The sequence below is a fragment of the Pseudomonas farsensis genome (assembly GCF_014268805.2).
In the GTDB taxonomy this organism is placed as follows: Bacteria; Pseudomonadota; Gammaproteobacteria; order Pseudomonadales; family Pseudomonadaceae; genus Aquipseudomonas; species Aquipseudomonas farsensis.
Genome location: NZ_JABWRF020000003.1, coordinates 576,802 through 632,639 on the forward strand (window position 1 = coordinate 576,802; position 55,838 = coordinate 632,639).

The 55,838-nt window shown below is 62.8% G+C and carries 51 protein-coding genes and 2 pseudogenes (1 of these 53 running past the window's edge); 26 read left to right on the forward strand and 27 right to left on the reverse strand.

Annotated features, from left to right (window positions below; genetic code table 11):
- Nucleotides 1-73: 73 nt before the first annotated feature.
- On the forward strand, nucleotides 74-1,006 hold the full coding sequence (locus HU719_RS18860) for a D-2-hydroxyacid dehydrogenase (RefSeq protein WP_186536777.1): 933 nt from the start codon (nucleotides 74-76) through the stop codon (nucleotides 1,004-1,006).
- A 178-nt stretch (nucleotides 1,007-1,184) separates the two neighbouring features.
- Here HU719_RS18860 and HU719_RS18865 read toward each other — a convergent pair whose 3' ends face one another.
- Nucleotides 1,185-1,778 (reverse strand): nitroreductase family protein, encoded by a 594-nt coding sequence (locus tag HU719_RS18865; protein WP_186536776.1) that lies wholly within the window; start codon nucleotides 1,776-1,778, stop codon nucleotides 1,185-1,187.
- 144 nt (nucleotides 1,779-1,922) lie between these two features.
- Between HU719_RS18865 and HU719_RS18870 the strand changes: the two genes are divergently transcribed.
- On the forward strand, nucleotides 1,923-2,372 hold the full coding sequence (locus tag HU719_RS18870; protein WP_186521061.1) for a YcgN family cysteine cluster protein: 450 nt from the start codon (nucleotides 1,923-1,925) through the stop codon (nucleotides 2,370-2,372).
- Between the two features lie 36 nt (nucleotides 2,373-2,408).
- Complete coding sequence (locus HU719_RS18875) at nucleotides 2,409-3,617, forward strand: hypothetical protein (protein ID WP_186536775.1); 1,209 nt, start codon at nucleotides 2,409-2,411, stop codon at nucleotides 3,615-3,617.
- Between the two features lie 162 nt (nucleotides 3,618-3,779).
- Here HU719_RS18875 and HU719_RS18880 read toward each other — a convergent pair whose 3' ends face one another.
- From HU719_RS18880 to HU719_RS18890, 3 genes are all read right to left on the reverse strand, one after another.
- Nucleotides 3,780-4,118 (reverse strand): DUF2892 domain-containing protein, encoded by a 339-nt coding sequence (locus HU719_RS18880; RefSeq protein WP_186521063.1) that lies wholly within the window; start codon nucleotides 4,116-4,118, stop codon nucleotides 3,780-3,782.
- Nucleotides 4,119-4,203: 85 nt separating this feature from the next.
- Complete coding sequence (locus tag HU719_RS18885) at nucleotides 4,204-4,674, reverse strand: TrmH family RNA methyltransferase (protein ID WP_186521064.1); 471 nt, start codon at nucleotides 4,672-4,674, stop codon at nucleotides 4,204-4,206.
- 63 nt (nucleotides 4,675-4,737) lie between these two features.
- Nucleotides 4,738-5,103: a YajD family HNH nuclease gene (locus HU719_RS18890; protein WP_186521065.1), complete on the reverse strand. Its 366-nt coding sequence runs from the start codon at nucleotides 5,101-5,103 to the stop codon at nucleotides 4,738-4,740.
- A 314-nt stretch (nucleotides 5,104-5,417) separates the two neighbouring features.
- Between HU719_RS18890 and HU719_RS18895 the strand changes: the two genes are divergently transcribed.
- Entirely contained in the window at nucleotides 5,418-5,660 is a 243-nt protein-coding gene (locus tag HU719_RS18895; protein WP_186521066.1) for a hypothetical protein, read from the forward strand.
- Here HU719_RS18895 and HU719_RS18900 read toward each other — a convergent pair.
- Both HU719_RS18900 and HU719_RS18905 read right to left on the reverse strand, forming a co-directional pair.
- Entirely contained in the window at nucleotides 5,657-6,121 is a 465-nt protein-coding gene (locus HU719_RS18900; protein ID WP_186521067.1) for a cyclic nucleotide-binding domain-containing protein, read from the reverse strand. The two genes, HU719_RS18895 and HU719_RS18900, sit on opposite strands and share 4 nt — an antisense overlap.
- An 87-nt stretch (nucleotides 6,122-6,208) precedes the next feature.
- Nucleotides 6,209-8,245: a S9 family peptidase gene (locus HU719_RS18905; RefSeq protein WP_186536774.1), complete on the reverse strand. Its 2,037-nt coding sequence runs from the start codon at nucleotides 8,243-8,245 to the stop codon at nucleotides 6,209-6,211.
- Nucleotides 8,246-8,354: 109 nt separating this feature from the next.
- On the opposite strand from HU719_RS18905, the gene HU719_RS18910 reads away from it, so the two are divergent.
- The 7 genes and pseudogenes from HU719_RS18910 (at nucleotide 8,355) to HU719_RS18935 (ending at nucleotide 13,475) form a co-directional block, all read left to right on the forward strand.
- Entirely contained in the window at nucleotides 8,355-8,858 is a 504-nt protein-coding gene (locus tag HU719_RS18910) for an MFS transporter (protein WP_186536773.1), read from the forward strand.
- Between the two features lie 16 nt (nucleotides 8,859-8,874).
- Nucleotides 8,875-9,657: a class II glutamine amidotransferase gene (locus HU719_RS18915; protein WP_186521070.1), complete on the forward strand. Its 783-nt coding sequence runs from the start codon at nucleotides 8,875-8,877 to the stop codon at nucleotides 9,655-9,657.
- A complete protein-coding gene (locus HU719_RS18920; protein WP_186536772.1) occupies nucleotides 9,658-10,179 on the forward strand; it encodes a DUF2937 family protein in 522 nt (173 codons plus the stop codon).
- A gap of 86 nt (nucleotides 10,180-10,265) precedes the next feature.
- Nucleotides 10,266-10,484, forward strand: a pseudogene (locus HU719_RS23645) (RHS repeat-associated core domain-containing protein); the annotation flags it as partial.
- A gap of 231 nt (nucleotides 10,485-10,715) precedes the next feature.
- Nucleotides 10,716-11,030 carry a hypothetical protein gene (locus HU719_RS23650; RefSeq protein WP_225917336.1) on the forward strand — a complete coding sequence of 105 codons (315 nt, stop codon included), beginning with the start codon at nucleotides 10,716-10,718 and terminating at the stop codon, nucleotides 11,028-11,030.
- Between the two features lie 544 nt (nucleotides 11,031-11,574).
- The gene (locus tag HU719_RS18930; protein ID WP_186536770.1) at nucleotides 11,575-12,375 is read left to right on the forward strand and encodes an RHS repeat-associated core domain-containing protein; all 801 of its coding nucleotides are present in this window, start codon (nucleotides 11,575-11,577) and stop codon (nucleotides 12,373-12,375) included.
- A 116-nt stretch (nucleotides 12,376-12,491) separates the two neighbouring features.
- Complete coding sequence (locus HU719_RS18935) at nucleotides 12,492-13,475, forward strand: RHS repeat-associated core domain-containing protein (protein ID WP_186536769.1); 984 nt, start codon at nucleotides 12,492-12,494, stop codon at nucleotides 13,473-13,475.
- Between the two features lie 32 nt (nucleotides 13,476-13,507).
- On the opposite strand, the gene HU719_RS18940 is transcribed toward HU719_RS18935, so the two are convergent.
- The 3 genes from HU719_RS18940 to HU719_RS18950 form a co-directional block, all read right to left on the reverse strand.
- Nucleotides 13,508-14,686: a vWA domain-containing protein gene (locus HU719_RS18940; RefSeq protein ID WP_186536768.1), complete on the reverse strand. Its 1,179-nt coding sequence runs from the start codon at nucleotides 14,684-14,686 to the stop codon at nucleotides 13,508-13,510.
- 12 nt (nucleotides 14,687-14,698) lie between these two features.
- Nucleotides 14,699-15,544 (reverse strand): AAA family ATPase, encoded by an 846-nt coding sequence (locus HU719_RS18945; protein WP_186521076.1) that lies wholly within the window; start codon nucleotides 15,542-15,544, stop codon nucleotides 14,699-14,701.
- 132 nt (nucleotides 15,545-15,676) lie between these two features.
- On the reverse strand, nucleotides 15,677-16,750 hold the full coding sequence (locus tag HU719_RS18950; protein ID WP_186521077.1) for a DUF748 domain-containing protein: 1,074 nt from the start codon (nucleotides 16,748-16,750) through the stop codon (nucleotides 15,677-15,679).
- Between the two features lie 133 nt (nucleotides 16,751-16,883).
- Here HU719_RS18950 and cysK point away from each other — a divergent pair, with 133 nt between their 5' ends.
- Entirely contained in the window at nucleotides 16,884-17,858 is a 975-nt protein-coding gene (gene cysK, locus HU719_RS18955; RefSeq protein WP_186536767.1) for a cysteine synthase A, read from the forward strand.
- Nucleotides 17,859-18,011: 153 nt separating this feature from the next.
- Nucleotides 18,012-18,947, forward strand: a complete 936-nt coding sequence (locus HU719_RS18960; RefSeq protein WP_186521079.1) for an aspartyl/asparaginyl beta-hydroxylase domain-containing protein — start codon at nucleotides 18,012-18,014, stop codon at nucleotides 18,945-18,947.
- Between the two features lie 64 nt (nucleotides 18,948-19,011).
- Here the strand turns inward: HU719_RS18960 and HU719_RS18965 are convergent, their stop codons facing one another.
- The gene (locus HU719_RS18965) at nucleotides 19,012-19,887 is read right to left on the reverse strand and encodes an EamA family transporter (RefSeq protein WP_186521080.1); all 876 of its coding nucleotides are present in this window, start codon (nucleotides 19,885-19,887) and stop codon (nucleotides 19,012-19,014) included.
- 383 nt (nucleotides 19,888-20,270) lie between these two features.
- Here HU719_RS18965 and aceK point away from each other — a divergent pair, with 383 nt between their 5' ends.
- A complete protein-coding gene (aceK, locus tag HU719_RS18970; RefSeq protein WP_186536983.1) occupies nucleotides 20,271-21,986 on the forward strand; it encodes a bifunctional isocitrate dehydrogenase kinase/phosphatase in 1,716 nt (571 codons plus the stop codon).
- Nucleotides 21,987-22,024: 38 nt separating this feature from the next.
- On the opposite strand, the gene HU719_RS18975 is transcribed toward aceK, so the two are convergent.
- Nucleotides 22,025-22,378 carry a hypothetical protein gene (locus HU719_RS18975; protein WP_186536982.1) on the reverse strand — a complete coding sequence of 118 codons (354 nt, stop codon included), beginning with the start codon at nucleotides 22,376-22,378 and terminating at the stop codon, nucleotides 22,025-22,027.
- Between the two features lie 116 nt (nucleotides 22,379-22,494).
- On the reverse strand, nucleotides 22,495-23,361 hold the full coding sequence (locus HU719_RS18980) for a DUF6279 family lipoprotein (RefSeq protein ID WP_186536981.1): 867 nt from the start codon (nucleotides 23,359-23,361) through the stop codon (nucleotides 22,495-22,497).
- A 119-nt stretch (nucleotides 23,362-23,480) separates the two neighbouring features.
- On the opposite strand from HU719_RS18980, the gene HU719_RS18985 reads away from it, so the two are divergent.
- Nucleotides 23,481-24,317, forward strand: coding sequence for a CvfB family protein (locus HU719_RS18985; RefSeq protein ID WP_186536980.1), 837 nt, complete (start codon nucleotides 23,481-23,483; stop codon nucleotides 24,315-24,317).
- On the opposite strand, the gene HU719_RS18990 is transcribed toward HU719_RS18985, so the two are convergent.
- Nucleotides 24,318-24,698 carry a hypothetical protein gene (locus HU719_RS18990; protein WP_186522249.1) on the reverse strand — a complete coding sequence of 127 codons (381 nt, stop codon included), beginning with the start codon at nucleotides 24,696-24,698 and terminating at the stop codon, nucleotides 24,318-24,320. It lies immediately after the preceding gene.
- Nucleotides 24,699-24,941: 243 nt separating this feature from the next.
- On the reverse strand, nucleotides 24,942-26,411 hold the full coding sequence (locus HU719_RS18995; protein ID WP_186536979.1) for a right-handed parallel beta-helix repeat-containing protein: 1,470 nt from the start codon (nucleotides 26,409-26,411) through the stop codon (nucleotides 24,942-24,944).
- Nucleotides 26,412-26,652: 241 nt separating this feature from the next.
- Between HU719_RS18995 and HU719_RS19000 the strand changes: the two genes are divergently transcribed.
- The 3 genes from HU719_RS19000 (at nucleotide 26,653) to def (ending at nucleotide 28,520) form a co-directional block, all read left to right on the forward strand.
- On the forward strand, nucleotides 26,653-26,832 hold the full coding sequence (locus HU719_RS19000; protein ID WP_186522247.1) for a CsbD family protein: 180 nt from the start codon (nucleotides 26,653-26,655) through the stop codon (nucleotides 26,830-26,832).
- Nucleotides 26,833-27,033: 201 nt separating this feature from the next.
- Nucleotides 27,034-27,987, forward strand: a complete 954-nt coding sequence (locus HU719_RS19005) for a YihY/virulence factor BrkB family protein (protein ID WP_186536978.1) — start codon at nucleotides 27,034-27,036, stop codon at nucleotides 27,985-27,987.
- Nucleotides 27,984-28,520, forward strand: coding sequence for a peptide deformylase (gene def / locus HU719_RS19010; RefSeq protein WP_186536977.1), 537 nt, complete (start codon nucleotides 27,984-27,986; stop codon nucleotides 28,518-28,520). The genes HU719_RS19005 and def overlap by 4 nt, the downstream gene beginning before the upstream one ends.
- Here def and HU719_RS19015 read toward each other — a convergent pair.
- Nucleotides 28,475-28,924, reverse strand: coding sequence for a GNAT family N-acetyltransferase (locus tag HU719_RS19015; protein ID WP_186536976.1), 450 nt, complete (start codon nucleotides 28,922-28,924; stop codon nucleotides 28,475-28,477). The two genes, def and HU719_RS19015, sit on opposite strands and share 46 nt — an antisense overlap.
- Before the next feature lie 242 nt (nucleotides 28,925-29,166).
- Here HU719_RS19015 and HU719_RS19020 point away from each other — a divergent pair, with 242 nt between their 5' ends.
- The gene (locus tag HU719_RS19020; protein ID WP_186536975.1) at nucleotides 29,167-29,433 is read left to right on the forward strand and encodes a DUF2790 domain-containing protein; all 267 of its coding nucleotides are present in this window, start codon (nucleotides 29,167-29,169) and stop codon (nucleotides 29,431-29,433) included.
- A 216-nt stretch (nucleotides 29,434-29,649) separates the two neighbouring features.
- Here HU719_RS19020 and HU719_RS19025 read toward each other — a convergent pair whose 3' ends face one another.
- Entirely contained in the window at nucleotides 29,650-31,011 is a 1,362-nt protein-coding gene (locus tag HU719_RS19025) for an aminotransferase-like domain-containing protein (RefSeq protein WP_186536974.1), read from the reverse strand.
- Between the two features lie 76 nt (nucleotides 31,012-31,087).
- Here HU719_RS19025 and HU719_RS19030 point away from each other — a divergent pair, with 76 nt between their 5' ends.
- The gene (locus tag HU719_RS19030) at nucleotides 31,088-32,041 is read left to right on the forward strand and encodes a threonine dehydratase (RefSeq protein WP_186536973.1); all 954 of its coding nucleotides are present in this window, start codon (nucleotides 31,088-31,090) and stop codon (nucleotides 32,039-32,041) included.
- 65 nt (nucleotides 32,042-32,106) lie between these two features.
- Nucleotides 32,107-32,751, forward strand: coding sequence for a LysE family translocator (locus tag HU719_RS19035; RefSeq protein ID WP_186522235.1), 645 nt, complete (start codon nucleotides 32,107-32,109; stop codon nucleotides 32,749-32,751).
- 56 nt (nucleotides 32,752-32,807) lie between these two features.
- On the opposite strand, the gene HU719_RS19040 is transcribed toward HU719_RS19035, so the two are convergent.
- Both HU719_RS19040 and HU719_RS19045 read right to left on the reverse strand, forming a co-directional pair.
- Nucleotides 32,808-33,278 (reverse strand): MaoC family dehydratase, encoded by a 471-nt coding sequence (locus tag HU719_RS19040; RefSeq protein ID WP_186522234.1) that lies wholly within the window; start codon nucleotides 33,276-33,278, stop codon nucleotides 32,808-32,810.
- Nucleotides 33,279-33,312: 34 nt separating this feature from the next.
- Nucleotides 33,313-34,257 (reverse strand): alpha/beta hydrolase, encoded by a 945-nt coding sequence (locus HU719_RS19045; RefSeq protein WP_186536972.1) that lies wholly within the window; start codon nucleotides 34,255-34,257, stop codon nucleotides 33,313-33,315.
- Between the two features lie 203 nt (nucleotides 34,258-34,460).
- Here HU719_RS19045 and fadD2 point away from each other — a divergent pair, with 203 nt between their 5' ends.
- Nucleotides 34,461-36,149 (forward strand): long-chain-fatty-acid--CoA ligase FadD2, encoded by a 1,689-nt coding sequence (fadD2, locus tag HU719_RS19050; RefSeq protein ID WP_186536971.1) that lies wholly within the window; start codon nucleotides 34,461-34,463, stop codon nucleotides 36,147-36,149.
- A 404-nt stretch (nucleotides 36,150-36,553) separates the two neighbouring features.
- Nucleotides 36,554-38,251, forward strand: coding sequence for a long-chain-fatty-acid--CoA ligase FadD1 (fadD1, locus tag HU719_RS19055; RefSeq protein WP_186522231.1), 1,698 nt, complete (start codon nucleotides 36,554-36,556; stop codon nucleotides 38,249-38,251).
- Nucleotides 38,252-38,400: 149 nt separating this feature from the next.
- Here fadD1 and HU719_RS19060 read toward each other — a convergent pair whose 3' ends face one another.
- Nucleotides 38,401-39,708, reverse strand: a complete 1,308-nt coding sequence (locus HU719_RS19060; RefSeq protein WP_186536970.1) for an NAD(P)/FAD-dependent oxidoreductase — start codon at nucleotides 39,706-39,708, stop codon at nucleotides 38,401-38,403.
- Between the two features lie 28 nt (nucleotides 39,709-39,736).
- Nucleotides 39,737-41,101, reverse strand: coding sequence for a glutamine synthetase family protein (locus HU719_RS19065; protein ID WP_186536969.1), 1,365 nt, complete (start codon nucleotides 41,099-41,101; stop codon nucleotides 39,737-39,739).
- 554 nt (nucleotides 41,102-41,655) lie between these two features.
- On the opposite strand from HU719_RS19065, the gene hrpA reads away from it, so the two are divergent.
- Both hrpA and HU719_RS19075 read left to right on the forward strand, forming a co-directional pair.
- Nucleotides 41,656-45,561, forward strand: coding sequence for an ATP-dependent RNA helicase HrpA (hrpA, locus tag HU719_RS19070; protein WP_186536968.1), 3,906 nt, complete (start codon nucleotides 41,656-41,658; stop codon nucleotides 45,559-45,561).
- A gap of 188 nt (nucleotides 45,562-45,749) precedes the next feature.
- The gene (locus HU719_RS19075; RefSeq protein ID WP_186536967.1) at nucleotides 45,750-46,871 is read left to right on the forward strand and encodes a beta-ketoacyl-ACP synthase III; all 1,122 of its coding nucleotides are present in this window, start codon (nucleotides 45,750-45,752) and stop codon (nucleotides 46,869-46,871) included.
- A gap of 359 nt (nucleotides 46,872-47,230) precedes the next feature.
- Here HU719_RS19075 and HU719_RS19080 read toward each other — a convergent pair whose 3' ends face one another.
- A complete protein-coding gene (locus HU719_RS19080) occupies nucleotides 47,231-48,475 on the reverse strand; it encodes a putative porin (protein ID WP_186520118.1) in 1,245 nt (414 codons plus the stop codon).
- 240 nt (nucleotides 48,476-48,715) lie between these two features.
- Here HU719_RS19080 and HU719_RS19085 point away from each other — a divergent pair, with 240 nt between their 5' ends.
- Entirely contained in the window at nucleotides 48,716-49,843 is a 1,128-nt protein-coding gene (locus HU719_RS19085) for a GNAT family N-acetyltransferase (protein ID WP_186535905.1), read from the forward strand.
- 156 nt (nucleotides 49,844-49,999) lie between these two features.
- Here the strand turns inward: HU719_RS19085 and HU719_RS23955 are convergent, their stop codons facing one another.
- The 6 genes and pseudogenes from HU719_RS23955 to HU719_RS19110 form a co-directional block, all read right to left on the reverse strand.
- Nucleotides 50,000-50,863 carry a methyl-accepting chemotaxis protein gene (locus tag HU719_RS23955; protein WP_437179689.1) on the reverse strand — a complete coding sequence of 288 codons (864 nt, stop codon included), beginning with the start codon at nucleotides 50,861-50,863 and terminating at the stop codon, nucleotides 50,000-50,002.
- Nucleotides 50,855-51,625 (reverse strand): annotated as a pseudogene (locus HU719_RS23960) (MCP four helix bundle domain-containing protein); the annotation flags it as partial. The gene HU719_RS23955 and the pseudogene HU719_RS23960, both read right to left, overlap by 9 nt.
- A gap of 90 nt (nucleotides 51,626-51,715) precedes the next feature.
- Nucleotides 51,716-53,548, reverse strand: a complete 1,833-nt coding sequence (locus tag HU719_RS19095) for an ABC transporter ATP-binding protein (RefSeq protein ID WP_186535902.1) — start codon at nucleotides 53,546-53,548, stop codon at nucleotides 51,716-51,718.
- Between the two features lie 63 nt (nucleotides 53,549-53,611).
- A complete protein-coding gene (locus HU719_RS19100) occupies nucleotides 53,612-54,169 on the reverse strand; it encodes a peptidylprolyl isomerase (protein WP_186520114.1) in 558 nt (185 codons plus the stop codon).
- On the reverse strand, nucleotides 54,163-54,975 hold the full coding sequence (locus tag HU719_RS19105; RefSeq protein ID WP_186535900.1) for an alpha/beta fold hydrolase: 813 nt from the start codon (nucleotides 54,973-54,975) through the stop codon (nucleotides 54,163-54,165). The genes HU719_RS19100 and HU719_RS19105 overlap by 7 nt, the downstream gene beginning before the upstream one ends.
- 13 nt (nucleotides 54,976-54,988) lie before the next feature.
- Nucleotides 54,989-55,838 carry the 3' portion of a LysR family transcriptional regulator gene (locus HU719_RS19110; protein WP_186520112.1) on the reverse strand. It continues 74 nt past the right edge of the window, so the window shows 850 of its 924 coding nt (coding positions 75-924); its start codon lies beyond the right edge, outside the window; the stop codon is at nucleotides 54,989-54,991.

The following is a 55,838-nucleotide window of genomic DNA, read 5'->3' on the forward strand; positions in this document are numbered from 1 at the left end:
CTGGCCGCGTTACCGCCCCCTCGGTGGCCCGCCTGGCGGGCCGCTTTCGTTGTCTGCCAAGGTTGTTTTCTACATGCGCGTTCTGATCGCAGAACAGGATCATGCCCTCTACGCTCGCCTGCTCGGCGAGGCGGCACCGGACCTGGAGGTCCTGACCAGCGGCGATTCAGCCGAACTTTCGCGCCTGGCACCTGAGTGCCCGGTATGGCTGGGCCAGCCCGACCTGCTGGCCAGCCTGCTGCGCCAAGGCCACAAACCGCGCTGGGTGCAATCGACCTGGGCGGGCATAAAGCCGCTTTTGGCCGACGGCCTGGCGCGTGATTACCGACTGACCCGCGCGGTGGGTATTTTTGGCCAGGTGATGGCCGAATACATGCTCACCTACATGCTGGCCCACGAGCGCGAAGTGCTGTCGCGGCTGGTCAGCCAGGTGGAGCGGCGCTGGGATGATCGCCCAGGGCGAACCTTGGAGGGGCGGCGGGTGCTGATTGTCGGCACGGGCGATATCGGCCAGCGGGTTGCCGAGTTTCTGTTGCCGTTCGGGGTCACGCTGTATGGCGTTGCCAGCAGCCCGCGCGCGCAGGCGCCATTCGTCGAAGTTGCCGGGCTCGATCAACTGCCGCGCCTGGTCGGGCAGGTCGATTATGTGTTGAACCTGCTGCCCGACACCCCGGCCACCCATGACCTTTACGATGCCGCGCTGTTCAAGCGGTTCCTGCCGGGGGCGTTGTTTATCAATGCCGGGCGCGGCGTGGCGGTGGTCGATGCCGACTTGGTCGAGGCGCTCAAGCAGGGGCATCTGGCAGGCGCGGTGATCGATGTCTGCCGCCAGGAGCCGCTACCGCAGCGCCATCCCTTCTGGACGGCCTGGGGTTTGCTGCTGACCGGGCACAGCTCGGCGCCCACCTCGCCAGCGGCGATGGTGCGGCTGTTTATCGAGAATGCCCGCAGCTATGCGGCGGGGCAGGGGCTGCGCGGCGAAGTGGACTTCGCCCGGGGTTACTGAGCGCACCCATCATCAAGGCGACGCGGTCAATGTGTAGGAGCGGCCTTGTGCCGCGAAAGGGCCGCGCAGCGGCCCCGATATCTCGGCCTCACGCAAAATCGCCAGGGCTGCTTCGCACCCCTTTCGCGGCACAAGGCCGCTCCTACACGACCGCGTGAAGTGCGCAGGCGAGGGCTGCTTACAGGCTGAACTCACCCTCAGCAGCAAGTTCGCTCAGCGGCCGGCGCGGGCTGGGTACTTCGCGGGCTTGCAGGCCTTCGGCCAAGGTCGCTTTATCGCCCAGCTTGCCAATGGCGATCATGGCATGCAGCTCATACCCAGTCGGGATTTTCAGCTCGCTGCGCGCCAGCGCCTGGTCGAAGCCTGCCATGCCGTGGGTGTGCCAGCCGCTGATGCTGGCCTGCAACGCCATGTGCCCCCAGGCAGAGCCGGTATCGAAGGTATGCGACGGCGCCGGTTTTTCTTCGGTCGAGCCAGGTGCGGCAAAGGTGGTCTTGGAAATCACCAGTACCAAGGCCGATGCATGTTGCGCCCAGCTGCGGTTGAATTCATTGAGGATCGCCAGGTAGCGCTCCCAGCTTGGCGTGTCGCGGCGGGCATACAAAAAGCGCCATGGCTGCGAGTTATAGGCTGACGGCGCCCAACGTGCAGCCTCCAGAAAGCTCAGCAGGGTTTCCTGGCTGATCGGCTCGGCACTGAAGGCGCGCGGCGACCAGCGATTGATGAATTGCTCGTTGATGGCGTAATCGGCAATGCGTGGGTTGGCGCTCATGCAGGCTCCTGGCACAGGTCGGGAAACCTTGCACGCTACTGCCTGCGGCCAGCGCTGACAAGCGGTCTGGCTTTGCTGCCTGACTGCCTCTAGACTGGCGCCGCCGCGCGCCGCGGATTCACGTCAAATGCAGGAAACCGTGTGATGATCGCCGATACCGCGCCCTTCTGGCGGCGCAAGACCCTCGATGAACTCGACAGCCGCGAGTGGGAATCACTCTGCGACGGCTGCGGCCTGTGCTGCCTGCAAAAGCTCGAGGACGAAGACGACAACAGCGTCTACTACACCAACATCGCCTGCAAGCTGCTCGACCTGCAGACCTGCCAATGCAGCGACTACCCCAACCGCTTCGAACACGTGCCGGACTGCGTCCAGCTTACCCCCGGCAAGGCCGACCAGTTCAAGTGGTTGCCGCCTACCTGCGGCTATCGCCTGGTCAGCGAGGGCAAAGACCTGCCGGCCTGGCATCACTTGCAAAGCGGTGATCGCGAGCAGGTGCATGAGCAACGTATTTCCCGGTCTGGGCGCATGCTCAGCGAAAACGATGTCGACGAAGACGACTGGGAAGATCACCTGATTTTCCGCGCTGGCTGAACGTCGTAGCCCCCTGCGGTACAAGGAGTGTTTTGTATGCGTCGCCCGCTGTTGTTGGTTGTCGCGCTATTGGCAAGTGGCCAGGCGCTGGCAAAGAAGGTCGACCTCGATTACCAGGTGCGTCTGCTGCCCGATAGCCGCCAGGCCGAAGTGCGCCTGACGCTTGCCGAAGGCAGTGCCGTGCGCAGCCTGGACTTTGACCTGGGCACGGCTGGCGCCTACAGCGATTTTCTCGCCGACGGCCAGTGGCAGGCGCAGAACGGTCGCGGCATCTGGCGCCCGGCAGCGGGCAAGACCAGCCTGAGCTACCGCGTGCTGCTCGACCAGCAGCCCCAGGGCGCGGGCCATGAAACGCGCATTACCGCGCATTGGGCGGTGCTGCGCGGCGAGCAACTGGTCCCGCCGGCGCGCCTGGACCAGCAGGATGGCACCGAGCTTGTGGCCCGCCTCACGTTTGACCTGCCCAAGGGCTGGAAGGGCGTAGAAACGGCCTGGACGCGCATTGGCCGGCAGAAGTTTCGTATCGACGATGTATCACGCCTGTTCGACCGCCCCACCGGCTGGATAGTGGCCGGCAACCTGGGCAGCCGCCGCGCGCGCCTGGGCGAAACCGAAGTCACCGTCGCCGCGCCGCAAGGGCAGGGCATGCGGCGCATGGACACGCTGACGTTGTTGACCTTCATCTGGCCGCAGCTGCAAGCGGTGTTCCCGCGTAACCCGGACAAGTTGCTGGTGGTCGGTGCCCGCGACGAGATGTGGCGCGGCGCGCTGGCCGGCAATAATTCGCTGTACCTGTACAGCGCCGGCCCGCTGATCAACGAACGCGGCGGCAGCCCGCTGTTGCGCGAGGTGGTGCAGCTGTTTGCGCAGATCAACGACCGCGAGGGCAGCGATTGGCTGGGCGAGAGCTTTACCGATTACTACGCCGTCGAATTGCTGCGCCGGGCAGGCGGTATGAGCGATGACCGCTACGCCGCGTTGCAGGCGCGTTTGCACAAGCGGGCGGCGAAGGTTGCCAGTTTGCAGGGCAGTAAGGCGGATGCTGGGCAGATAGCCCGCGGTGTGTTGCTGTTGCAGGCACTGGACCGTGAAATCCGCCTGCACACCCACGACAAGCGCTCGCTGGACGATGTGGCCCGGGCGCTGATGCGGCTGTCCAGCGTGAGTAGCGAAGAGTTCGTGCAGATCAGCGAAAATGTGCTGGGCCGCGAGTCCGAGGTGCTGCAAAGCAAAGTGCTGCGCTAGGCGCGCCGTGCTTGAGAGCGTTTACATCTGCAGTAAATCGCGGGGCAAGCCCGCTCCCACATTGGTAACAGCGATCGGGGGCAAAGCCCGCTTGCGCCTGTTAACAGAGTGGGAGCGGGCTTGCCCCGCGATAAGCAACTCGGCAAATCCAAGGCTGGCGGCCTAACCCACCAGCGGGTCCTTGCCTGTCACCGTCACTTCGCGCACCGCAGCCTCGGCACTGTCCTTCAGCGCCTTGAGCTCGCGCGCACCGCGGTCGATCTCGCCGCGCAGATGGTTGTACTCGGCGCGGTGGCGCAGCCACCAGGCTTTGGTCGAGCAGTGCCCACTGACGCCGCGGGCCAGCGCCAGGCCACCGGCGGCTACCTGCAGCATGCCGATCAGCCCGCCGTGGCGCAGGCCTTTGCTGATCATCAACGCGCCGCCGGCCAGCGAACCGAGGCGTTCAATGCCCTGTACGTTATGTTCTGCAGTGGCGTGTGGGGTATGGATATCGAGCATCGCAAGGTCTCCTGTTTGCTTGGGTTATGCAGCTGACCCATAGCGCGCAACAGGCGTTCAATATCGCTGCCAGGCGGTGCCTCGGTTACTTGAATTTCGGCCCCGAGCGGGTATTGAGCCCCTTGGCCAGACGGTCGTACAGCACCACATTCACTGTCGCGGCGAGGTTCATGCAGCCTTGGGTCGGGATATAGATGGTTTCTTCGCACCAGGCCCGCACTTCTTCACTCAGCGAGCCATCTTCAGGCCCGAAGATGTAGAGGGCGCGGTCCGGGTGGGTGTACTCAGGCAGCGGCCGGGCGCCGTCCACAAGTTCGACCGCAACCGGTGTGCAGCCAAGCGGAATGATGCGCTGCAGATCATCGATGCCGATCAGCGGGATATCGTAGTGCACCCGCTTGGTGTCGGTGACGAAGTCACGGGCGCGCTCATAGCGCTTGCCGGTGTAGAACACCGAATTGACCCCATAGCAGCCCGCGGCGCGCATGACGGAGCCGACGTTTTCAGCGGATTTGGGGTTGAACAGGCCGATGCAGCTATACCGTTTGTTCGCCACGAGTCGGGGCCCTTCGCAAAAAAGAGCGCGATTATACGGGCTTGCCGACCCTGGCGGCGACCGTCAGTCCTTCTTCAGCAACGCGCCCAGCCCTGCAAAGGGGTTGTGGGTGGCCACGGCGGTCTTCGGCGTGCTCAGCGAACCTTCGCCAAAGTACTGCTGGTCGGTGTAGCGCGAATGCTCGTTATCGTGGCAGTACAGGCACAATAGCTCCCAGTTGGAGCCGTCCTGCGGGTTGTTGTCGTGGTTGTGGTCGCGGTGGTGCACGGTCAGCTCCGACAGGCGCTTGCCGGCAAACTCACGGGCGCAACGGCCACAGACGTGCGGGTACATCTTCAGCGCCTTGTCGCGGTAGCCCATTTCCTTGTCGCGCTTGGCGTCGGCAAGAATGCGGTCGAGGCGGGCAGTGGCAGAGGAGGTGGAGCTCATGGTGTGACCTTTATTTTATTTCAGGCGGATGACGGTTATGGCGTTGAGTCTAGCGCGCCAGCGGCGGAGACGGACAGGCAAAAACGTCGGATTCGGCATAGCCTGTACAAGACAAGTTTTGCGGGCACCTTTATGTATGGCCTGTTCCGGCCTCATCGCAGGCTGGCGCCAGCTCCCACAGTGACCGCGTGAGCCGCGAGACTGACGTCTGGCTCAGATTCCTGTGGGAGCTGGCGCGAGCCTGCGATGAGGCCATGACAGGGTTGTACAAAACAGAATCGCCCAGGCGATGTTCATTGATCAGGAGATGGCAGATGTTACCTGCGATGCTGCTTGTTCTACTGGCTGCCGGGCCGCTGACCCCGCCACCGGGTGCGCCGGGTACCGCAACGCCTACGCCATACCCGCAGATCACCCCAACTAACCCGCCCAAGGCCGCAGCCGGCCAGCCCGGCGCGCCGTTGCTGCCGCCCATCCCTCAGCCCGGGCCACCCAAAGACCAACCCTTGCCTGGGCTGCAGCCAGCGCCAGCCAAACCGCCGGCCAAAGACGATTAAGCCAGGCGCTGGCCGTCCTGCATGCGCAGGCGTCGCGACAGCGTTACCGCCAAGGCGCGGATAATCCGTGCGGCGATACGCGGAGCATCGTTGAGCATTTTGTCCAGCGAGTCCTTGCCCAAGGTCAGTAGTTGGCATTCGCTGGCCGCAACGCAGGTGGCCGAACGCCGCTCGCCGTCGAGTACAGCCATCTCGCCGAAGGCCCGGCCATTGCGCAGCGTGGCGATCTCGGCCAGCGCGCCGTGGCCATCGGTCTTGCGCACCGACACCACGCCGCGGTGCAGGATGCACATGAAGGTGCCGGCATCGCCTTCGCTGAAGATGGTCTGATCTTGCGCGATGGTGCTCAGGCTGAAGTAGCCGGCGGCAGTCTGGAAGTCGCCGGGCTGGAGGGTGTCGAACAGGCCGCAATCCATGAGCATGTCGCGGATTTCGGCGTTCAGGTGGGACTGCTCAGGCATAGGTTGTTCTTCTTGATGTCTGTCGCCAAGGTCAAGCGGCACGCGTCGTTGCAGTGCCGCAAACCCTATGACAGCAAAAACCGTGTTTTACACAACGCCCAGTTCATTCAGCACGAAAGCGTACTCCAGCGCCACATCCCGCAGCCCTTGGTAGCGCCCGCTCATGCCGCCGTGGCCGGCGCCCATCTCGGTCTTGAGCAGCAGCAGGTTGTGGTCGGTTTTCAGCGTGCGCAGGCGCGCTACCCACTTGGCTGCCTCCCAGTACTGCACGCGGCTGTCGTTGTAGCCGGCGATCACCAACATGGCCGGGTAGGGCTGCGCCTTGACGTTCTCGTACGGGGCGTAGGCCTTGATGCGCGCATAGACCTCCGGCTCCTCGGGGTTGCCCCACTCGTCGTATTCGGTGACGGTCAGTGGCAGCTCCGGGTCGAGCATGGTGTTCAGCACATCGACGAACGGCACCTCGGCGATGGCACAGCGGAACAGCTCCGGGCGCAGGTTCAGCACCGCGCCCATCAACAAGCCACCGGCACTGCCACCACTGATGGCCAGGCGTTCGGAACCGGTTACACCGATACCGATCAGGTGCTCGGCGCAGGCAATGAAGTCGCCGAAACTGTTGTGCTTGTGTTCCTGTTTGCCGGCGCGGTACCAGGCTTCGCCCAGCTCACCGCCGCCGCGCACGTGGGCGATGGCAAAGGCCACGCCGCGCTCCAGCAAGCTCAGGCGGGCGTGGGAAAACCACGGGTCGAGGCTCTCGCCGTAGGCACCGTAGCCATACAGGTACAGCGGCACGCACTTGCCTTGGTCGGCGCGGCGGCGCACCAGGCTGATAGGCACCTGCGTGCCATCCTGGGCCTGCGCCCAGAGCCGTTCGCTGACATAGTCGTCGGCGTCGAACGCGCCCAGCACCGGGGTCTGCTTGAGCACTTGCTGGGCGCCGCTCGCGAGGTCCAGCTGGCGCACCTGGGCGGGGCGGTTGAGCGCCTCGTAGCGCAGGCGAATGCGTGGGCTGGCAAATTCCAGGCTGTCCTGCACGTACAGGCTGTAGGCCGCATCCGGCAGCTCAACGCGGTAGGCCGCCAGGCCCTGCGGGTGCACCTCGATGATCGGCAAGCCGCCCTCGCGCAGGCTCAGCGACAGCGCCGAGGCGTTCAGGCTCAGGCCTTCAAGCATCACGGCGTCGCGGTGCGGTACCAGCACCTGCCAGTCGTCACGGGCCGGTACGGCGTCTGCGCCGGCGTGGAACAGGGCAAAGTTGATGCCGTGCTGGTTGCTGCGGATGAACCAGCGCCACTGGCCGTCAAGCTGGCCGTGGTCGGGGAAGTATTCGTGGCCTTCGCTGCGCTGCGCCAGGCAGGTGAAGTCGGCGTGTGGGGTGCTGGCGTCCAGCACCCAGGCTTCGCTGGTGGTCTTGCTGTTGAGCAGCAGCACCAGTTGGCGCTCGGAGCTGGTGCGGTAGCAGTGCAGGAAGAAGCGCCCGTCGGGCTCTTCGAACACCGTGGCGGCATCGGCTGCGCCCAGGGTGTGCCGGCGCAGGCGCCACGGGCGGTGGGTATCGTCAAGTTCGGCGAAGAACAGCGTCTGGCTGTCGTTGGCCCAGGTCATGCTGCCGTCGCAGTCGTCGAAGGGCAGGGTGGTCAACGCGCCGCTGGCCAGGTCCTTGACGTACAACGTGTAGATTTCATCGCCGCTGCTGTCCAGGCTATAGGCCAGCAGGCGGTGATCGGGGCTGATGCTGAACGCGCCGAGCGATAGAAAACCCCCATCGGCCAATTCATTGGGGTCGAGCAGCAGCTCTTCGCCGGCCGGGTCCACGGTGTTGCTGTCGTCAGCCGGGCGCGGGCAGCGATAGTGGCGCGGGTACTCGTCACCGGCGGTGGTGCGGGTGTAGTAAAGGTAGGGCCCCCACGGCGAGGGCAGGGACAGGTCGGTTTCGAGGATGCGGCTTCTTATCTCGTCGAACAGCTGCTCGCGAAGCTCGGCCTGTTCGGCCAGGCACGCTTGCTGATAGGCGTTTTCCTGCTCCAGGTAGGCCAGCACTTCGGGGGTGTCGCGCTGTTGCAGCCAGGCGTAGGGGTCGGCGGCCTGATCCTTGCGAGCGACGGGGGGCTTGATCTGCATTCTGGGTCTCTTGATTAAGGCCGGCACAGCCCGCGAATGGGGATGGGGGCGCCTGTGGCGGTAAAAGTGTTTATCATAGGCGTCTCTTTACCTGGCTTGCACCCACACCATGACCGAACACGACTATCTGTTGGCCTGGGGCGTTTACGCCGTTGCCGCCCTGGGCTGCCTGCTGGTGGCTTTCAAGTTCACCGGCTGGATGTGGCGCTGGCTGCGCGAGCCGCTGCGGGTGATCGTCGCCGTGCTGCTGCTGACCCCGACCATCGTCGACCCGGTCAAGGACAGCTTCGCCCCGGCCATTGCCATCACCGTGCTGGATGTCGCCTTCAAAGTCGGCAACAACGCCCTGCGCGCAGCGTCTGACCTGGCCATGTACGGCATGTTCGCCTTCGCGTTGTACATTGTCTTCGTGCTGATCCGCTGGCCACTTGAAAGGCGCGCCCGCGAGCGCCGTGCCCAGCGTGAGGCCGCTGCCCAGCGCCAGGCCAAGGAAGACGACGAAGTGATGGTCGAGGTGGCAGCCGATAGCCATGACCGTTACCGCCAGGACCCACCCGCCGCCCCAGCGCGCCCCATCGGCGCTGGCCAGGGCCGCGTCGAACCCCGTCTGTAGGCCAGGAGCTGCGAGCATGTGCGAACTGCTGGGCATGAGTGCCAACGTCCCCACCGATATCGTCTTCAGCTTCACCGGCCTGATGCAGCGCGGCGGCCGCACCGGGCCGCACCGAGACGGCTGGGGCATCGGCTTCTACGAAGGGCGCGGCCTGCGGCTGTTCCAGGACCCGGCTGCCAGCAGCGAGTCGGAGGTGGCCAACCTGGTGCAGCGCTACCCGATCAAAAGCGAAGTCGTCATTGGCCATATCCGCCAGGCCAACGTCGGCCGCGTGTGCCTGTCCAACACCCACCCGTTCGTGCGCGAACTGTGGGGCCGCAACTGGTGCTTTGCGCACAACGGCCAGCTCGGCGACTTCAGTGGCCTGCGCACCTTCTACCGGCCGGTGGGCGACACCGACAGCGAAGCGGCATTCTGCGACCTGCTCAACCGTATCCGCGAGGCCTTTCCGGAGCCTGTTGAAATCGAGCAGTTGCTACCGGTGCTGGTCGAGGCCTGCAGCGAGTACCGCAGCAAAGGCGTATTCAACTGCCTGCTCAGCGACGGTGACTGGCTGTTCTGCTTCTGCTCGACAAAACTTGTGCACATTACCCGGCGCGCCCCGTTTGGCGCTGCACGCTTGAAAGATGTCGACCTGATCGTCGATTTTCACACGCAAACCACCCCCAACGACGTGGTCACGGTGATCGCCACCGAGGCCTTGACCGAAAACGAGACCTGGAACCGCTACGAGCCGGGTCAATGGGCCCTGTGGCGGCACGGCGAGTGCACCGCCCACGGGCAAAGCCAAGGACGCTGAATGTTCAGAAGTTACCTGCGGTTGCTGTTGTTCACCTTCGGCCTGCTGGCCGGTATTCAGGTGCCTGGGCTGGTCAACGACTACAGCCAGCGGGTCGAGGCGCACCTGCTTGAATCGCGCCAGGCCCTGGATGGCTTCCGGCAGACGGCCCAGCGCTTCTTCGGCGGCGACCTGCAGGCGCTGGTGCGCCATTACCGCAGCAGCGATGACCCGGTGTTCAACAGCGATGCCAACAGCATCGACAGCCTGCTGATCCGCAACCAACTGCTGGAGAACGAATGGCAAGCACTGCAGGGCTCGTGGGTTAGCCGCACCTGGCATGTGCTGGTGCAACCGGAGCCTGCGCTGCGCGAAGAGACGCTCAAGGGTTACAGCTACCAGATTCTGCTGGTGCCCGAGGCCATTGGTTGGGGCATCGGCGCGGGCTTTGTGCTGGCGTTCGTGGTCGAGAGCCTGTTGCTGGTGGTTGGCTGGGTGGTGCTGGGCGGGCGGCGCAAGGCTGTGAAAGAGAGCTGGCGCTAAACCCATTACCTGGAATTTTTGTCAGTGGACCGGCAAAGTTCAGCCTTCTATGCTGGCAGCTCTAACAGCTGCCAGGTACGAATGTGATGGATGCCTCTCCAAACACTCGGAAAAAACCGCGTGTTCGCTCGTACTCAGCCTACGGGTATGCAGCAGCCATAAATGAGTCAGTATTTCTAGGGTTTACCGGGCAGCTTCTTGATCCCATTAGCGGATGTTATCTGCTGGGTCTTGGCCATCGAGCATATAGCCCGATATTGATGCGGTTCCAAAGTCCGGATCACTTGAGCCCCTTTAATGCCGGAGGTATCAACTGTTATGTCTACTGTCTTGGCGATCCGCTTAATCACGTCGATCCCAGCGGGCGTATTGGGAGGCCTGTGCAGTTACCCTACCGGGCTCGGCCAATTCCAAGCCAGCTAATGAGTCGTGAAATTAATGGTCCCGGTCCTTCGCTGTCTATTCGGCTGCTCCCTAATGAGCAAGTGAGGACCTACATAAATGCAACCTCAGCATCCCCACGCCGGGGTCTACTCATGGATGCGACTGAAAATGCGTTGGCGTCCATAAGCCCTCCGCGAGATGCCGGTGTTTCAGTAGGGTTGCTAGCAGCGGATGCACGCTTTCTTGAGGACAATGTTCATTCCCACAGCCGGCAAATAGCCCTTCACGAACAGTTTGGCAGAGCACAACTGGCAGAAGTCGCTATGAATAAAATGCAGCTTGCAATCACGTTGTTCCGTGGAATCGCAAGCGGGCGACGAAACTATTTGATGAAGCGGGGAGCGTTGCATCCAGCTGACCCGATGGTTGGTCAGATCGAGCGTATGGTGCCACTCATTCGTGAGTGAAGCGACCTTCATGCATTCGCTTCCCACAAATACTGCGCCAGCCCGTGATACAGATGTCTGGCTCAGATCCTGTGGGAGATCACCCAGCCCTTCCGGACTGCGCTGTCGCGCAGAGAACTGGGCACCGTGGGAGCGGGCTTGCCCCGCGATACCGGCTTAGCCGGTGCCATCCATCGCGGTGGTTCGGCATTCCGAGCAAGCCCGCTTCGGCTGCATGGTTTTGTGCAAGCTTGTGGAGGCCTCATCGCAGGCTGGCGCCAGCTCCCACAAATACTGCGCCGGCCCGTAATAGCGATGCCTGGCTCAGACCCTGTGGGAGCTGGCGCCAGCCTGCGATGAGGCCGGTACAGGCTTGCAGATAACTGACGTGCGGACTTGCTCGGCTGAATCCCGTTACCTGATAAGTTTGCCAGTTGGCAGACGTTCGCGCGCTAGTCACCATTAGCCAGGAAAACAGGCCTGGCCGCAGCGGCGCAGGCATGGCTTCATACCAACGGTCTCGCTTGATAGTTCGCATGGGGCTTACTGAAAACAGGGTCTATCAATGCGCCTAGCTTACAGCCCATACGGCTTATCAGACTCCCCACCCGAGAACTATTGCCTGGCATTCAATGGCGAGCTTTGGCAAGCCGCGTTTCAGGGCTATCTGCTGGGTAATGGCAGAAGACCGTTCAACCCTATCCTGATGAGATTCATGACGGCGGACCGGATGAGTCCGTTCGGGCGCGGAGGGCTGAATACGTATGCTTACTGTGCTGGTGATCCCATCAATAATGTTGACCCTTCGGGCCATTTCTTCCTGCCCTCCAGATTAGCCCACGCGATCAATTCGAAGGCAGGAAGGACAGTTTTCAATGCCCGGAAACGTATGCCGTTTAAAGATTTTGGCGTTGACACCAGCCTGGATCCCTATAAGTTGAAACGCGCGCTAAAACGGGGGGAGGTGGAGGGGGTGGTTGCAGTAATACCCACTGGCTCTATAGGCGCTGTGATGGATAAGTACCCCACTCAAGCGCGCCAGGTATTTACAGAGTCCACCCGTCTGGCCTTCGAGGAAGTGGTTAGCCAGGCTGCCCGCCGCGCTATAGATGGGGCGGGCTTCGTTGCTGAGCCGCGGCTTCACGGGCTGGCCATTCACGACGCCACGGCTGTGGCGCTTGTTGCCAGCGGTTTGAGCGATAAGTTGGGGAGTCACGGTGTTCCGCTATTGCTCCAAGCCGCGTGGTTCAAAGACAATAATGGCCTGGGCATACAAAAAATCCTCAGTAGAAGATTGAATGCATTGAGAGCCGGGCAACATATCCCAATCGATGACTGGTATGCGAGCTTGAACCCGTACCTTTAAGATGAAATATCTCGGTGAGTGCTCACGGTAAAACTAGTAATTTTGTCAGTAGCGAGCTAAGCGTGAATCGAAAATGCTAGGGGTAACTCTGAAATATTTGGACGGGGCACAACCTGATGACGAAATCATATTTCTTCTATCAAGAGAGCTTGTTCGTACTCGAATTATTGAGCAGCGGCGCAAAACGTATCGTCTGGGCCGGCACCTTCCCTTTGGGCGAGCAGCAAGCGGACGCCACACTTTGCTTCGCGGTGGATGGAAGCAATACGGTATTGGAAGCAGGGGGGCGTCATTATGCCTACACCCCGTTTGGTGGTGATCCCCTGGAGCCGGATAAGCTCACGATTGACTTCACCGGGGCGCCATGGCGAGAAATGCTCGGCGGTTACCTGCTGGGAAATGGGTATCGCTGCTATAAGCCGGCACTGATGAGATTTTGCTCGCCCGATAGGCTCAGCCCTTTCAAAGAAGGCGGTTTCAACGCCTACTGCTATTGTGGAAATAACCCGGTCAGTTATGTGGATCCATCCGGGGCGAGCTTTTTTTCAGTAATGAAAAGCAATATTGAGATGTTTTTTACTTCACCAAAGACGCTGCTCCATGCTCACCGCTCTTTGGACCCCCCTACATTTTTTTCACGTTTCAGTGATTTACATCACGGCATGGTGGAGCAGGTGTTCAATGTGATACAAGATCCGAGTCGTAGGAATGTTTCGAGTGTTGGGGGTAATTTACTTAGTAATTCGATAAATTTTCCATCGGCCGCTAGTAACCGTATTGTTGAACATGCCACTCTAAATTTGCTTGATGCCATATCTAGCGGACGTCGATCTTCCACTGGGATTTTCCCTCAAGATCTTGATAGGCTCCCTCGTTTTAGATCAGCGACTAACCGCATCCCATATAAGTTCCATTCCCCCGAGCTGAGCCACATGGCGCGGGGTGACCGGGAATGGGGGCGTGACGGTCAAGAAGTTGATATTGTGTGGCACAAGCCTGTAGTTGTTCAGCGCTCGAGTTTCCTCCGAGGGGAGTCTGCAGCGCTTCATTCGAACGACTTTTTCCGTGTGAATGAAGACGGTCGTTTGGTGAGGCGATAGGGTTGCTGCAATTTCTTGTTATGGATTTTCGATTATTTAGAGAGATACTTCATCCCATCCTCCAACCCCTGCAAAGTCAACGGATACATCCGGTCCTCGATCAACTCCCGCACCAGATGCGTCGAGGCGGTGTAGTCCCATGTCTGCCGCGGATACGGGTTAATCCAGATGATCTTCTTGAATTTGGCCATGAAGCGCTGCATCCATACATACCCCGCCTCTTCGTTCCAGTGCTCGACACTGCCGCCTGGCTGGGTGATCTCATACGGCGCCATGGCTGCATCGCCGACAAACACCACTTTGTAGTCCTCGCCGTACTTGTGCAGCAGGTCGAAGGTCGCCAGACGCTCTGAGGTGCGGCGCAGGTTGTTCTTCCACACCGACTCGTAGACGAAATTGTGGAAGTAGTAGTACTCCAGGTGCTTGAACTCGGTCTTGCACGCCGAAAACAGTTCTTCGCACACCTTCACATGGGCATCCATCGAACCGCCGATGTCGAACAGCAACAGCAGTTTTACTGTGTTGCGCCGCTCGGGGCGCATCTGGATGTTCAATAGCCCCGCGTCTCGGGCGGTATGGTCGATGGTGCCGTCGATGTCCAGCTCTTCTGCCGCGCCCTGGCGGGCGAACTTGCGCAGCCGGCGCAGGGCTAGCTTGATGTTGCGTGTGCCCAGTTCGACCTGGTCGTCGAGGTTTTTGTACTCGCGCTGGTCCCACACTTTTACCGCCTTGCCCTGGCGTTCGCCGGCATCCCCGACGCGAATGCCCTCGGGGTTGAAGCCGCCAGAGCCGAACGGGCTGGTGCCGCCCGTACCGATCCACTTGTTGCCGCCCGCGTGGCGTTCTTTCTGCTCTTCGAGGCGTTTCTTGAATGCTTCGATCAGCTTGTCCAGCCCGCCCAGGGACTGGATTTGCGCGCGGTCCTCGTCGCTCAGTGAGCGCTCGAACTCCTTGCGCAGCCATTCATCGGGGATCAGCGCCTCGATGTGCCGGTCGAGGTTTTCCAGGCCCTTGAAGTACGCCGCAAACGCGCGGTCAAACTTGTCGAAGTGGCGCTCGTCCTTCACCAGGATGGCGCGGGCCAGGTAGTAGAACGCGTCCATGTCGGCGAACACCACGTGCTTTTGCAAGGCGTGGTGCAGGTCGAGCAGCTCGCGTACCGATACCGGTACCTTGGCTGCGCGCATTTCATTGAAAAGGTTGAGCAGCATGCCCGGCTCCTGTCAGCGGTTGCCGCGTCGGCTCATGAACGCCAGGCGCTCCAGCAACGTCACATCCTGCTCGTTCTTCACCAGGGCGCCGGCCAGCGGCGGGATGGCCTTGGTCGGGTCGCGCTCGCGCAGCACCGCTTCGCCGATGTTGTCGGCCATCAGCAGCTTGAGCCAGTCGACCAGCTCGGACGTGGAGGGCTTTTTCTTCAGGCCCGGCACCTTGCGCACATCGAAGAACACATCCAGCGCCTCGCTGACCAGCGACTGGCTGATGTTGGGGTAGTGCACATCGACGATGCGCTGCAGGGTGTCGCGGTCCGGGAACGCGATGTAATGGAAGAAGCAGCGGCGCAGGAAGGCGTCGGGCAGCTCCTTTTCGTTGTTGGAGGTAATGATGATGATCGGGCGCTGCTTGGCCTTGATGGTCTCGTCGATTTCGTAGACGTAGAACTCCATCTTGTCGAGTTCCTGCAACAGGTCGTTGGGGAACTCGATGTCGGCCTTGTCGATTTCATCGATCAGCAGAATAACCCGCTCATCGGCCTCGAAGGCTTCCCACAACTTGCCCTTTTTCAGGTAGTTGCGCACGTCGTGAACCTTGTCCACGCCCAGCTGCGAATCGCGCAGGCGGCTGACCGCGTCGTACTCGTACAGGCCCTGGTGGGCCTTGGTGGTGGACTTGATGTGCCAGGTAATCAGGCGCGCGCCAAACGATGCTGCCAGTTGCTCGGCAAGCATGGTCTTGCCGGTGCCCGGCTCGCCCTTGACCAGCAGTGGGCGCTCGAGGGTGATGGCCGCGTTGACCGCCAGTTTCAGGTCGTCTGTGGCGACGTAGTCGCGGGTGCCTTCGAACTTCATTGAGCGATCCTCTGCAGGGCCCTGTCGCGGGGCTTGGCTGTTCATTGATTGCCGGGGACTATAACCCTGCCTCCGGCTTGCTGAAAACGCAGACCGGCCATTCAGTCCATGAATGGCCCGTCACAGGCGCGTTTAGTCGGATTCAGGCTTGGGCTGTTCGTAACGTGCGTTGAACGCCTGCACAAAGCCGTTGCGCAAGATCTGCAAGAACGCCTCGAAACCGCTGATATCTTGCTGGTGCACGTTGCCGCTGAGCTCTACGCGGGTGGCGAACTGGTTCTTGCGCTGGTTTTTCAGCACGGTTTCGCTGGCCCCGACCAACGCTTCCCACACCGAGCGGAAAAAGCCCTTGTTCTTGTTTTCGACGTCCTGTTGCCAGTTGAACACGTCAACATCGCGCAGCAGCGGCTTGATATAGCCATTGAGCTGGCCTTTCTCGGCTTCGGCCTCGATCACCACATCGCCGTGGCCGGCATTGAAATCGAACTTGCCGTAGGCACTGGCGAAGTCATTGAGCCGGCGCAGTTCGATGCCCGTTGCCCGCAGCCGGAACTGGAAGTCGTCAAAGTCGCTGAACGGGTCAAAGGTGGCGCGGCTCTCGACCTTGGCGTCACCCAGCAAGACGGCGGTGGCATCGAAGCTGGCATCGCGCCGGCCGCTTTCGTCGCGCACGTTGGTCAGGTTGCGAATACTCGCCTGCAATTGGGTGGCCTTGAGGTGGACCGGGGGCTTGGAGTTGAAATTACGGAAGGTCAGCGTGCCTTGGTCGATGCGCACCTCATCAAGGGTGATGGGCAGCAGTTTTTCCAGTTGCTGGCGCCAGTCGGTGCCGCGGCCGGTCTGCGAGTTCTGCGGGTTGCCGCCGTCGACGAAGTTCAGCTCGGGGTGGGCGAAGGTCACGGTGCCGACCACGGCATGGTCGTACCACAGCGAATGCCAGCTCACCGACAGGTCGATCACTGGGGCATCGAGCAGCGGCACTGGCACTTTGCCGCTGACTTTGACGATCTTCAGGCCGTTGATCTGATAGGCGCCGCGCCACCACGCCAGGTCGACATCGGTCACCTGGCCTCGGTATTCGCCCATGTCGGCCAGCTTGTCGTTGAGGTAATCGCGCACCAGGTACGGCAAGGCCAGGTGCAAGGCCACCAGCAGTACGGCCAAGCTGGCCAGGGTGATCAGCGGCCAGCGGTAGCGGGCTTTCATCAGCGGTCCTCCAGGTCGGTATGGGCGGTTGACCGCAGGCAGCGCGCGCGAGTTCGAACGGGCTTTACGCACCCTCGGCTACGGGCTTACCCTTTTGCATTCAGTTGCTTCACTCGACCCTCAAGGACCTGCCATGAGCCGTATCTACGCAGACAACGCCCATTCCATCGGCAACACGCCGCTGGTGCAGATCAACCGCATCGCCCCGCGTGGGGTGACCATCCTGGCCAAGATCGAAGGGCGCAACCCGGGCTATTCGGTCAAATGCCGGATTGGCGCGAACATGGTCTGGGACGCCGAAAGCAGCGGCAAGCTCAAGCCTGGCATGACCATCGTCGAGCCTACTTCGGGCAATACCGGCATTGGCCTGGCCTTCGTGGCCGCCGCCCGTGGCTACAAGCTGATGCTGACCATGCCGGCCTCGATGAGCCTGGAGCGGCGCAAGGTGCTCAAGGCCCTGGGCGCAGAACTGGTGCTCACCGACCCCGACAAAGGCATGAAAGGCGCCATCGACAAGGCCAACGAAATTGTCGCGTCCGACCCTGCCCAGTACTTCCTGCCGGGCCAGTTTGAAAACCCGGCCAACCCGGCAATCCACGAAAAGACCACGGGCCCGGAAATCTGGAACGATACCGACGGCGCGGTGGATGTGCTGGTCGCAGGCGTCGGCACCGGCGGCACCATCACGGGCATTTCGCGTTACATCAAGCACACCCAAGGCAAGCCGATCGTGTCGGTGGCTGTCGAGCCGGTCAGCTCGCCGCTGATCACCCAGACCTTGGCCGGCGAAGAGCTCAAGCCGAGCAAGCACAAGATCCAGGGCATCGGCGCAGGCTTTGTGCCGAAAAACCTCGACCTGTCGATTGTCGACCGCGTCGAGACGGTGACCGATGAAGAGTCCAAGGCCATGGCCATCCGCCTGATGCAGGAGGAGGGGATTCTCTGCGGTATTTCTTGCGGTGCCGCCATGGCTGCCGCGGTGCGTCTGGCCGAAAAGCCCGAGATGCAGGGCAAGACCATTGTGGTGATCCTGCCGGACTCCGGTGAGCGCTACCTGTCGAGCATGCTGTTCAGCGACTTGTTCAGCGAGCAGGAAAACCAGCAGTAAGCGGCAAGTCGCACGCTTGAAGCTGCAAGAGGGCGCATGTGTTGATACAGATCAGCTTGCCCCTTGCAGCGACAGGCTTGCAGCTCCCCCGGAGGGGGTTATGATGTGCGGCTATCTGGGCATGGCCTGATTTCCCCTCCCAAGGAGTGTTGCATGACCTTTTCCTTTGTCGCCAAGGCGGGTGTCCTGCTGGTGTTCATCGCCAGCGTGCTGTACGTGCACCTGCGCGGCAAGGCCCGCCTGCCGGTGCTGCGCCAGTTCGTCAACCACTCGGCGCTGTTCGCACCGTACAACGCATTGATGTACCTGTTCTCCGGCGTGCCGTCCAAGCCCTACCTCGACCGCCAGCGCTTCCCGGAGCTCGATGTGCTCAAGGACAACTGGCAGACCATCCGTGAGGAGGCCATGCGCCTGTTCGACGAGGGTTACATCCGCGCCGCCGAAAAAGACAACGACGCAGGCTTTGGTTCGTTCTTCAAGAAGGGCTGGAAGCGCTTTTACCTGAAGTGGTACGACAAACCGCTGCCATCGGCCGAAGCGCTGTGCCCGAAAACCGTCGAGCTGGTCAGCCGCATCCCTAACGTAAAAGGCGCAATGTTCGCCCTGTTGCCTGGCGGCAGCCACCTGAACCCGCACCGCGACCCGTTTGCCGGCTCCCTGCGCTATCACTTGGGGCTGTCCACGCCGAACTCCGACAACTGCCGTATCTATGTCGACGGTGAGCCCTACGCCTGGCGCGATGGCGAGGATGTGATGTTCGACGAGACCTACGTGCACTGGGTCAAGAACGAAACCGACGTCACTCGCGTCATCTTGTTCTGCGACGTCGAGCGCCCGCTCAACAGCCCGCTGATGACCCGCATCAACCGCAGCGTCAGCGCCTTCCTCGGCCGTGCCACTGCGCCGCAGAACACCGACGAAGAGCGCGTTGGCGGCATCAACCAGGCCTATGCCTGGAGCAAGCGCTTCAGCAACGTCATCAGCGCGCGGGTGAAAACCTTCAAACGCGCCAACCCCAAGGCCTACCGCGTGCTGCGGCCAGTGCTGGCGGTGCTGGTGGCTTACGCGCTGTATCGCTGGTTGTTCTGATCAACCTTTGCATCTGATGGAAAAGGAGCAGCGTGCTGCTCCTTGTAATGCCGGCGGCGTACCCTCAGCGCTTGGCCGGGCGCAACACCAGCCACAACGCCACCCCGATCAACAGCCCGCCATACAGGTGCGCCATCGACAGTGGCTCATCCAGCAACCATGCCCCCCACAGTACGCCGAACGCCGGGATCAGGAAGGTCACGGTGGTGGCTTTGACCGGCCCGATTTCGCCGAGCAGGCGGAAATACAGGATGTAGGCGAACGCTGTGCACACAAGGCCCAGGCCTAGCAGCGACCCCCACACCTGCCAACCGCCCCAGCTGGCCGGAGGCTGGGTGATAGCGCTCCAGGCAAACAGTGGGGTCAGCAGCAGGGTTGCGCCGAGCATGCTGCCGAGCGCTGAAAGACGGCTGTCCAGGTCGCTGACCCAGCGCCGGGCCAGGTAACCGGCAAAGCCGTAGCAGGTAGTTGCCGCCAGGCACGCCAGCGCGCCTTGCATAAGCGCCCAATCCAGCGCCACGGGGCCGGCGCCGCTGAGGATGCCGACGCCGAACAGGCCGAGGAAGATGCCGCAGAGTTTGGGTAGCGTCATGGCCTCGCGGAAGAACAGCGCGCCGATCAGCACGCCCATCAGCGGGGTGGTGGCGTTGAAAATCGCCGAATAACCCGCTGGCAGTACCTGGGCGGCTACCGCGTAGAAGGTCGCGGGTATGCCTGAGTTGATCATGCCCAGTACCAGGCAGGCGCCGAGTTTGCCCTGGAAGTCCCAGCGCACCCGCGCCAGCGTGACGATAGCCACCAGCCCCAGGCAGGCGATGGAGACGCGCAGGAACGCCGTCGGCACGGTGCCGAGCACCGGGGCGATGATGCGCATGAACAGAAAGCTCGCGCCCCAGACAGCGGCAAGGGTCAGCAGGCGGGCAAGGGCGATGGGCGTCACGGCGGTCTCCGGCGGTAGGGCAGGGGCAGGAGTTTACGTCAGTGGGTGGGAGATCCTCTGGTTTTTTGTACAAGCCAGTTCTCGCCAGATATATCTCCTTGTGGCGAGCGGGCTTGTCCCGCGTTGGGCTGCGCAGCAGCCCTGAAAACCCAAGGGTAATCCTCAGGGCTGCTGCGCAGCCCAACGCGGGACAAGCCCGCTCGCCACAACTCTCTGTTAATTTTCACAGGATTGGGTTCAACCAGCAATGTAGTGGTTGAGCACGGCCTGCGTGGGGGCGGGCTTGCTCGGAAGGCAGAACCACCGCAATTTGGCCGTCGCCGGCCCCGAAAAAGCCGCAGCCGACTAATCTCTCTAGCTCACCCCTGCGCGAGATCGCCCGCATGGCACAGCCCTGGCCCGCCGTCGACATCGCGCGGATGATCCTCGATGGCTTCGACGACTACCGCGAGCACTTTCGCAGCATCACCCTGGGTGCCCGCGAACGCTTCGAGCAGGCGCGCTGGCAGGCTATCCAGCAGGCCGCCGCGGCGCGGATAACCCTGTACGAAGAAAAGGTCACCGAGGTCAACGGCTGGCTACGCCAGGCCTTTGCTACCCAGGGGTTGATGGAGGTAGAGCACTGGCCGCAGGTCAAGCATGCCTACATCCAGTTGATCGACCCGCGCCTGGACGATGAGCTGGCCGAAACCTGGTACAACTCGCTGTTCTGCAGCCTGTTCAGCCACGACCAGATCAGCGATACCTGCATGTTCATCCATAGCACCCGCCCGCCGCAGCGTAGCCACCAGCGCGCTGCGCAGACTCGCAGGTACAGCCAGCCAGCAGGGGTCGAAAGCCTGTTGCGCGCAATCTTCGCCGATCATGCCTTCAACGTGCCGTTCGCTGACCTTGAGGCTGACCTGGCGCGGTTACTCCAGCAGTTGCGCGACAGCGTGCCGGACTGGGTGTGCAAAGACCCGGCATTGACCGCCGAACTGTTCACCCCGGTGCTGTACCGCAACAAAGGCGCCTACCTGCTGGGCCGGCTGTACAACGCCGATGAACAGTGGCCGCTGGTCATCGCGCTGGTGCATCGCGAAGGGCACGGCATCGTCGCCGATACGCTGATCACCGATGAGGCCGAGGTATCGATCATCTTCTCCTTCACCCGCTCGTACTTCATGGTCGATGTGCCAGTGCCGGCGGAGTTCGTCAATTTTCTCAAGCGCATTTTGCCCGGCAAGCACATTGCCGAGCTGTACACCTCTATTGGCTTTTACAAGCACGGAAAATCGGAGTTCTACCGCGCCCTGATCAACCACCTGGCCCACAGCGACGACCGCTTTGTCATGGCCGCAGGGGTGCGGGGCATGGTGATGAGCGTGTTCACGCTGCCCGGTTTCAACACCGTGTTCAAGGTCATCAAGGACCGTTTTTCACCCTCCAAGACTGTCAACCGTGCCACGGTGATCGAAAAATACCGCCTGGTGAAAAGCGTCGACAGAGTGGGCCGTATGGCCGATACCCAGGAGTTTGCCGATTTTCGCTTCCCGCTGGCCAAGTTCGAGCCTGAGTGCCTGGCTGAATTGCTGGAGGTCGCGCCCTCCACCGTGGTGCTTGAGGGCGATACCGTACTGATCCGCCACTGTTGGACCGAGCGGCGCATGACCCCGCTCAACCTGTACCTGGAGCAAGCCAGCGAAGCCCAGGTGCTGGAGGCCCTGGAAGACTATGGGCTGGCCATCAAGCAACTGGCGGCGGCGAATATTTTCCCCGGCGACATGCTGCTGAAGAACTTCGGCGTTACCCGCCATGGCCGTGTGGTGTTCTACGACTACGACGAGATCAGCTACCTGACCGAGGTTAACTTCCGGCACATTCCGCCGCCGCGCCACCCCGAAGACGAAATGTCGGGCGAGCCTTGGTATTCGATTGGCCCGCACGATGTGTTCCCGGAAGAGTTTCCGCCGTTTCTGTTCGCCGATATGGGCCAGCGGCGCTTGTTCAGCCGTTTGCACGGCGACCTGTACGACGCCGGCTACTGGCAGGGGCTGCAAGAGGCGATTCGCGCGGGGAAGGTGATTGATGTGTTTCCGTATCGTCGCAAGGGGCGCTGAGGTGTGGCAGCGGCGTCGCTGCCACATTCTGGCTTGACTCAGAGCACTTTCAAGGCCATCTGGGCGCCGGCCTTGAGGTACTCGAGTTGCGAGACAAGCGCATCGCGAACGATGGCCGCTCCGGTGCCGCTGAGCTTGGCTTTTTTCGCATCCACAACCGCCAGTTGCAGCAACTGCATGGTCACATCCACCGAGTGCATGTAAGCGGTCAGGTTGCTGTTGCGCTTGCCGAAGAGCTCGACCAGTTTTTCCATGCGTTTGTCGGCGTCGTCACGCAACGACTGGAATTCGGTCACGGTAATTTTTCCGTCGGCATTCACGTCGCTGAGAAGCGCCTCCAGCGATGCGGATTGGAAAAGGTTGTACTCCAGATTGGGCAGGTCGGTTTTCATGCGCTGATCTCGGTAGGGAACAAGAAATTGCCGGGCACCGGCATACGCAATCTGCCCCAGCCTGCATCAGCACCTGCGGTGAATAATCACTACCTTGGCCTGCGCAAGTGAGTGCCTCAACCGGCCACCTTCAGGCATTTCAACTCACTGAAATCGGTGCGCACCTTGCTCAGCCGCTGTTCAAGCAGCGCCCGCTGCTGCGGGGTGCTCTGTTTCATCAGGTCCACCAGCAGGCTGCGCGCCTGTTGCTCGGTGTTCTGGAAGGCAGCCCTGTAGGCCGGCGTCCACAGGCTTTCCTTGCGCTGCAGCAACTGCGCAAGGCGTGGCTCAAAGCTTGGGCTGCTGCGCTGGTCCATCACCAGAACCAGTTGCTGCTGCCAGTGCGCGCGGTTGGCGATCCACTGGCTGTTCTGGTCGCCCAGGGCCTGGGACCAGCTTTTGACCCGCTGGCGCTGCTGCGCGGTGAGTTCGCCCAGCCAAGGCTGCAAGCGTTTCTGCATGCGCGTTGCACGCTTTTCGACCTGCTCGGGCAACGGCGTGTCCACGTACTCTTTCTGGCGCTGGGCAATGTCGTCACGAAACGCCTGGCGCATCTCTGCCACCTGGCGGTCGCTCATGCCGCGCAGCAATTCGGTGGCCGACGGTGTCACCTGTTCGGCAACCCGGCCGATCGCCTCGCGGGCCTCTGCGGTGCGCTGCTGCAGCGCCTGGTCGGTGACGGCGTTGTCGGCCACCATCTGGCGGACGCGGTCGAGCCAGTCGAGGTAGCCGGGCAACTGCGTGGTGCAGTGCCAGGCCAGGTGGGTTTTCAGCCGCTCGTCGAGCAGGCTCTTCTGCTCGCGGTTCATGTCCAGGTAGTCGCCTAGCGACCACGGCACAAGGCGGTCGAGGTTGCGGTAGGCCAGGTCGATACGGCTGCAGGCGCCAAGCGCCAGGGCGCAAGCGATGAAGGTGAGCAGGGCTTTGGTCAGGCGTGACTGCATGAGCGGATCCTTGCAAGGGCTGGCCAGGCGATAGACGCAAGGTAAGCGCGGCGGTTCCACCCGGGCGGGCGAACGGGTCAGGTGTTAGAATAGCCGCCTTGTCTGGAGGATCTTCACAAATGGCTCTGCTTGGGCGTTACAACAGTTTGCAAATCGTTAAACACGTAGAGTTCGGCCTGTACCTGGACGGCGGCGCCGATGGCGAAATCCTGCTGCCGCGCCGCTACTTCCCCAAGGACGCCGAGCTTGAACTCGACGACTGGCTGAACGTGTTCATCTACCTGGACAGCGAAGACCAGCTGATCGCGACCACCGAAAAACCCAAGATGCAGGTCGGCGAGTTCGCCAGCCTGAAGGTCAAGGACATCAACGGCTCGGGCATCTTCCTCGACTGGGGCCTGTCCAAGGACTTGCTGATGCCTTACTCCGAAGAGTCGCGGCCGCTGAAGGTCGGCGACTACTGCGTGGTGCACGCCTACCTGGACAAGCGCACCCGTCGCCCTACCGCCACCGCCAAGCTGGACCGCTACCTGGACACCACCCCAGCCGACTACAAGGTCGGGCAGCCGGTGGAACTGCTGGTTGCCGGCGAAACGCCGATGGGCTTCAAGGCCATCATCAACAACCGCCATTGGGGCCTGATCCACAAGAACGAGGTGTTCAAGTTCCTGCGCTCGGGCATGCACGAGAAGGGGTTCATCAAGGAAGTGCGCCACGACGGCAAGATCGCCCTGAGCCTGCAACCTGTGGGGCAAGCCCTGGCTGAAGGCCTCAATGAGCAGATCATGCAGCGCCTGGATGCAGCCGGTGGCGTATTGCCGGTGTGCGACAAGAGCGACCCGGCGGTCATCAGCCAGATGTTCAATGTCAGCAAGGGCAACTTCAAGAAGGCGATTGGCGCGCTATTCAAGCAGGGCTTGATCGTCATCCATGACGACCGGATCGAGCGGGCCTGATCAGGCCTGCACGAAGGTGCTGAAATCCAGCTGCTCGCCGCCTGGGCGGGTGTCGCGCAGCAGTGAGTCGCGGTCGGCGCTCAGTGCCAGGCTGATGGTCGAGCGGCGTTTACCGGGGTTGCGCACTTCCATCTGCTCCTGGTGAGCCTTGAGGAAGTTGACCGGCACCTTCAGGTGCTGCAACTCATCGGTTTCGGGGGTGTGCAGCAGCAGGTTGACCCAGTCGGGCTGGCCTTTGCGCAGCAGCGCTACCGGCACTTCGAACCACCACAGGTTGCGTTTGCTGTCGAGGATGGCGAACAAGGTGTTGGCACTGGTCAGTACCGGCTTGCTCATCGCCTGGTTGCGGCGGGCGATGGCGCTGGGTTTATCGAGTTTCATGCAGGTTCCTGCGGGTTGACGCCAGAAAGGCCCGACATTGTGCGGCTCTGCTGATCGCGGGGCAAGCCCGCTCGGGCCGGGGTCGCCGATTGGCGTAGGAGCGGCCTTGTGTCGCGAACGGGCTGCGCAGCAGCCCCAGGATTTCGACCTCACTCAAAATCGTCGGGGCTGCTGCGCAGCCCGTTCGCCACAAGGCCCGCTCCTACACAGACTGTGGTACGCGACAATAGGCAAGCACTACGCTCAGCGGCGCAGTGGCTGGCTCAGCTCCGAAGTGGCGCCGTCTGCCGTGGTCACTGTGGCGGTAAAGCTGTGTAGCCCCTCGGCCTGCCCCAGCACCTGGCTGAAACGCGCCTGGCCTTGGGCATCACTGTTCACCAACACCTCGCCCAGATACTGCTCAGCCTCGGTCGCATTCGCCGCCGCGTTGCCAAACACCTCCACCCGCAGCAGGCTCGACGCAGGGCCTTGCACCTCGCCACGCAGCACATTGCCGTCAAGCGCCGTCAGCGTTGGCGGCTGCTGGTTATGGTTGGGCAGCGGTTGGCAAGGCGCAGGCTCGCCTTTGGCGTCGCAAATAATCGCCTGGTCCTTTTTCGGCAGGTCCGCGCCGACACCGCGAGAGCCCACATACAGCGCGTGAGCCTGGGCCGGTACCCCGAAGACAATCGCCCCGGTGCGCTGGTCTGGCACGCATGAGCCGCCGGCCTCGCAGCGGCGGATATCCTGGCTGTTGCTCCAGATACGGTTGGCGCTCAGGCGGGTGGCGGTCACCTCAGGCTCCGGGCGCAGCGCCACGCCGATGCGGTTGCCATGGATCAGGTTGCCGTCAAGGATGTTGCCCTCGCCGGTCACGCTGACGCCGATGGAGTTGCCGGTGAAGCTGTTGCCCGCCAGGTAATTGCGCTTGCCCCAGTTGATCTGCAAGCCATCGGAGTAGTTCTCGAAGCGGTTGCGCACCACGCTGTTGTCGTTGCCCAGCAGAATCTCGATGCCCTGGGAGGGCTCAGGGTTGGCGGCGGTGGAGCGGAACAGGTTGTCGGCCACCAGGTTGAAGGCGGCGCCGCGAGTCAGCTCCAGGCCGTCGCCGTTGTCGACCAGTTGGTTGCGCAGCACCTTGTTGTTATTGGTAGTGGTGGCGGTCGGGTTACCAGCGCCGTCATCGCCGGTCAGCATGACCCCGGCGCCGCCCTTGTTGGCGGTGATGCGGTTGTCTTCGATGACGTTGTTGCTGGCGCGGTTGACCAGGATGCCGATGCAGAAATTACGCACCTCCAGGCCCTGGATGTGTACGCCTTGGGTATCACGCAGCACCAGCCCCCGCTGGGTGGTGGTGCGCACGTTGGTGCCGAACTGGCCAGGCACCGCGCCTGGGCAGGTGCGCACGCCCTGGTCCTTGATATAGCCGCTGCCGTCGATGGCCACATACTGGCCTTCACGCGCCCACGGCTGGCCACTCAGGCTGACTGGCCCCTTGATTTCCGGCAGTGGCCGCGAGGGCCTGATCACATAGGGCGGCGTGCCCAGGGCGGCGATCTCGATGCGGTAGTGGCCGGGGTTCTGGTTGCTGGTTTCGATGGCCCAGCGCAGGGTGCCGGGCTGGCCGTCGTCGGTGTAGCGCTCGACGGTCAGGGTTTGCACGGCGGCAGGGGCTGCGAGGGCGGGCAGGGGGAGTAGCGGCAAAAGGGCTGCGAGCGCAGGCATCAAACGCATGGGGCGAGGTTCCAGTCACTGTTGTTGTTATGCGGCGCGCCGGCAAGGGCGGCCTGTCTGAGGGCGATTCTAGGGCAGGGCGCTTGCCTGGCGGCGTCTGGGCAGCGGATTCGGTGCGATATTCGCCCGCTGTTTACCGTTCGGCTGTTGCCAGCCAAACGCATTGAAACTCTTGCGAAGGTGCGAAGGTCGATCCATTGTCGGCACGATTTCCCGTGCCTCTTTAGCAAGGAGTCATCCCATGAGTGGCACCAAGGATAAAGCGAAAGGCCTGGCCAACGAAGCAATTGGCAACATCAAGCAGGGTGTTGGCAAGGTGACCGACAACGACAAACTGCGTGCCGAGGGCAAGGCCCAGGAACTCAAGGGCGAAGCCCAACAGAAGGTGGGTGAGGTCAAGGACGCCGTCAAGAAGCCTTGATTGCGTGCGCTTTATCGCGGGGCAAGTCGGTTGCCACAGGGTGATCTGTGGCCGCAGGCTTGCCCCGCGATGCATTTGACGGTTTTTTTGCTTCGCGCTGTGCACTTACAGTTGCTGTAGGGTCTATTAGACTTGTCTGTACCGGCGGCCCGATTTAACGCCGGGCCAGCCCTCGATGATCAAGCGGCGAAAGGAGACGCTATGATTTTCCCCGACCTGCGCGGCCTGCCTCTGCACCGCGTGCTGGTGCGCACCGTCAAGGAATTCGTCGACGACGAGATGTCCACCTACGCCTCCGCGCTGGCCTACCAGATGCTGTTTTCGCTGTTCCCCTTCCTGCTGTTTCTGATTGCCCTGATTGGCTTTCTGCACCTGCCTGACTTCTTTTCCTGGTTGCGCCTGCAGTCAGAACTGGTATTGCCGCCCCAAGCCTTGGAGCAGGTGAACCCGGTGATCGACCAGTTGCAGCAGTCCAAGGGCGGGCTGTTGTCGGTGGGTATCGTGATTGCGCTGTGGACCGCGTCGGCCGGTGTGCGGCTGATGATGAGCGCGATGAACGCCGCCTATGATGTGCCCGAAGGGCGCCCGGTCTGGAAGCGCTTTCCGCTGTCGGTGTTCTACACCATTGGCATCGCCGGCATGTTGCTGGCCGCCGCTGCGTTGATGGTGCTGGGCCCGCAGGTGATGGAGTGGATTGCCGCCCGGGTAGGCTTGCAGGAGGCCGTGGTGACCCTGTGGACCATCCTGCGCTGGCCGGCGATCATCATTTTGATGATGGTGGCGGTGGCGCTGATGTACTACGTCATGCCGGATGTGGAGCAGAAGTTTCGCTTCATCACCCCTGGTTCGGTGCTGGCCGTGGTGGTATGGATCATCGCCTCGCTGGGCTTTGCCTACTACGTGAAGACCTTCGCCGACTACAACGCCATGTATGGCAGCATCGGGGCGATCATCGTGCTGCTGCTGTATTTCTATATCTCGGCCGCGGTACTGTTGCTGGGCGCCGAAATGAACGCGGTGATCGAGCACATGGTGGCTGAAGGCAAGAACCCCGGTGAGAAGGAGTTCCACGACGAGCCTGCCACTGCGCCGCACACTGTACTTGGCCATCCCCACCCTATCGCCCCCCAGCCGCCTGAGCCGAACGACCGATGATCCGCGACATTCTCAAGATGGGCGATGAACGCCTGCTGCGCATCGCCCCGCCGGTGCCTGCGCATATGCTCGGCAGCCCTGAGCTGCAGCAATTGATCGACGACATGTTCGAAACCATGGCCCATGTCGGCGGCGTAGGCTTGGCGGCGCCGCAGATCGGCATCGACCTGCAACTGGTGATTTTCGGCTTCGAGCGCAGCGAGCGTTACCCGGACGCAGAGCCGGTGCCGCGCACGATCCTGCTCAACCCGGTGATCACCCCGCTGGGCACTGAAGTCGAGGATGGCTGGGAGGGTTGCCTGTCGGTGCCCGGGCTGCGCGGCGTGGTGCCGCGCTACACGCGCATCCGCTACACCGGTCTCGACCCGCAAGGCCGCCCGGTCGAGCGCTTTGCCGAAGGTTTCCATGCGCGGGTGGTGCAGCATGAGTGCGATCACCTGATTGGCCGCCTTTACCCCTCGCGCATCCAGGACTTCAGCCGCTTCGGCTACACCGACGTGCTGTTCCCCGGGCTGGATGTCGCCGAGGACTGACCGCGTTGCATGGCCAGCAACGGCTTGCTGCGCTGGTAGCGCGCCAGGCGCGAGGCCAGCGCCTCGGGCAGGTGCTCGGTGCTGCTGAAGCCCAAGCGGGCGTAGAACGCTGCCAACTGCGGGTCACAGAACAGCCATACTGGCGCGGGGTTGGCCATCAGGGCGGCGTGAATCAGCCGGCTGGCGACTTGCTGGCCTCGGCACTGCGGCGCCACGAACAAACCTGTCAGCCAGTAGCCCTCGGCAACCGGGGTCAGGTTGAGCCCGCCAACAATCTCGTTTGCCCGTGCCACCCATTGCTGGCCATCGCCGGCTGTGCGCATGCGTGAGCCGTGCTGGTGGTAGAGCTGCTCCAGCAGGCGGCGTTGCGGCGATGGGAGGAGGGTGCAGGTCAGCGGCAGCATGCGGGGCCCTGAGTGGCTTGGCGGGGCTTTGTCGCAGATTGTTGCAAAAGGCGCAAGGGTGAATGTCCTACTTTGGGGTTCAACTATTTTTCGGCAGGCGTAGAATTTTTCCTATCCCCAGCGCAGTACGCAAAAGCGGGATCGGTACTTCGTGTTGCTGCACCTCGGCAACAACTTCTCCGCGCCAGTGACGGCATCAGAAGTCACGCGATCAGCTTGTTAGCCATCAAGGTTCGAAAATCATGAAAGCCCTACTGATTCTTGCATTGGTCGGTGTGTCTTCGTTCGCCTTCGCGGACGCGGCCACCACCCCCGCCAGCGGCGCTCAGGCGCCAGTGGTGGAGCAATATGACTATTCCACCAACCTCGACATCAAGCGGGTGATCAGCCTGTCGACCATCCCTAACGTCTGCGAAGTGGTGCCTGCCACCATCACCTACGAAGACCACCAGGGCCGGGTGCACACCTTGCAGTACCGGGCGATGGGTGAGGGATGTAGCCAGAGTTGAGGTTTAGGCAGGCTGGCGCCAGGTATGGATGCCGTGCTCAATCGCAACGTTGGTGGTTGGACCCAATCCTGTGGGAAATGATAGATAGTCGTGGCGAGCGCAGGATTGTACAAACCCATAGAATCTCCCACACAGACCGCGCCCGGTCTCCAAGGGATGCCAGACGCGCAGTTCGTGGGAGCGGGCTTGCCCCGCGATGAGGCCAAACCTGGTCACTCAGCCCTCGGCCAGTACTTGGCCAACCCACTCCAACCCTTGCTTCAACTGTGCCCGGTTCGCCGCCGCCGAAAGGCTTATGCGCACCGCTCGGGGCATCTGCGTTGCCACCGCGAACACACTCGCTGGCACCACCTCCACGCCCCGCTCGCGGCACATCGCCGCCACCTCGTCAGCACTGGCTCGCGTGCCCACCCACACATGCGGTGACGGGCCGCCAGTACTGACCAGCGCACGCCCAAGCACTGCCCGTGCCAGCCGCCAGCGCTCGGCGATTTCCTGGCGCTGCCAGGCCAGCCTGCGCGCGGCGCTGCCGTCGGCGATCCACTGACAGGCAATGCGCAGGTTCAGCGGCGAGACCGTCCAGTGGGTCGCCTGGGCATGCGGGTCGATGCGTGCCAGCAGCGTCGGATGGGCAACGATCCAGCCCATGCGCAAACCTGCGGCAACGGTCTTGGACAAACTGCTCACCAACACCCCACGGCCCTCCAGCAGCGGGTACAGCGGCGGCTGATCTGCCAGGGCACCATAGACATCATCTTCGATCACCAGCAGTCCATGGCGCCTGACCACCTCGGCCAACGCCTGCCGGCGCGGTTCGTCCATGCAGGCGCCGGTCGGGTTGTGCAGGGTGGGCGTGCAGACCAGCACCCGCGCCCCGCTGGCGCGGGCCACGCGGTCCAGGTCGTCCGCGCGCAGACCGTGCCCATCCAGCGCAACGCCATGCACCGGCAGGTGCAACTGGCGGCATGCGGCCTTGATGCCGGGGGCTGTGAGCGCTTCGACCAGCACCGGTTCGCCGGCTGAGCACAGCGACTGCAGCACGCTCAACAATGCCTGCTGGGCGCCGCCACTGAGCGCCAGTTCTTCCGGGTGCAACGCAAGGCCGCGGTTGGCCAGCCACTGTGCGCCATGCACGCGGCCCAGCAACAACTGTTCAGGGCCCAGGTAGTGATCCAGCAGCCCATAGGCACCGCTATCGAGCAGGGTGCGCAGGCTGTGCTGCAAGTCGGTATTGTGCGGGTCAACCACCGGCACGTTGGTCGAAAGATCAATCATCCCCGGCAGCCGATCGTGTTGTTTCAGCCGAAACAACGTGGCCTCCTTGCTGCCCGCCAGCACATAAGTGCCGCGCCCGACCTCGCCTGCCACCAGGTGGCGCGCGGCGGCCTCGCGGTACGCCTGCTGCGTGGTACTGGGGTTCAGGCCCATGGCCCAGGCCAGGCGCCTTTGCGGCGGCAAGCGTTCGCCGACTTGCAACTCGCCGCGTTCGATAGCCATGGCAATGGCTGCCACCAGCGCCAGGTAGCGAGGTTGGCCATCGTCGGCCAGGGTTGGGGTCCACACGAAATTGTCGCCCATGCAATATAGTCTTGGACCCATACAATGCCCGGCGCTTAGCATCGGTTCAACCTCGTACCGACCAAGGATGCCCGCCATGTTCGACTTGCCCGCCCTGCGTGAAGCCGCCGCTTTCGTTCATCAGCACGTACCACCGACGCCGCAACACGCCTGGCCACTGCTGGCTGACCGGCTGGGTTGCCAGGTGTGGGTCAAACATGAAAACCACGCACCCACCGGCGCATTCAAGGTGCGTGGCGGGCTGGTCTATGTGCGTTCGTTGCTGGCGGCAGGCGAGCTGCCGCGTGGGCTGGTCACCGCCACCCGGGGTAACCACGGCCAGAGCATGGCCTTGGCCGCGCGCCAGGCCAATCTGCCGCTGGTCATCGTGGTGCCTGAGGGCAACTCGCAGGAAAAGAACGCCGCCATGCGCGCTTTGGGTGCTGAGCTGATTGAACACGGCGCCGACTTTGACGTGGCCCGCGAAGAAGCGGCGCGGCTTGCCCAGGCGCGTGGCTACGCCATGGTGCCGTCCTTCCATGCCGAGTTGGTGCGCGGCGTGGCCACCTATGCGCTGGAGTTGTTCGAGGCCGTTGCCGACCTTGATTGCGTTTATGTGCCTATCGGCATGGGCTCGGGTATTTGCGGCTTGATCCTGGCGCGCAACCTGCTGGGGCTGCGCACCGAAATCGTCGGCGTGGTGTCCAGCGCCGCTGATGCTTATGCGCAAAGCTTCGAGCAGGGCCGCATCGTCACCACCGCCAGCGCCGACACCTTCGCCGATGGCATGGCCTGCCGCATGCCGCACCCGGATGCGTTTGCCCTGGTCCGCGAGCATGCCGCGCGCATCGTGCGGGTGAGCGATGCCGAGGTGGCCGGCGCCATGCGCCTGTACCACGAAGCCACCCACAACACCGCCGAAGGCGCAGGTGCGGCGGGACTGGCTGCGCTGATGCAGGAGCGCGCGCGCCAGGCCGGCCGGCGCGTGGCCGTGGTGCTGAGCGGGGCAAACGTCGACCGGGCCGTGTATGCGCGTGTGTTGGCGGGCTAGGTTGGCCAAGGGCGTGGGTTTTTCCCTACAATCCGCGCTCTTTCCATGATCGCCCCGAGTGACCGATGCCCTTTTCAAATGGATTTCTGCTCAGCCTGTCCCTGTGCCTGGACATCGGTATTGCCAACATCGCCATGATCACCCTGGCCATGCAGCGCGGTTTTCTGCGCGGCTTCTGGCTGGGGCTGGGTACCTGTGTCGGTGATCTTGTCTACGCGATCGCCGCACTTGCCGGCATGACGGTGCTTTTGCAGTTTGAAAGCGTGCGCTGGGCCTTGTGGCTGGGCGGCTCGGCACTGTTGGTGTGGTTTGCCCTGAAAATGCTGCTGGCGGCCTGGCGCGGCGGGCACATGGATGCCCGCAGCGAAGTGCGCAGTGAGTCAGGCTGGCGCGAGTTTCTGCGGGGTATCTTCCTGGCCATGTCATCGCCCACCGCTATTTTGTGGTTCGCAGCAGTGGGTGGCGTGTTGATCTCACGTTCAGGTGCGGACAGTGCGCTGGATGCCGGGTTGTTTCTGGCGGGGTTCTTTGCGGCGGGGCTGTTCTGGTGCGTGTCGTTGTGCGCCATCGCCAGCCATGGCGGACGCTTGCTCGGTGACCGGCTGCTGACGTGGTCTTACGTACTTTCTGCGGCGATTTTCTGCTATTTCGCGGTGTACGTGATTGTTTCGGGGTATCGCGAATTCATTCTGGCCAGCCCGCCGGCATAACCTTGGGGGCCGCTTGGCCCGAGTCGCGTTCGAGCCAAGCGTTGCCAGGGCTGCTGTCAGCTGGCGACGAAATTCGGCGGGCTTACCAGTTCGACAGTCTGTTGCTTGCGCGGGGCCAGAATCTCGGCCTCACCTTGAACCACCAGTTCGTCGTTCTGGTTGTAGACGTTGGTTGCGATGCGCACTTTGAACTTGGGCAGCTTTTCCAGGATTTCCAGGCGCACGGTCAGGGTATCGCCGATTTTCACCGGTTTCTGGAAGCTCATTTGCTGTCCCAGGTAGATAGTGCCAGGGCCGGGCAGGGTGCAGGCCACCGCGGCGCTGATCAGCGCACCGCTGAACATGCCGTGGGCGATGCGCTCGCGGAACATGCTCTTGGCGGCGAATTCGGCGTCCAGGTGCACCGGGTTGTGGTCACCGGACATAGCGGCGAACAACTGGATATCACGTTCTTCAACGGACTTTTCAAAGGTGGCTTTCTGGCCGACTTCGAGGGCTTCGTAAGGCGTGTTGGTGACCTGGGTCATCGAGGTTTCCTGGTTGAGGCGCAAAGGGCGGCAATCATTCACTGCGGGCAGGGCGGCCAAGGGCCAGCGCCTGCTCCAGCCAGCCGATGATGTCTGCCATGACCTCGTCGCGATGGGTTTCGTTGAGCACTTCGTGCCGGGCGCCGGGGTACAGGCGCAGTTGCACGTGGCGGTTGCCGGTCGCGCGCAGGGCGTCGGCCAGATGGGTGAGACGCTTGCCGGTACTCACCGGATCACATTCTCCGCCAATTACCAGCATCGGCAGGTTCGGATCGATCTGCGCCAGGTGCTTGGCACGGCTGATTCGCGCCAGCCCCAGCAGCAGGTCGAGCCATAGCTGGTTGCAGCAGCGAAAGCCGCACAGTGGGTCGGCGATGTAGCGGTCGACCTCTTCAGGGTCGCGGCTTAGCCAGTCGAAGCGCGTGCGGTTGGGCTTGAATGGCCTGTTGAACGAGCCGAACGACAGCCAATCGATCAGCGCACTTTTGCCCAGTGGCCCCTGGCGCCAGGTTTCCAGCCGCGCGATCTGCCGCGCGCAGCGGTAAAACAGTGCCGGTTGATAGTTGGAGCCGCTGAGAATTGCCCCTTGCAGGCTGGCGCTGTGGTGCAGCAGGTAAGCCTGGGCGATGTAGCTGCCCATGCTGTGGCCAAACAGAAACAGCGGCGTGCCGGGAAACTGCTGGCCGATGTGCTGGGCCAGCACGCCAAGGTCGTTGACCACGGCATCCCAGCCATTGTGCATGGCGAACAGCCCCATGCTGCCCGGCTCGGCGGTGCGGCCGTGGCCGCGCTGGTCGTGGCCGAACAAGGCAAACCCTGCGTCATTCAAGGCTTCGCCCAGACGCTGGTAGCGCCCGGCATGCTCGGCCATGCCGTGGGCCAGCAGCACCACGGCCTTGACCGGTGTGGATGGCAGCCACTGGTGCACGTACAGGCTGCAATGCTCGCTGGCAGGCAACCAGAAGGCGTCATGGGGCATGGCCGGTCCTTGTCCGCGGGGTGTGTTCACTAGTGTACGCACAACCGCTGAGATTGCAGGAAGGGCACAAATAAGATTCACAATGTTAATGGCAGCACTTGGCGTGTTTGCCACCTGGGGGGGACCTGCTAACGTCGGCACAACGCCTTTTTGCAGTTACGGCAAGGGACTCATCGCAGCGCCAGGCAGAGGAACAATAATAAATGCAAGCCGACTTCTGGAACGACAAACGCCCCCAGGGCGTGCCATCCACCCTCGACCTCAGCGCCTACAGCTCGGTGGTCGAAGTGTTCGAGCGCTCCTGCAAGCGCTTCGCCGACCGCCCGGCGTTCAGCAACCTGGGGGTTACGCTCACCTACGCCGAGCTTGAGCGCCACAGCGCCGCCTTCGCCGCCTGGCTGCAGCAGCACACCGACCTCAAGCCCGGTGAGCGCATCGCGGTGCAGATGCCCAACGTGCTGCAATACCCGATTACCGTGTTCGGCGCCCTGCGCGCAGGGCTTGTGGTGGTCAACACCAACCCGCTGTACACCGAGCGTGAGATGCGCCACCAGTTCCAGGACTCCGGCGCCCGCGCCCTGGTTTACCTGAACATGTTCGGCAGCCGTGTGCAGGCGGTGCTGCCCGACACCGGCATCGACTATCTGATCGAGGCCAAAATGGGCGACTTGTTGCCTGCGGCCAAGGGCTGGCTGGTCAACACCGTGATCGACAAGTTCAAGAAGATGGTCCCGGCCTATCAGTTGCCCCAGGCCGTGTCGTTCAAGCAGGTGCTGCGCCAGGGCCGCGGCCAGTCGCACCAGGCGGTGCCGCAGGTGCTCGATGATGTTGCCGTGCTGCAATACACCGGTGGCACCACGGGCCTGGCCAAAGGCGCCATGCTCACCCACGGCAACCTGGTCGCCAACATGCTGCAGGTGCTGGCCTGTTTTGCCCAACACGGGCCCGACGGCCAGCCGCTGATCAAGGAAGGGCAGGAGGTGATGATCGCGCCGCTGCCGCTGTACCACATCTATGCCTTCACCGCGAATTGCATGTGCATGATGGTGACCGGCAACCATAACGTGCTGATCACCAACCCTCGGGATATCGCAGGTTTCATCAAAGAGCTGGGCAAGTGGCGCTTTACCGGCCTGCTTGGGCTTAACACGCTGTTTGTGGCGCTGATGGACCACCCAGGCTTCAAGGCCCTGGATTTTTCGGCGCTCAAAGTCACCAACTCTGGCGGCACGGCCTTGGTCAAGGCCACTGCTGAACGCTGGGAGGCGCTCACTGGCTGCCGTATTGTCGAAGGCTATGGGCTTACCGAAACCTCACCCGTGGCCAGCACCAACCCCTACGGCAAGCTGGCGCGTCTGGGCACGGTGGGTATCCCGGTGGTCGGCACCGCGTTCAAGGTAATCGACGACGATGGCAACGAGCAGCCCTTGGGTGAACGGGGCGAGCTGTGCATCAAGGGCCCGCAGGTCATGAAAGGCTACTGGCAGCAAGCTGAAGCCACCGCCCAGGCCCTGGACGCCGAGGGCTGGTTCAAAACGGGCGATATCGCGATCATCGACCCGGACGGGTTTACCCGTATCGTCGACCGCAAGAAGGACATGATCATCGTCTCGGGTTTCAATGTGTACCCCAACGAAATCGAAGACGTGCTGATGAACCACCCGCAGGTAGCCAGTTGTGCAGCCATCGGCGTGCCTGACGAGCGCTCGGGGGAGGCGGTCAAGCTGTTCGTGGTGCCACGGGCAGGCGGGGTCAGCGTCGAGGAGCTCAAGGCCTACTGCAAGGCCAATCTCACCGGCTACAAAGTGCCCAAGCACATCGTGCTGCGTGACTCGCTGCCGATGACGCCGGTGGGCAAGATCCTGCGCCGAGAGCTGCGCGACACGGCCTGATCGTCAGGGCCGTTCCGGCCAATCGCAGGCTGTCGCCCACTGAGGCCGTGCTCAACCGCAACATTGCGGTGGGGCCCAATCCTGCGGGAAATGATAGAGAGTTGTGGCGAGCCCGCTCGCCACAAGGAGAGGTGTCTGGCGAGAACAGGCAGGTACAAACCCATAGAATCTCCCACGCTGCCCAGTTCTCTGCGCGACAGGGCAATATGTTCGTGACCAGGCTTGGCTATGCAGTCATTTTCGTGACCGTGAAGCCCGTTTCGGCCTCTAGGCGACCCTTGGCAAAGCTGATACTCTCGGCGCGTTTCTGAGGATGCCCGGCTTGCCAGCAAGCCGGCTTTCCATATCAATAATAAGCGCATTGACGCGTACCGAATTCGCTGTTGCTGAAGGAGCGGGCTTCCATGATCGAACATTTTTGGAAGGATAAGTACCCAGCCGGGATAACGGCGGACATCAATCCTGACGAATTCCCCAATATCCAGGCCGTACTCAAGCAATCCTGCCATCGCTTTGCCGATAAACCTGCCTTTAGCAACCTGGGCAAGACCCTCACCTATGGTGAGCTGTACACGCTGTCCGGCGCCTTCGCCGCCTGGCTGCAACAGCACACCGACCTGCAGCCAGGCGACCGTATCGCCGTGCAACTGCCCAACGTGCTGCAATACCCGGTAGCGGTGTTCGGTGCCATGCGCGCCGGGCTGATCGTGGTCAATACCAACCCGCTGTACACCGCGCGGGAGCTGGAGCACCAGTTCAACGATTCCGGCGCCAAGGCGCTGGTGTGCCTGGCCAACATGGCGCACCTTGCCGAAAAAGTCGTCCCCAAGACCCAGGTGCGCCACGTCATCGTCACTGAAGTGGCCGACCTGCTGCCGCCGCTCAAGCGTCTGCTGATCAACAGCGTCGTCAAGTACGTGAAAAAGATGGTGCCGGCCTACAACCTGCCCAAGGCGGTGCGTTTCAACGACGCCCTGGCGCTGGGCAAAGGCGGCGCAGTCACCGAGGCCAACCCGCAGCCCAACGATGTTGCCGTGCTGCAATACACCGGCGGTACCACCGGGGTTGCCAAGGGCGCGATGCTCACCCACCGCAACCTGGTGGCGAACATGCTGCAGTGCCGTGCGCTGATGGGCGCCAACCTGCACGAAGGTTGCGAGATCCTCATCACGCCGCTGCCGCTGTACCACATCTATGCGTTTACCTTCCATTGCATGGCGATGATGCTGATCGGCAACCACAACGTGTTGATCAGCAACCCGCGTGACCTGCCGGCGATGGTCAAAGAGTTGAGCAAATGGAAGTTCAGCGGCTTTGTCGGGCTGAACACGCTGTTCGTGGCTCTGTGCAACAGCGAGGCGTTCCGCGCCTTGGACTTCTCAGCGCTGAAAATCACCCTGTCGGGCGGCATGGCCCTGCAACTGAGTGTTGCCGAGCGCTGGAAGGCTGTCACTGGCTGCGCCATCTGTGAAGGCTATGGCATGACCGAGACCAGCCCGGTGGCGGCGGTCAACCCGGCCGAGGCCAACCAGGTGGGGACCATCGGTATTCCGGTGCCTTCGACGCTGTGCAAGGTCATCGACGACGCCGGCCAGGAACTGCCGCTGGGCGAAGTGGGCGAGCTGTGCATCAAGGGCCCGCAGGTGATGAAGGGCTACTGGCAGCGCGACGAAGCCACCGCCGAGATTCTCGACAGCAACGGCTGGTTGAAGACCGGCGACATTGCGTTGATCCAGCCGGACGGCTACATGCGCATCGTCGACCGCAAGAAAGACATGATTCTGGTGTCGGGCTTCAACGTCTACCCTAACGAGCTCGAAGATGTGCTGGCGGCCTTGCCGGGCGTGCTGCAATGCGCGGCCATCGGCGTACCGGATGAAAAAACCGGTGAGCTGATCAAGGTGTTCATCGTGGTCAAGCCGGGCATGACCTTGACCAAGGAGCAGGTGATGGAGCACATGCGCGCCAATGTCACCGGTTACAAGGTGCCCAAGGCTATCGAGTTCCGCGATGCCTTGCCGACCACCAACGTGGGCAAGATCCTGCGCCGCGAACTGCGTGATGAAGAGCTGAAAAAGCAAGGCCTGAAGAAGATCGCCTGATTTTCACAGCAGGGCCGCGCTGCGGCCCATCGCAGGCTATCGCCAGCTCTCACAGAGATCGCGCAAAGTCGCAATATTGAGGCCTTGCCCAGATTCTGTGGGAGCTGGCGCCAGCCTGCGATTGGGGCGCAAAGCGCCCCCTCTGTGCCTTAGCGCAATTTCTCAAGCATGCCGTAGTACCACATCCCCGCCGCCAACAGCGGGTTGCCCAGCAAGTCCCCCATCGGTACCTTGATGTGTTTGCACCCGGCAAACGTATCGAACTTCTCAAGCGTCCCAGTCAGTGCCTCGGCCATGATCTCGCCCATGATGTGGCTGGTGGCGATGCCGTGCCCCGAATACCCCTGGCAGTACCAGACGTTGTCCGAAAGCTTGCCCAGTTGCGGAATGCGGTTGACCACGATGCCCATGGCGCAGCTCCACTGGAACTCGATCGGCACGCCCTTGAGCGCCGGGAAGGTGCGCTCGATACACGGGCGCAGCTCGGCTTCGATATCCCGCGAATCGCGTCCTGAATAGTTTGCGCCACCACCAAACAGCAGGCGTTTGTCAGCGGTCAGCCGGTAGTAATCGAGCACGAAGCGGCAGTCGTAGACCGCCAGGTCCTGCGGGTTGATCTGCTCGGCCAGCGCGCCAAGCGGCGCCGTGGTGACGATGCCGCCCATCGCCGGGAAGATCTTGCCCTTGAGCTGACGGTTTTCCAGCTTGTGATACACGTCACCGGCCAGCATCACCTGGCGGGCTTCAATCCGGCCATGGGCGGTAACCACCGCCGGGCGCGGGCCGTGCACGATGTCCAGCACCTCGGAATGCTCGAAAATCAGCGCCCCCAGGCTGTGGGCGGCGCGCGCCTCGCCCAGGCACAGGTTGAGCGGGTGCAGGTGCAGGTTGCGCAGGTTCTTCAGGGCACCCAGGTACAGCGGGCTCTGCAGGTGTTCGGCCATCGCTGCGCGGTCCAGCAGTTGCACCTGCTCGCCCATGCCGCGGCGCTGGGCTTCGGCCTCGAAGGCCCGCAACTCCTTGATGTGCGCAGGTTTCATGGCCGCGTGCAGGTGGCCGTGCTTGAGGTCGCAGTCGATGCCATAGCGCGCTACGCGCTGCTCGATGATCTGGTGCCCGCGCCAGCGAAGCTGCCAGATGAAATCGTCGACCTCGTCGCCCAGGCGCTGACGCATTTGCGTACGCATCGCCTCGTCGCCCGACAGACTGCCCGTCACCTGGCCACCGTTGCGCCCGCTGGCACCCCAGCCGATGCGGTTGGTTTCGACGATGGCCACCTTCAGCCCGCGTTCGGCCAGCTCTACCGCGGTGGCCACGCCGGTGAAACCGCCGCCTATGATCGCCACATCCACCTGCACCGTGCCCGCAAGCCTTGGGTACTCGGTGTGGTCGTTGAGGCTGGCGCTGTAGTAGGACGGCGCGCGCTCGGCTGCGCCTGTGTTGCTTGCTGCGTTCATGGGTAATCCTTGTGGTCGTTCGGGGGGCTCAGGCCTGGTGCAGGTACCAGCGCCAGTCCTGCTCGCTGACTTCGGCCATGAACTGGCGGTACTCGGCGCGCTTGACCTTCAGATACACCCCTAGAAATTCTGCGCCCAATGCCTCGCGCGCCCACGCCGAGCCTTGCAGGGCATCGAGGGTGGTCAGCCAGTCGGTGGGCAGATGCTCGGTGGCCTGGGCATAGCCGTTACCCTGCACCGGCGCGCCGGGGTCGAGTTGCTCGCGAATGCCCTGGTGAGTGGCGGCAAGAATCGCAGCGGCGGCCAGGTAGGGGTTGGCGTCGGCGCCGCAGATGCGGTGCTCGATGTGCCGGCTGGCGGCCGGCCCGCCCGGTACGCGCAAGCTGACGGTGCGGTTGTCCACGCCCCAGGTGGGCGCCAGCGGGGCGTAGCTGTTGGCCTGGAAGCGCCGGTACGAGTTGGCGTTGGGGCAGAACAGCAACAACGACTCGCGCAAGTGGCGCAGCATGCCGGCCACCGCCTGGCGCAGCAGCGGTGTGCCGGCCTTGTCGTCACTGGCGAACAGGTTGTTGCCGTGCGCATCGGCCAGGCTCAAGTGCATGTGCATGCCGGTGCCGGCCAGTTGGTCGAACGGCTTGGCCATGAAGCAGGCCTGCATGCCGTGGGCATTGGCCACGCCTTTGACCAGGCGCTTGTAACGCACGGCCTGGTCCATGGCCAGCAGTGCATCGCCGTGCTCCAGGGTGATTTCCACCTGGCCTGGGGCATATTCGGAGATTGCCGTACGCGCCGGAATGCCTTGGGCTTTGCAGGCGGCGTACAAGTCGGCAAGAAACGGCTCGATCTGCTCCAGCTCGCGCAGCCCATAAACCTGCGTGGCACGTGGCCGGCCACCGTCGCTATCCAGCGCAGGTTGCGGGCGGCCTTGGGCGTCGCGTTTCTGGTCGAGCAGATAGAACTCGAGTTCGCAGGCCATGACCGGGTAATAGCCGTCGGCCTTGAGCGCCTCCAGGGTGCGCAGCAGCACATGGCGCGGGTCGGCGACGCTGGCTGGCAGGCCTTCGCGCGGGTGCATGCTGACCTGTACCGCGGCCGTCGGTACGCGGCGCCAGGGCAGGCGGACCAAGCTGTCTTGCAGGGGGTAGGCGCGGCAATCAATATCGCCCACCTCCCACACCAGGCCGGAGTTCTCGACGTCGTCGCCGTTGAGGGTCAGGCCGAGGATGGTGCTGGGCAGCGGCCTGCCGCTCTCGTACACCGCCAGCAGTTCATCGCGGTGCAGCAGCTTGCCGCGTGGCACGCCGTTGGCATCAAGGATAAACAGCTCGATCAGGTCGATATCGGGGTTGTCGGCCAGAAAACGTCTGGCCTGTTCTGCAGGAGCAAAATGCATGGGGGTTCGCTCGCGCCTAAGGGCGCACGGGGCCGCTGTTCAATTGCCAGCGGTCGCACTGAAGGAGCCGGCGCAAGGGCCGGAACGGGTCAGCAAGGGGCGGGCGAGGTGTCCGGTGGGCGCGCATGACGGCAATGCCACAAGGCCCAGAAGGCGAGGATGATATGCACCAGAGGATTCTCGCCGGCACGCGCCCTGGCCTTCGGTTGCGAAGGGCTGGGCAGCGGGCGGGCGATGATCGGGGCTGGAAGCATGCCTTGATACTCACATGCGCTGTAAGGTTGATTAAAGCGGTGAATGGCAACCTTCACATCAGCGCTGGCTAAACAATTCGGCTGCTGCCGGGCCTCATCGCAGGCTGGCGCCAGCTCCCACAAAGACCGCGTACAACCGCAATATCGGTGCCTGACCCGGACTCCAGTGGGAGCTGGCGACAGCCTGCGATAGGGCCCGCACAGGCCCCTCAGCATCTATCAGGCAAATCTGCGACAATTGCCACCCACACGAATGCCGATCATGCACAAGCAGGCTCACCTGCATCATTAAAAAGCCCCATGACAGACCAAGCCATCGACCAGTTGCTGAACAACCTCGACCACGCCATGATCGCCGACCGCCATCGCCTGCGCCGGCAATTGCACGAACTGCGCAAGCGCCCAGATGAGGCCAAGCTTGCCCAGTGGGCCGAGAAGGTTCAGGCCTCCTTCGCCCAGGTGACTGCGCGCCAGCAGAGCGTGCCGAGCATCCGTTACGACGACAGCCTGCCGATTGCAGCCAAGCGTGACGAGATCAAGAAGGCCCTGGCCGAGCATCAGGTGCTGGTAATCGCCGGTGAAACCGGTTCGGGCAAGACCACCCAGTTGCCCAAGATCTGCCTGGAGCTGGGCCGCGGCAGCCATGGCCTGATCGCCCACACCCAGCCGCGACGCATCGCGGCGCGCAGCGTGGCCGCGCGTGTTGCCGAAGAACTGGGCACCCCACTGGGAGCACTGGTGGGTTATCAGGTGCGCTTCGAGGACCAGAGCGATTCGAACACCCTGGTCAAGCTGATGACCGACGGTATTCTGCTGGCCGAAACCCAGCACGACCGTTTTCTCGAGCGCTACGACACCATCATCGTCGACGAAGCCCACGAGCGCAGCCTGAACATCGACTTTCTGCTTGGCTACCTGAAAACCCTGCTGCACCGCCGTCCCGAACTGAAGCTGATCATCACCTCGGCGACCATCGACCTTGAGCGTTTCTCCAAGCACTTCGATGGCGCGCCGATCATCGAAGTGTCGGGCCGCACCTACCCGGTCGATACCTGGTACCGCCCGCTGACCAGCGAGCAGGACGAAGAGGGCAACCAGATCGAGGACGACCTCAGTGTCGACCAGGCGATCCTCGCCACCCTCGATGAAATCGCCCACTTCGAGCGCAGCCAGGGCAAGGGCCCGGGCGATGTGCTGGTATTCCTGCCCGGCGAGCGCGAAATCCGCGATGCTGCGGAAATACTGCGCAAGGCGCAGCTGCGCCATACCGAAATCCTGCCGCTGTATGCGCGCCTGACGCCTGCCGAGCAACAGAAGATTTTCCAGTCGCACAGTGGCCGGCGCGTGGTGCTGGCCACCAACGTTGCCGAAACTTCGCTGACCGTGCCGGGCATCCGCTATGTGATCGACAGCGGCACCGCGCGTATCAGCCGCTACAGCTACCGCGCCAAGGTGCAGCGCCTGCCCATCGAGGCGGTCTCGCAGGCCAGCGCCAACCAGCGTAAAGGCCGCTGCGGCCGCGTTGAGCCGGGTATCTGTATCCGCCTGTACAGCGAGGAAGATTTCAACGGCCGCCCGGCGTTCACCGACCCTGAGATCTTGCGTACCAACCTGGCGGCGGTGATCCTGCAGATGCTGCACCTGCGCCTGGGCGCCATCGACGCCTTCCCGTTCATCGAGCCGCCAGATGGCAAGGCCATCAGCGACGGTTTCAACCTGTTGCAGGAGCTTTCGGCGGTCAACCGCGAGAACCAGCTGACGCCGCTGGGCCGCCAGCTGGCGCGCCTGCCGATCGACCCGCGCATGGGCCGCATGCTGCTCGAAGGCGCCCGCCAGGGCAGCTTGCAGGAAGTGCTGATCGTCGCCAGTGCGCTATCGGTGCAAGACCCCCGCGAGCGCCCGCCGGAGCGCCAGCAGGCCGCCGACCAGGCCCACGCGCAGTGGAAGGATGTCGACTCGGACTTCGCCGCGCTGGTGAACGTGTGGCGTGCGTTCGAGGAGCAGCGCCAGGCATTGACCGCAAGCCCGCTGCGTAACTGGTGCCGGAAGAATTTCCTCAATTACCTGCGCCTGCGCGAATGGCGTGATGCCCATCGCCAGTTGTCGCTGATTTGTCGCGAGCTGCAACTGACGGTCAATAAAGAGCCGGCTGACTACCTGCGCATGCACAAGGCCATTCTCAGTGGCTTGCTCAGCCAGATCGGCCACAAGGCCGAGGAGGGCGACTACCAAGGCGCTCGGCAGCGGCGTTTCTGGATTCACCCCTCGTCCGGCATCGGCCGCAAACGCCCGCAGTGGGTCATGGCCGCCGAGTTGGTCGAGACCACCAAGCTGTACGCGCGCATGGTGGCAAAAATCGAACCGGACTGGATCGAGCCGCTGGCCGGCCATCTGATCAAGAAGAACCACTTCGAGCCGCACTGGGAGAAGAAGCGCGGGCAAGTGGTGGCCTACGAGCAGATCACCCTCTACGGCCTGATTCTGGTGGGCCGCAGGCCTGTGCACTTTGGCCCGATCGACCCGGTCACCTCGCGTGAGCTGTTTATCCGCGAAGCGCTGGTGGGCGGTGAAATCCAGTCGCGGGCCAAGTGCCTGGCGGCCAACAAACGCCTGCTCGAACAGCTCGACGAGCTGGAAGCCAAGGCCCGGCGCCGCGACATCCTGGCTGATGAAGAAACGCTCTATGCCTTCTATGAGGCGCGGCTGCCGGCAGAAATCCACCAGACCGCGACCTTCGACGCCTGGTACCGCATGACCAGCCAGCAGGACGCCAACCTGCTGATCATGCGCGAAGAGGACGTGCTGGCCCGCGAAGCCAGTGAGGTCACCGCCGCGCAGTACCCCGACCATTTACAGGTGGGCGACCTGCGCCTGTCGCTGAGCTACCACTTCGAGCCCAATCACCCGCGTGACGGCGTGACCGTGCGGGTACCGGCGCCGCTGTTGCCGAACCTGCCGGGCGAGCGTCTGGAGTGGCTGGTGCCGGGGCTGTTGGAGGCCAAGTGCATAGCCTTGGTGCGCAACCTGCCCAAGGCCCTGCGCAAGAACTTCGTGCCGGTGCCGGACTTCGTCAAGGCGTCTCTGTCGCGCATGACCTTCGCCCAGGGCGCGTTGCCCCAGGCACTGGGGCAGGAGCTGCTGCGCATGACCGGCGCACGGGTGCCCGACGAGGCCTGGGCCGAGGCTGGCGCTGCGGTGGAAGGGCACTTGCGGATGAACATCGAGGTGGTCGATGGCCAAGGCAAGTTCCTGGGTGAAGGCCGTGACCTGGCCGAGCTGACCGCACGCTTTGCAGCGGCAAGCCAGGCTGCGCTGGCCTTGCCGCGCGATGAGAAAACCGAGCGCCCGGTGCAGGCCAAGGCTTTTGCCGAGGTGGCGCAAACCACGCAACAGAAAATCGCCGGGCTGTCGATGACTGTCTACCCCGCCCTGGTCGAAGAGAACGGCGCCGTGCGCGAGGGGCGTTTCTCGACCCAGGCCGAGGCCGAATTCCAGCACCGCCGTGCTTTGCAGCGCCTGTTGCTGCAGCAGTTGGCGGAGCCGGCGAAGTTCTTGCGCGGCAAGCTGCCGGGGCTGACCGAGCTTGGCCTGCTGTACCGCGAGCTGGGCCGCGTCGAGGCGCTGGTCGAAGACATTCTGCTGGCCAGCCTGGACAGCTGCGTGCTCGAAGGCGAGGAGCCGCTGCCGCGTGATGGCGCGGGCCTTGCGTCGCTTGCCGAGCGCAAACGCGGCAACTGGGCCGAGCATGCCGAGCGCCTGGCGCGGCTGACGCTTGAGGTGCTCAAGCTGTGGCATGGCTTGCAGAAGCGCTTCAAGGGCAAGATCGACCTCAGCCAGGCGGTGGCGCTCAACGACATCAAGCAGCAGTTGGCCAACCTGGTGTATCCAGGCTTTGTGCGCGAAACCCCTGGCGTGTGGCTCAAAGAGCTGCCGCGCTATCTGAAGGCGGTGGAGCTGCGCCTGGAAAAACTCGGCTCGCAGGTGCAGAAAGACCGGGTGTGGAGCGCCGAGCTGAGCAACTGCTGGGCGCAGTACAAGGCCCGTGCCGAAAAGCATGCCCAGGAGGGCAAGCGCGACGAGCAACTAACCTTGTACCGTTGGTTGCTTGAGGAATACCGCGTGTCGCTGTTTGGCCAGCAGTTGGGCACCAAGGTGCCGGTGTCGGACAAACGCCTGAGCAAGCAGTGGAGCCTGGTGGAAGCCTAAACGCCACGAGTTGTGGCAAACTTGCTGGAATTTGCGGCCGCGCTGCGGCCGTTCGCGGGTAAGCCCGCTCCTACGCTGGGGCGGGCGGACCGTGTACGAGGGCACAGCCTTCGTCAGCAAGTTGGCACCAAGGTGCCATTATCCCGGCCAGCGCCGTGTGGCGATGGCCTCTGACCAGAGGATCGTCCGTGCATAACGTCGTGATCAGCGGCACCGGCCTGTATACCCCGGCCCAGAGCATTTCCAACGAAGAACTGGTGGAGTCCTTCAACACCTGGTCGCAGCAGTTCAACCGCGACAATGCCGCTGCCATCGAGCGCGGCGAGGTCGAGGCAGCGCCGCTGTCGGACGCTGCATTCATCGAAAAAGCCTCGGGCATCAAGAGCCGCTTCGTCATGGACAAGGCCGGCATTCTGGACCCACAGCGCATGAAGCCGCGCCTGCCGGAGCGCTCCAACGACGAGCCTTCGGTGCTCTGCGAAATGGGCGTTGCCGCCGCGCGCCAGGCCCTGGAGCGCGCAGGTCGCACGGCTGCCGACGTGGATGCGGTGATCGTGGCCTGTTCCAACTTGCAGCGCCCGTACCCGGCCATCGCCATCGAAATCCAGAACGCCCTGGGCATCGAGGGTTTTGCCTTTGACATGAACGTAGCCTGTTCCTCGGCCACCTTCGGTATCCAGGCTGCCGCCAACAGCGTGCAACTGGGCCAGGCCCGCTCGGTGCTGGTGGTCAGCCCGGAAATCTGCACCGGCCACCTGAACTTCCGTGACCGAGACAGCCATTTCATTTTTGGCGATGCGGCCACCGCTGTGCTGGTCGAGCGCGCCGACCTGGCAACGTCCAGGCATCAGTTCGATGTGGTCAGCACCAAGCTGGCGACGGTGTTCTCCAACAACATCCGCAACAACTTCGGCTTCCTCAACCGCGCCGCCGAAGAAGCCGCAACCGCGCCGGACAAACTGTTCGTCCAGGAAGGCCGCAAGGTGTTCCGTGAAGTGTGCCCGATGGTTGCCGAGCTGATTGGCAAGCACCTGGGCGAGAACGGCTTGCAGCCGTCGGATGTGAAGCGTTTCTGGCTGCACCAGGCCAACCTCAGCATGAACCACCTGATCGTCAAGAAACTGCTGGGGCGTGATGTGAGCGAAGAAGAGGCACCGGTGATTCTCAACCGGTACGCCAACACCAGTTCTGCAGGCTCGGTGATTGCGTTCCACCTGCACCAGGATGACCTGGCCGAAGGTTCGGTTGCGGTACTCAGCTCGTTTGGTGCGGGGTATTCGATCGGCAGCGTGATTCTGCGCAAGCACTGATTCAGGCTTGGAAAAACCGGTGGGAGCGGGCTTGCCCATCCCATATCGATGCCGTCTACGCGGTCAGTGTAGGAGCGGCCTTGTGTCGCGAAAGGGCTGCGGAGCAGCCCCAGCGATTTTGGTGGGTGAACAGATCCTGGGGCTGCTTCGCAGCCCTTTCGCGACACAAGGCCGCTCCTACACAATCAAAAGCGACTTGCCCGAAACCATAGAATCTCCCACGCTGCCCAGTTCTCTGCGCGGCAGCGCAGCCCGGAACGGCTGGGTGATCCCCCACGCTGCTTCAGGCAAAAAAAGGCGGAAAACGCTGGATGGGGTCAGCATTTTCCGCCTGAGCGTAAAGCAGAGGGTGTTGCCGCTTAGAACTTCGCTTCCAGGTCCAGCTGCATGGTGTCGACGCTGGCATCGCTGTTAGGCAGGTTGGAATAGTCGGTCTTGGCCATCAGGTAGGCCGCGCCCAACGAGAAGTTCTTGTCGATCTCGTAACCCACCTTGAACTTGTGCCCGCGCGAACCGGTGAAGCCGTTGCCGAAGTCCGAGTCGGTAAACAGGCTCACTACTGCGTTGCGCTGCACGTCACGGTAGTTGTAGTCCAGGCTCCAGGCGCCGAGCTTGGTCTTCAAACCGGCCAGCCAGGCCTTGTCCTTGCCGTCGGTGCTTTCGGTGTTCTTGACCATCTGGCCATAGGCCGACAGCGGGATGGCGAAGCCGGTGAAGTCGACCTGGCCGAAGCCTTCAACCAGGTTGAACTCGTTGGTGGTGTTGCCCAGCGAGCGCAGCAGGGTCGATTCCTTGTCGTTGTCGTAGCCATACAGGCTGCCGCCCACGGTGACCTTGACGGTATCGGCAGCGTTGAACTTGGCACCCAACTGGCCGTGGTACAGCTGTGCGTCATGCTTGTACTGCACGCCGTCGCCGTCGACGTTGTCCTGCAGGGTGTACTGGCCGGCGCTGGCGAATACTTCGGCCGGGCCTAGGTTGGTCTTGTAGGTAACCGCCACGCCCTCGGGGTTGATGTCGCTGTCCCAGATGATGTCGCCCATGCTCACCCAGGGCTGCGCGATCTTGCCGCCGATGATGTGCAGGTTCGGCACCGCAGTCGGGTGCCAGTCGAGGTAGGCCATGTCGACCCACAGCGCCTTTTTGTCGAAGTAGTTGTCCAGGCTCTGGTTGGTCGAGCGACGGTCGGCGCCGCTGCCGGTGGCAATACGAATACCTGCATCGACCTGCGGGTTGACCTCGCTGTAGAAGCCAACGCGGGCACGCACACGCTGGCGGTCCTGGTTGTTGCTGCGGGCAATCGGGTCGTCAACGTTGACGTCTTCGTAACGCAGGCGCACATCACCCTTGATCTGGGTCTTGGCGGCCCATGCCACTTTCTGTTCGAAGGAGCTCATGCGGTCGGCCTGAGCTTTTTGCGCTACCTTTTCCTTGGTTTCTGCAGCCAGGTCACCTTGCAGTTCGGTGTACTGCGCCTGGTTGATCGAACCATTGGCGCGGAGCATTTCGAGCAGTTTGGCGTCGACCGCGGCACTGGCCGGAGTACTTAGAGCCAGCATCATGCCGGTGAGGCTCACTCCGGTAAGTGTAGAAACAAGACGCATAAGGTTCTCCCTGTTGGAAAGGTTGCGGGCGGCTAAAACGCGCACCTGCGAGTTGGCATATCTTCGGAAAGGGCCTGAATAGACAGGTTCTGTGGCTTTCGAAAACAGGCGCAAGTATTGCGGGGAGGGATTACAGAATAATGTCTAAACAGTGGCACTGGTGTTAATCGAACACGTCGTCATTTGAGTGTCGGGGGCACTTTGGCAATACTGGCGCTCTTCTTTCAGTGAGTCGGAACCGTGATCAGCCTTCACAGCCTTGCCCACCTGCGTGACCTGCCGGCGACCACCTGGGATGCACTGGTGCCCGACGGCCAGCCGTTTCTGCGCCATGCCTTTCTCAGCGCCATGGAGGACAGCGCAAGCGTCACCCCCAATACCGGCTGGGCTGCCGAGCACCTGGTGCTTGAAGCTGACGGTGTGGTGCGCGCGCTGCTGCCGGCCTATCGCAAATGGCATTCGTTCGGGGAGTACGTGTTCGATCACGGCTGGGCCGACGCCTGTGAGCGGGCGGGTATCGCTTACTACCCCAAGCTGCTCGGCGCGGTGCCGTTCAGCCCGGTGAGCGGGCCGCGCCTGCTGTGCCGGCAACCGGCCGATGGCGTGTTGCTGTTGCAGGCTCTGCCCGAGTACCTGGCCAAGGGCGGGCTGTCGGGGGCGCACATCAACTTTACCGACCCGGCGCTGGACACCGCCCTGGCCGGGCAGCCCGGCTGGATGGAGCGGCTGGGCTGCCAGTTTCACTGGCGCAACCGCGGCTACCGGGATTTTCAGGACTTTCTCGACACCTTGAGCTCACGCAAGCGCAAGCAGATGCGCAAGGAGCGCGAGCAGGTGGCGGGGCAGGGCATCGCCTTCGCCTGGTATCGCGGCGACGAACTGAGCCAGGCGCAATGGGACTTCGTCTACCGCTGCTACACCAACACCTACGCGGTACGCCGCCGCGCGCCGTACCTGACCCGCGAGTTCTTCAGCCTGATCGCCGAGCGTATGCCCGAGGCGCTGCGGGTGGTGATTGCCAGCCAGCACGGGCGCGAGGTGGCCATGGCCTTGAGCTTGATGGGCGGCGACAGCCTGTATGGCCGTTACTGGGGCTGCCTGGACGAGTTCGACCGGCTGCACTTCGAGACCTGCTTCTACCAGGGCATGGACTTCGCCATCGCCGAAGGCTTGCAGCGTTTCGATGCCGGGGCACAGGGTGAGCACAAGCTGATTCGCGGCTTTGAGCCGGTGATTACGCGGTCGTGGCACTACCTGCTGCACCCGGGGTTGCGCCGGGCGGTGGATGAGTTTTTGCAGCAGGAGCGGGTGGGGGTGTTGGCGTATGCCGAAGAGGCCAGCGCGGCGTTGCCCTATCGCAAGGATTGAGGGTTGGGGGCCGCGTGGGAGCTTCTATGGTTTTGTGCAAGCTTGTGGTGGCCTCATCGCAGGCTGTCGCCAGCTCCCACAGGATCTGGGCCAGCCCTCAATGTTGTGGCTGTGCGCGGTCTTTGTGGGAGCTGGCGACAGCCTGCGATGAGGGCATTACAGGGTAAAGCGCTTCACCAACCCATTGAGCCCATTGGCCAGGCGCGACAGCTCCTGGCTCGACGCATTGGTCTGCTGCGCGCCGGTCGCGCTTTGCACCGACAAATCCCTGATATTGGTCAGGTTGCGGTCCACCTCGCGCGCCACCTGCGCCTGTTCCTCGGCGGCACTGGCGATCACCAGGTTGCGCTCGTACATCTCGCCAATGCCCGAGGTGATCTCCTGTAACGCATGCCCAGCGCTCTGCGCCAACTCTTGGGTATCGCGCGCACGCGCGCTGCTGCTTTGCATGGCCGTCAGCGCCTGGCTTGAGCCATTGCGCATCAAACTCACCATCTGCTCGATTTCCTGGGTGGAATTCTGCGTACGATGCGCCAGCGCCCGCACTTCATCGGCGACCACGGCAAACCCGCGCCCCGACTCGCCTGCGCGGGCGGCCTCGATGGCTGCGTTGAGCGCCAGCAGGTTGGTCTGCTCGGCAATGGCGCGGATCACATCCAGTACCTTGCCGACTTCCTGCGACTGCTCGGCGAGGGTTGCCACCAGCGCAGCCGACGCCGTCACTTCTTCGGTCAGGTCGCTGATCGCCTCGATGGTCTGCGATACCCGCGCCTGGCCCTGTTGCGCCGACTGGGTCGAAACCCGCGAGGCCTCGGAGGTGGACACCGCATTGCGCGCCACTTCCTCGACCGCTGCGCTCATCTGGTTGACGGCGGTGGCGGCCTGCTCGATTTCATCGTGCTGGCGGGTGATGCCACGCCCGGATTCTTCGGTCACTGCATGCAGCTCTTCGGAGGCCGCCGCCAGTTGCGTGGAAGACCCCGAAATTTCGCCCAAGGTGGTGCGCAAGCGCTCACGCATCTGCGCCAACGAATGCTGCAATTGGCTGACTTCATCGTTGCCGCTGGCAACGATCGGGTTGCTCAAGTCACCTTCGGCAACTTGCCTTGCGGCCAACACCGCCTCGCGCAATGGCTGGACAATGCTGCGGGTCAGCAGCCAGGCCAGGACGATGGTGAACAATGCGGCCAGCGCGATCACGCCAATGACGATGGTGCGCGACTGCTCGAAGCGCTCGGCGGCCTGGCTGCCCTCGCGCTCGATGCTTTTGCCATACAACTCGCCCAGCTCGGCCAACTGCGCGCCGGTGCCATCGACCACAGGCTTCATGTCCACCAGCACCAGTTTGTGCAGGGCCGCGGTGTCGCCGCGACGCGCCAGGGCAAAGGAGTCGGCCATGCCTTTCTGGTACACCGCAAAATCGCGCTGGAACTGTTGGTAGATGCGGGTTTCTTCAGGGGTGTCGACGAACGCCTCGTAGTCCTTGATGTTCTGCAGCAGGACCTTGTTGCGCGCATCGTATTGGCCGACATAGGTGTCGACGTTGGCAGGGTTCGGGTCGAGCGCGACGCGCAGCGAGATGGTGCGTACCCGCAGCATGTTCTCGCGGATGGTGTCGACGGTGCGAATGCTCGGCACCCAGTTGGTTTCCATGGCCGTGGCCGAGTCGCGGATCTCGTCCATCTTGGCCAGGGAAAACATGCCCAGCAGGGCCACCATCAATGCAATGCAGGCAAAACCCGATGTAGCCCGGGGCGCGATATTCCATTGGCGTAACAGCATGACCACCTCGCCGGCCCCACCAGGAGCCTTATAGTTGTTGTACGACAACCTGTATCGGCTTGGTGGGGCTTTGCTTGAGGGGCGCAGCGGTCAATCGACGCCGACGAAGCCGCCAGTCTGGTGCTGCCACAACCGCGCATACAGCCCGCCTTGTGCCAGCAGTTCGCTGTGGCTGCCGATTTCGACGATGCGGCCCTTGTCCAGCACCACCAGGCGGTCCATGCGCGCGATGGTCGAAAGGCGGTGGGCGATGGCAATCACGGTCTTGCCCTGCATGAGGGTTTCGAGGCTTTCCTGGATGGCCGCCTCGACTTCGGAGTCCAGCGCCGAGGTGGCCTCGTCCATGATCAGGATCGGTGCGTTCTTCAACAGCACCCGGGCAATGGCGATGCGCTGGCGTTGGCCACCGGACAGCTTCACCCCGCGCTCACCGACATGGGCATCGAAGCCGCTGCGGCCCTGGGCGTCTGACAGTTCGCCGATAAAATCATCGGCCCGTGCCCGGCGTACCGCTTCCCACACCTGCGCCTCGGTGGCGTCAGGGCGCCCGTACAGCAGGTTGTCCCGGATCGAGCGGTGCAGCAGCGAGGTGTCCTGGGTAATCATGCCGATCTGTGCCCGCAGGCTGGCTTGGTTGACCCCGGCAATGTCCTGCCCATCGATCAGAATGCGCCCGGCCTGCACGTCGTACAGGCGCAGCAGCAGGTTGACCAGGGTCGATTTGCCGGCCCCCGACGGGCCGATCAGGCCGATTTTCTCGCCGGGGCGGATATCCAGGTCCAACCCGTCGATCACCTGGCTGCCTTTGCCGTAGTGAAAGCCCACTTGCTCGAAGCGCACCGCGCCACGGCTGACGGTGAGCGGCGGGGCGTCTGGCTGGTCGCTGACGGTGACCGGCTGGGCGATGGTCTGCAGGCCGTCCTGGACCATGCCGATGTTCTCAAAAATACCGTTGACCACCCACATGATCCAGCCCGACATGTTGACGATGCGGATCACCAGGCCGGTGGCCAGGGCAATGGCGCCTACGCTGATCAGCGATTGGCTCCACAGCCACAGCGCAAGGCCGGTGGTGGTGACCACCAGCAGGCCGTTGAGGCTGGTGATGACCACATCCATGCTGGTGACCACGCGCGAGGCGTGCTGGGTTTTTTCGGTCTGTTCACGGATCGCTTCGCGGGCGTACTGCTGTTCGTAATCGGTATGGGCGAACAGCTTGAGCGTGGCGATGTTGGTGTAGCCATCGACGATGCGCCCCATCAGCTTGGAACGGGCATCGGACGAAATCACCGAGCGCTCCTTCACCTTGGGCACGAAGTAACACAGCGAGGCGATGTAGCAGACAATCCACACCAACAGCGGCAGCATCAGCCGCCAATCGGCCTCGGCGAACAGCACCAGTGAGCTGATGGCGTAGATCAGCACATGCCACAGGGCATCGACTGCCTGCACCGCCGAATCACGCAGCGAGTTGCCGGTTTGCATGATGCGCTGGGCAATACGCCCGGCGAAGTCACTCTGGAAGAAATTCAGGCTCTGTTTGAGCACGTAGCTATGGTTTTGCCAGCGGATCATGCTGGTCATGCCGGGGCTGATGGTCTGGTGCACCAGCAGGTCGTGCAGGGCAAAGAACAGCGGGCGCAGCAACAGCACCACCACCAGCATCCAGATCAGCTCGCCGCTGTGCTCGCTGAAAAAGTTGGCATTCGGCGTGCCTTGGGCCAGGTCGATGATGCGGCTCAGGTAGCTGAACATCGCTACCTCGATCAACGAGGCGAACAGCCCGACCACCAGCAGGGCGAGAAAACTCGGCCACACCTGGCGCAGGTAATAGAGGTAGAAGGGCCAGACTTTGCCGGGAGGCGCCTCGCTGGGCGCCTCGCGGAAGATGTCGATCAACTGCTCGAAACGACGGTACAGCATGGGTAAACACACTCCTGTTGCAGCCGACCCGCAGGCGGATTCACATCCCTGTGCAGCCTGCGGTCAATCGATGCGTTTGGCGGACTTGATGTAGACCGGATCTGCCGGCACATCGCGCATGCCTTTTTTCACGGTGGTGGGCGAATTGACGATCTGGTCAACCACTTCCATGCCTTTGGTGACCTTGCCGAACACGGCATAGCCACGGTCGCGGCCGGGGTTGAGGAAATCGTTGTCGGCCACGTTGATGAAGAACTGGCTGGTGGCCGAGTTCGGGTCGGAGGTACGCGCCATCGACAGGGTGCCGCGGGTGTTCTGCAGCCCGTTGCTGGCCTCGTTTCTGATTGGGTCCTGGGTGCTCTTCTGCACCATCTGGTCGGTAAAGCCGCCGCCCTGGACCATGAAGCCTGGGATCACGCGGTGGAAGATGGTGTTGTTGTAGAAGCCGCTATCCACGTACTGCAGGAAATTCTTGGTGCTGACCGGCGCTTTTTCAGCGTTCAACTCGATTTCAACCTGGCCGAAGCTGGTATCCAGCAGTACGTGCGGGGTCTTGTCGGAGGCCATCACAGAGGTGGCGAAGGCGACCGAGCAGGCGGTGAGCAGCAGTTTTTTCAGCATGGGCGCAAAGATCCTTGAGAGGTTGAAGCGGCTGCCAGAAACTGCAGCACGGTGAGGTTGAAGACCTCGGGTTGGTCCAGGGGCGTAGCGTGCCGCGAATCCTCGATGACCGCCAGCTTTGCGTTGGGCATCAGGGCCACGTAAAGCTCCTTGATTTGTACCGGGGTGTAATCCCGGTCGGCGCTGATCACAAGCGTCGGACAGTTGATCTGCCCGATGCGTTCCTGCACGCCCCAGTCGACGATGGCATCGAAGCTTTTCAGGTAGGCGCGTTTGTCGTTGCGTGCCCAGCGTTCGGCCATCGTGCGCCTTAGCTCGGCTTGCTCGGGCTTGGGGAACAGCCGCGCCGCCAGGCCCTTGCCGACGGCCTCGACACTGAGCAGGCGCGCCAGGCTCCAGCGTTTGAACCACCACACCCAGTCGCTGCGGCTGCGCCGCTTGACCTCAGGGGCGCTGTTGACGATGCACAGGCTGCGCAACCAGGCCGGGTGGTCGACAGCGAACTGGAACCCGACCATGCCGCCCATCGACAGCCCGACAAAATGCACGGGGCCGGTGCCCAGGTGTTCGAGCAGGGCCAGCAGGTCCTCACTGAAGGTCTTGATGCGGTAGCCATGGTGCGGTTTCGATGACTGCCCGTGGCCGCGGATATCCATGAGGATGACCCGGTAATCGCGGCTGAATGCCTCCAACTGCAGTTCCCAATCCTGGCTGCTCGACCCCAGCCCGTGCAGCAGCACCAGGGGTTCGCCCTGGCCGAGTTGTTGGTAGTGCAGCAGGCATCCGTCGTGTTCGAAACAGGCCATGGGCGCGGTCCTATCAGGCTTGCGGGGGGGCTGCGAAGGGCACGTCCAGCGGGGCAGTGTCGAAGTTGCGCAGCAGCTCGATGAGAATCTGCGTGGCCGGGCCCAGCGTCTTTTCCTTGCTCGAATAAAGGTAGAACAGTGGGTGACGGCTGCCACCCTGATCCAGCGGCAGCGGCTTGAGCACGCCTTCGCGCAGCTCGCGCTCGATCATGTGCCGGGGCAGCCAGGCAAAGCCCAGGCCGCTGCTGACAAAGGTGGCCGCGGTGCCCAGGCTGCCGACCGTCCAGCGCTGTTCGGCGCCAAGCCAGCCGACATCGCGCGGTTGCGCGCGGCCCGAGTCGCGGATCACCACTTGAAGCTGGCTTTCGAGGTCCTGGAAGGTGATTTCACGGCCGCTGCGGTGCAGGCTGTGCTCCGGGTGGGCGACGGCGACGAATTCCACCGGGCTGAGCTCGGTGCCCAGATAGCCGCCAATGTTGAAACTGCTGATGGCAAGGTCGGCAATGCCTTCGTGGAGCACTTCTTCGACCCCGGACAGCACTTCTTCACGCAGGCGCACCCGGCAGCCGCGGCTTTGCGGCATGAACGCGCTCAACGCGCGCACCAGGCGGGCGCTAGGGTAGGCGGCATCGACCACCAGGCGTACTTCGGCCTCCCAGCCCTGTTCCATGTGGTGGGCCAGGTCTTCAAGCTGGCTGGCTTGCTTGACCAGTTGCCGCGAGCGGCGCAGCAGCACGCTGCCGGCCTCGGTCAGCACCGCCTTGCGCCCGTCGATGCGCAGCAGCGGCACCCCCAGTTGCTCCTGCATGCGTGCCACCGTGTAGCTCACCGACGACTGCGAGCGGTGCAGCACCTCGGCGGCC

Excerpts from the sequence above, each read along its gene's own strand:
- hrpA (WP_186536968.1), top strand. The coding sequence starts at position 41,656 with ATGACAGACCAAGCCATCGACCAGTTGCTGAACAACCTCGACCACGCC.
- HU719_RS18910 (WP_186536773.1), top strand. The coding sequence starts at position 8,355 with ATGACCGAACACGACTATCTGTTGGCCTGGGGCGTTTACGCCGTTGCC.
- HU719_RS19015 (WP_186536976.1), bottom strand. The coding sequence starts at position 28,924 with ATGCTGCCGCTGACCTGCACCCTCCTCCCATCGCCGCAACGCCGCCTG.
- HU719_RS19045 (WP_186536972.1), bottom strand. The coding sequence starts at position 34,257 with ATGCCCCATGACGCCTTCTGGTTGCCTGCCAGCGAGCATTGCAGCCTG.
- HU719_RS18895 (WP_186521066.1), top strand. The coding sequence starts at position 5,418 with ATGTTACCTGCGATGCTGCTTGTTCTACTGGCTGCCGGGCCGCTGACC.
- HU719_RS19080 (WP_186520118.1), bottom strand. The coding sequence starts at position 48,475 with ATGCGTCTTGTTTCTACACTTACCGGAGTGAGCCTCACCGGCATGATG.
- HU719_RS19060 (WP_186536970.1), bottom strand. The coding sequence starts at position 39,708 with ATGAACGCAGCAAGCAACACAGGCGCAGCCGAGCGCGCGCCGTCCTAC.
- HU719_RS19000 (WP_186522247.1), top strand. The coding sequence starts at position 26,653 with ATGAGTGGCACCAAGGATAAAGCGAAAGGCCTGGCCAACGAAGCAATT.
- cysK (WP_186536767.1), top strand. The coding sequence starts at position 16,884 with ATGAGCCGTATCTACGCAGACAACGCCCATTCCATCGGCAACACGCCG.
- HU719_RS18865 (WP_186536776.1), bottom strand. The coding sequence starts at position 1,778 with ATGAGCGCCAACCCACGCATTGCCGATTACGCCATCAACGAGCAATTC.
- HU719_RS18950 (WP_186521077.1), bottom strand. The coding sequence starts at position 16,750 with ATGAAAGCCCGCTACCGCTGGCCGCTGATCACCCTGGCCAGCTTGGCC.
- HU719_RS19095 (WP_186535902.1), bottom strand. The coding sequence starts at position 53,548 with ATGCTGTACCGTCGTTTCGAGCAGTTGATCGACATCTTCCGCGAGGCG.
- HU719_RS19065 (WP_186536969.1), bottom strand. The coding sequence starts at position 41,101 with ATGCATTTTGCTCCTGCAGAACAGGCCAGACGTTTTCTGGCCGACAAC.
- HU719_RS18860 (WP_186536777.1), top strand. The coding sequence starts at position 74 with ATGCGCGTTCTGATCGCAGAACAGGATCATGCCCTCTACGCTCGCCTG.
- aceK (WP_186536983.1), top strand. The coding sequence starts at position 20,271 with ATGGCACAGCCCTGGCCCGCCGTCGACATCGCGCGGATGATCCTCGAT.
- HU719_RS23955 (WP_437179689.1), bottom strand. The coding sequence starts at position 50,863 with ATGCGTGAGCGCTTGCGCACCACCTTGGGCGAAATTTCGGGGTCTTCC.
- HU719_RS19105 (WP_186535900.1), bottom strand. The coding sequence starts at position 54,975 with ATGGCCTGTTTCGAACACGACGGATGCCTGCTGCACTACCAACAACTC.
- HU719_RS19040 (WP_186522234.1), bottom strand. The coding sequence starts at position 33,278 with ATGACCCAGGTCACCAACACGCCTTACGAAGCCCTCGAAGTCGGCCAG.
- HU719_RS19035 (WP_186522235.1), top strand. The coding sequence starts at position 32,107 with ATGCCCTTTTCAAATGGATTTCTGCTCAGCCTGTCCCTGTGCCTGGAC.
- HU719_RS19100 (WP_186520114.1), bottom strand. The coding sequence starts at position 54,169 with ATGCTGAAAAAACTGCTGCTCACCGCCTGCTCGGTCGCCTTCGCCACC.
- HU719_RS18940 (WP_186536768.1), bottom strand. The coding sequence starts at position 14,686 with ATGCTGCTCAACCTTTTCAATGAAATGCGCGCAGCCAAGGTACCGGTA.
- HU719_RS18945 (WP_186521076.1), bottom strand. The coding sequence starts at position 15,544 with ATGAAGTTCGAAGGCACCCGCGACTACGTCGCCACAGACGACCTGAAA.
- HU719_RS18890 (WP_186521065.1), bottom strand. The coding sequence starts at position 5,103 with ATGAGCTCCACCTCCTCTGCCACTGCCCGCCTCGACCGCATTCTTGCC.
- HU719_RS18995 (WP_186536979.1), bottom strand. The coding sequence starts at position 26,411 with ATGCGTTTGATGCCTGCGCTCGCAGCCCTTTTGCCGCTACTCCCCCTG.
- fadD1 (WP_186522231.1), top strand. The coding sequence starts at position 36,554 with ATGATCGAACATTTTTGGAAGGATAAGTACCCAGCCGGGATAACGGCG.
- HU719_RS19025 (WP_186536974.1), bottom strand. The coding sequence starts at position 31,011 with ATGGGCGACAATTTCGTGTGGACCCCAACCCTGGCCGACGATGGCCAA.
- HU719_RS18975 (WP_186536982.1), bottom strand. The coding sequence starts at position 22,378 with ATGAAAACCGACCTGCCCAATCTGGAGTACAACCTTTTCCAATCCGCA.
- HU719_RS18875 (WP_186536775.1), top strand. The coding sequence starts at position 2,409 with ATGCGTCGCCCGCTGTTGTTGGTTGTCGCGCTATTGGCAAGTGGCCAG.
- HU719_RS18870 (WP_186521061.1), top strand. The coding sequence starts at position 1,923 with ATGATCGCCGATACCGCGCCCTTCTGGCGGCGCAAGACCCTCGATGAA.
- HU719_RS18900 (WP_186521067.1), bottom strand. The coding sequence starts at position 6,121 with ATGCCTGAGCAGTCCCACCTGAACGCCGAAATCCGCGACATGCTCATG.
- HU719_RS18960 (WP_186521079.1), top strand. The coding sequence starts at position 18,012 with ATGACCTTTTCCTTTGTCGCCAAGGCGGGTGTCCTGCTGGTGTTCATC.
- HU719_RS18935 (WP_186536769.1), top strand. The coding sequence starts at position 12,492 with ATGACGAAATCATATTTCTTCTATCAAGAGAGCTTGTTCGTACTCGAA.
- fadD2 (WP_186536971.1), top strand. The coding sequence starts at position 34,461 with ATGCAAGCCGACTTCTGGAACGACAAACGCCCCCAGGGCGTGCCATCC.
- HU719_RS19020 (WP_186536975.1), top strand. The coding sequence starts at position 29,167 with ATGAAAGCCCTACTGATTCTTGCATTGGTCGGTGTGTCTTCGTTCGCC.
- HU719_RS18915 (WP_186521070.1), top strand. The coding sequence starts at position 8,875 with ATGTGCGAACTGCTGGGCATGAGTGCCAACGTCCCCACCGATATCGTC.
- HU719_RS18905 (WP_186536774.1), bottom strand. The coding sequence starts at position 8,245 with ATGCAGATCAAGCCCCCCGTCGCTCGCAAGGATCAGGCCGCCGACCCC.
- HU719_RS18985 (WP_186536980.1), top strand. The coding sequence starts at position 23,481 with ATGGCTCTGCTTGGGCGTTACAACAGTTTGCAAATCGTTAAACACGTA.
- HU719_RS18880 (WP_186521063.1), bottom strand. The coding sequence starts at position 4,118 with ATGCTCGATATCCATACCCCACACGCCACTGCAGAACATAACGTACAG.
- HU719_RS19030 (WP_186536973.1), top strand. The coding sequence starts at position 31,088 with ATGTTCGACTTGCCCGCCCTGCGTGAAGCCGCCGCTTTCGTTCATCAG.
- HU719_RS23650 (WP_225917336.1), top strand. The coding sequence starts at position 10,716 with ATGGATGCGACTGAAAATGCGTTGGCGTCCATAAGCCCTCCGCGAGAT.
- def (WP_186536977.1), top strand. The coding sequence starts at position 27,984 with ATGATCCGCGACATTCTCAAGATGGGCGATGAACGCCTGCTGCGCATC.
- HU719_RS18930 (WP_186536770.1), top strand. The coding sequence starts at position 11,575 with ATGCGCCTAGCTTACAGCCCATACGGCTTATCAGACTCCCCACCCGAG.
- HU719_RS18980 (WP_186536981.1), bottom strand. The coding sequence starts at position 23,361 with ATGCAGTCACGCCTGACCAAAGCCCTGCTCACCTTCATCGCTTGCGCC.
- HU719_RS18990 (WP_186522249.1), bottom strand. The coding sequence starts at position 24,698 with ATGAAACTCGATAAACCCAGCGCCATCGCCCGCCGCAACCAGGCGATG.
- HU719_RS18920 (WP_186536772.1), top strand. The coding sequence starts at position 9,658 with ATGTTCAGAAGTTACCTGCGGTTGCTGTTGTTCACCTTCGGCCTGCTG.
- HU719_RS19005 (WP_186536978.1), top strand. The coding sequence starts at position 27,034 with ATGATTTTCCCCGACCTGCGCGGCCTGCCTCTGCACCGCGTGCTGGTG.